The organism is Bartonella sp. AP40SXNS (genome assembly GCF_042195825.1).
Lineage (GTDB): Bacteria > Pseudomonadota > Alphaproteobacteria > Rhizobiales > Rhizobiaceae > Bartonella.
In genome coordinates this window covers 1-57,671 of record NZ_JBHIPB010000001.1, presented here as the reverse complement: position 1 = coordinate 57,671, position 57,671 = coordinate 1, and the positions used below count along the sequence as shown (strand labels likewise).

General features: G+C 38.5%; 46 protein-coding genes and 1 pseudogene (1 of these 47 running past the window's edge). 27 read left to right on the top strand and 20 right to left on the bottom strand.

Annotated elements, in window-relative coordinates; all coding sequences use genetic code 11:
- The 5 genes from argH to ACFILZ_RS00215 all read left to right on the top strand — a co-directional run.
- Positions 1-1,170, top strand: partial view of an argininosuccinate lyase gene (argH, locus tag ACFILZ_RS00235; protein WP_375609956.1) — the 3' portion only. The gene continues 231 nt to the left of window position 1, outside the view; the window shows 1,170 of its 1,401 coding nt (coding positions 232-1,401); its start codon lies beyond the left edge, outside the window; the stop codon is at positions 1,168-1,170.
- 51 nt (positions 1,171-1,221) lie between these two features.
- Entirely contained in the window at positions 1,222-1,401 is a 180-nt protein-coding gene (locus ACFILZ_RS00230; RefSeq protein ID WP_375609955.1) for an LPS translocon maturation chaperone LptM, read from the top strand.
- Between the two features lie 9 nt (positions 1,402-1,410).
- Complete coding sequence (lysA, locus tag ACFILZ_RS00225) at positions 1,411-2,691, top strand: diaminopimelate decarboxylase (protein ID WP_375606045.1); 1,281 nt, start codon at positions 1,411-1,413, stop codon at positions 2,689-2,691.
- A 126-nt stretch (positions 2,692-2,817) separates the two neighbouring features.
- The gene (locus ACFILZ_RS00220) at positions 2,818-5,247 is read left to right on the top strand and encodes a TIGR02302 family protein (protein WP_375609954.1); all 2,430 of its coding nucleotides are present in this window, start codon (positions 2,818-2,820) and stop codon (positions 5,245-5,247) included.
- Between the two features lie 223 nt (positions 5,248-5,470).
- Positions 5,471-6,241 (top strand): class I SAM-dependent methyltransferase, encoded by a 771-nt coding sequence (locus tag ACFILZ_RS00215; RefSeq protein ID WP_375606043.1) that lies wholly within the window; start codon positions 5,471-5,473, stop codon positions 6,239-6,241.
- 900 nt (positions 6,242-7,141) lie between these two features.
- On the opposite strand, the gene ACFILZ_RS00210 is transcribed toward ACFILZ_RS00215, so the two are convergent.
- The 3 genes from ACFILZ_RS00210 to tsaD form a co-directional block, all read right to left on the bottom strand.
- Positions 7,142-7,822, bottom strand: a complete 681-nt coding sequence (locus tag ACFILZ_RS00210; RefSeq protein WP_375606042.1) for a response regulator transcription factor — start codon at positions 7,820-7,822, stop codon at positions 7,142-7,144.
- Between the two features lie 1,189 nt (positions 7,823-9,011).
- On the bottom strand, positions 9,012-9,446 hold the full coding sequence (locus ACFILZ_RS00205) for an EVE domain-containing protein (RefSeq protein WP_375609953.1): 435 nt from the start codon (positions 9,444-9,446) through the stop codon (positions 9,012-9,014).
- Positions 9,447-10,041: 595 nt separating this feature from the next.
- Entirely contained in the window at positions 10,042-11,136 is a 1,095-nt protein-coding gene (gene tsaD, locus ACFILZ_RS00200; RefSeq protein ID WP_375609952.1) for a tRNA (adenosine(37)-N6)-threonylcarbamoyltransferase complex transferase subunit TsaD, read from the bottom strand.
- A gap of 362 nt (positions 11,137-11,498) precedes the next feature.
- On the opposite strand from tsaD, the gene ACFILZ_RS00195 reads away from it, so the two are divergent.
- The 4 genes from ACFILZ_RS00195 to ACFILZ_RS00180 all read left to right on the top strand — a co-directional run bounded on the left by ACFILZ_RS00195 (position 11,499) and on the right by ACFILZ_RS00180 (position 16,929).
- Positions 11,499-12,683 (top strand): hypothetical protein, encoded by a 1,185-nt coding sequence (locus tag ACFILZ_RS00195; RefSeq protein ID WP_375609951.1) that lies wholly within the window; start codon positions 11,499-11,501, stop codon positions 12,681-12,683.
- An 11-nt stretch (positions 12,684-12,694) separates the two neighbouring features.
- Positions 12,695-14,254: a heme biosynthesis protein HemY gene (locus ACFILZ_RS00190; protein ID WP_375609950.1), complete on the top strand. Its 1,560-nt coding sequence runs from the start codon at positions 12,695-12,697 to the stop codon at positions 14,252-14,254.
- 149 nt (positions 14,255-14,403) lie between these two features.
- Positions 14,404-15,150, top strand: a complete 747-nt coding sequence (locus tag ACFILZ_RS00185) for a glutamine amidotransferase (protein WP_375609949.1) — start codon at positions 14,404-14,406, stop codon at positions 15,148-15,150.
- A gap of 792 nt (positions 15,151-15,942) precedes the next feature.
- On the top strand, positions 15,943-16,929 hold the full coding sequence (locus ACFILZ_RS00180) for a DUF2125 domain-containing protein (RefSeq protein ID WP_375609948.1): 987 nt from the start codon (positions 15,943-15,945) through the stop codon (positions 16,927-16,929).
- A 1,311-nt stretch (positions 16,930-18,240) separates the two neighbouring features.
- On the opposite strand, the gene ACFILZ_RS00175 is transcribed toward ACFILZ_RS00180, so the two are convergent.
- Positions 18,241-22,950, bottom strand: a complete 4,710-nt coding sequence (locus tag ACFILZ_RS00175; protein WP_375609947.1) for an NAD-glutamate dehydrogenase — start codon at positions 22,948-22,950, stop codon at positions 18,241-18,243.
- A 275-nt stretch (positions 22,951-23,225) separates the two neighbouring features.
- On the opposite strand from ACFILZ_RS00175, the gene ACFILZ_RS00170 reads away from it, so the two are divergent.
- The 4 genes and pseudogenes from ACFILZ_RS00170 to rpsP all read left to right on the top strand — a co-directional run bounded on the left by ACFILZ_RS00170 (position 23,226) and on the right by rpsP (position 26,425).
- Complete coding sequence (locus ACFILZ_RS00170) at positions 23,226-23,882, top strand: carbonic anhydrase (RefSeq protein ID WP_375606034.1); 657 nt, start codon at positions 23,226-23,228, stop codon at positions 23,880-23,882.
- Between the two features lie 230 nt (positions 23,883-24,112).
- Positions 24,113-25,681, top strand: a complete 1,569-nt coding sequence (ffh, locus tag ACFILZ_RS00165) for a signal recognition particle protein (RefSeq protein WP_375610052.1) — start codon at positions 24,113-24,115, stop codon at positions 25,679-25,681.
- A gap of 24 nt (positions 25,682-25,705) precedes the next feature.
- A pseudogene (locus ACFILZ_RS00160) lies at positions 25,706-26,034 on the top strand (chorismate mutase).
- Positions 26,035-26,050: 16 nt separating this feature from the next.
- Positions 26,051-26,425, top strand: a complete 375-nt coding sequence (gene rpsP, locus ACFILZ_RS00155) for a 30S ribosomal protein S16 (protein WP_375606033.1) — start codon at positions 26,051-26,053, stop codon at positions 26,423-26,425.
- Between the two features lie 135 nt (positions 26,426-26,560).
- Here rpsP and ACFILZ_RS00150 read toward each other — a convergent pair whose 3' ends face one another.
- Positions 26,561-26,776, bottom strand: a complete 216-nt coding sequence (locus ACFILZ_RS00150) for a DUF1674 domain-containing protein (protein WP_375606032.1) — start codon at positions 26,774-26,776, stop codon at positions 26,561-26,563.
- Between the two features lie 83 nt (positions 26,777-26,859).
- On the opposite strand from ACFILZ_RS00150, the gene htpX reads away from it, so the two are divergent.
- The 3 genes from htpX (at position 26,860) to ACFILZ_RS00135 (ending at position 31,128) form a co-directional block, all read left to right on the top strand.
- The gene (htpX, locus tag ACFILZ_RS00145) at positions 26,860-27,906 is read left to right on the top strand and encodes a zinc metalloprotease HtpX (protein ID WP_375609946.1); all 1,047 of its coding nucleotides are present in this window, start codon (positions 26,860-26,862) and stop codon (positions 27,904-27,906) included.
- Positions 27,907-27,953: 47 nt separating this feature from the next.
- Positions 27,954-29,318: an RsmB/NOP family class I SAM-dependent RNA methyltransferase gene (locus tag ACFILZ_RS00140; protein ID WP_375606030.1), complete on the top strand. Its 1,365-nt coding sequence runs from the start codon at positions 27,954-27,956 to the stop codon at positions 29,316-29,318.
- 64 nt (positions 29,319-29,382) lie between these two features.
- Positions 29,383-31,128, top strand: a complete 1,746-nt coding sequence (locus ACFILZ_RS00135) for a heparinase II/III family protein (RefSeq protein WP_375609945.1) — start codon at positions 29,383-29,385, stop codon at positions 31,126-31,128.
- Positions 31,129-32,048: 920 nt separating this feature from the next.
- On the opposite strand, the gene ACFILZ_RS00130 is transcribed toward ACFILZ_RS00135, so the two are convergent.
- The 3 genes from ACFILZ_RS00130 to ACFILZ_RS00120 all read right to left on the bottom strand — a co-directional run bounded on the left by ACFILZ_RS00130 (position 32,049) and on the right by ACFILZ_RS00120 (position 35,575).
- On the bottom strand, positions 32,049-32,201 hold the full coding sequence (locus ACFILZ_RS00130; protein ID WP_273790070.1) for a DUF1127 domain-containing protein: 153 nt from the start codon (positions 32,199-32,201) through the stop codon (positions 32,049-32,051).
- Between the two features lie 346 nt (positions 32,202-32,547).
- Positions 32,548-34,167: a bifunctional phosphoribosylaminoimidazolecarboxamide formyltransferase/IMP cyclohydrolase gene (gene purH, locus ACFILZ_RS00125; RefSeq protein ID WP_375606028.1), complete on the bottom strand. Its 1,620-nt coding sequence runs from the start codon at positions 34,165-34,167 to the stop codon at positions 32,548-32,550.
- 619 nt (positions 34,168-34,786) lie between these two features.
- On the bottom strand, positions 34,787-35,575 hold the full coding sequence (locus tag ACFILZ_RS00120) for an SURF1 family protein (RefSeq protein ID WP_375609944.1): 789 nt from the start codon (positions 35,573-35,575) through the stop codon (positions 34,787-34,789).
- A 276-nt stretch (positions 35,576-35,851) separates the two neighbouring features.
- Here ACFILZ_RS00120 and rpmB point away from each other — a divergent pair, with 276 nt between their 5' ends.
- The 3 genes from rpmB to ACFILZ_RS00105 all read left to right on the top strand — a co-directional run bounded on the left by rpmB (position 35,852) and on the right by ACFILZ_RS00105 (position 38,272).
- Positions 35,852-36,169: a 50S ribosomal protein L28 gene (gene rpmB, locus ACFILZ_RS00115; RefSeq protein ID WP_375606026.1), complete on the top strand. Its 318-nt coding sequence runs from the start codon at positions 35,852-35,854 to the stop codon at positions 36,167-36,169.
- A 77-nt stretch (positions 36,170-36,246) separates the two neighbouring features.
- The gene (locus ACFILZ_RS00110) at positions 36,247-36,930 is read left to right on the top strand and encodes a VUT family protein (protein WP_375609943.1); all 684 of its coding nucleotides are present in this window, start codon (positions 36,247-36,249) and stop codon (positions 36,928-36,930) included.
- A gap of 1,195 nt (positions 36,931-38,125) precedes the next feature.
- On the top strand, positions 38,126-38,272 hold the full coding sequence (locus ACFILZ_RS00105; RefSeq protein WP_375610051.1) for a HaeIII family restriction endonuclease: 147 nt from the start codon (positions 38,126-38,128) through the stop codon (positions 38,270-38,272).
- Positions 38,273-38,343: 71 nt separating this feature from the next.
- Here the strand turns inward: ACFILZ_RS00105 and cobT are convergent, their stop codons facing one another.
- From cobT to ACFILZ_RS00090, 3 genes are all read right to left on the bottom strand, one after another.
- Positions 38,344-40,239 carry a cobaltochelatase subunit CobT gene (cobT, locus tag ACFILZ_RS00100; protein WP_375609942.1) on the bottom strand — a complete coding sequence of 632 codons (1,896 nt, stop codon included), beginning with the start codon at positions 40,237-40,239 and terminating at the stop codon, positions 38,344-38,346.
- Between the two features lie 14 nt (positions 40,240-40,253).
- Positions 40,254-41,234, bottom strand: coding sequence for a cobaltochelatase subunit CobS (cobS, locus tag ACFILZ_RS00095; RefSeq protein WP_375608469.1), 981 nt, complete (start codon positions 41,232-41,234; stop codon positions 40,254-40,256).
- A gap of 203 nt (positions 41,235-41,437) precedes the next feature.
- Positions 41,438-42,058 carry a J domain-containing protein gene (locus tag ACFILZ_RS00090; RefSeq protein ID WP_375606021.1) on the bottom strand — a complete coding sequence of 207 codons (621 nt, stop codon included), beginning with the start codon at positions 42,056-42,058 and terminating at the stop codon, positions 41,438-41,440.
- Between the two features lie 124 nt (positions 42,059-42,182).
- Here ACFILZ_RS00090 and ACFILZ_RS00085 point away from each other — a divergent pair, with 124 nt between their 5' ends.
- On the top strand, positions 42,183-42,455 hold the full coding sequence (locus ACFILZ_RS00085; protein ID WP_375606020.1) for a BolA family protein: 273 nt from the start codon (positions 42,183-42,185) through the stop codon (positions 42,453-42,455).
- 18 nt (positions 42,456-42,473) lie between these two features.
- Here the strand turns inward: ACFILZ_RS00085 and ACFILZ_RS00080 are convergent, their stop codons facing one another.
- Complete coding sequence (locus ACFILZ_RS00080; RefSeq protein WP_375606019.1) at positions 42,474-43,442, bottom strand: tyrosine recombinase XerC; 969 nt, start codon at positions 43,440-43,442, stop codon at positions 42,474-42,476.
- A 3-nt stretch (positions 43,443-43,445) separates the two neighbouring features.
- Entirely contained in the window at positions 43,446-44,267 is an 822-nt protein-coding gene (locus ACFILZ_RS00075; protein WP_375606018.1) for a SapC family protein, read from the bottom strand.
- 131 nt (positions 44,268-44,398) lie between these two features.
- Here ACFILZ_RS00075 and rimM point away from each other — a divergent pair, with 131 nt between their 5' ends.
- From rimM to ACFILZ_RS00040, 7 genes are all read left to right on the top strand, one after another.
- Positions 44,399-44,956 (top strand): ribosome maturation factor RimM, encoded by a 558-nt coding sequence (gene rimM / locus ACFILZ_RS00070; RefSeq protein ID WP_375609941.1) that lies wholly within the window; start codon positions 44,399-44,401, stop codon positions 44,954-44,956.
- Between the two features lie 287 nt (positions 44,957-45,243).
- Positions 45,244-45,942: a tRNA (guanosine(37)-N1)-methyltransferase TrmD gene (gene trmD / locus ACFILZ_RS00065; RefSeq protein ID WP_375606016.1), complete on the top strand. Its 699-nt coding sequence runs from the start codon at positions 45,244-45,246 to the stop codon at positions 45,940-45,942.
- A gap of 209 nt (positions 45,943-46,151) precedes the next feature.
- Positions 46,152-46,592, top strand: coding sequence for a 50S ribosomal protein L19 (rplS, locus tag ACFILZ_RS00060; RefSeq protein ID WP_375606015.1), 441 nt, complete (start codon positions 46,152-46,154; stop codon positions 46,590-46,592).
- A 495-nt stretch (positions 46,593-47,087) separates the two neighbouring features.
- Complete coding sequence (sdhC, locus tag ACFILZ_RS00055) at positions 47,088-47,489, top strand: succinate dehydrogenase, cytochrome b556 subunit (RefSeq protein ID WP_375606014.1); 402 nt, start codon at positions 47,088-47,090, stop codon at positions 47,487-47,489.
- 18 nt (positions 47,490-47,507) lie between these two features.
- Positions 47,508-47,894, top strand: coding sequence for a succinate dehydrogenase, hydrophobic membrane anchor protein (gene sdhD / locus ACFILZ_RS00050; RefSeq protein ID WP_375606013.1), 387 nt, complete (start codon positions 47,508-47,510; stop codon positions 47,892-47,894).
- 6 nt (positions 47,895-47,900) lie between these two features.
- Complete coding sequence (gene sdhA / locus ACFILZ_RS00045) at positions 47,901-49,745, top strand: succinate dehydrogenase flavoprotein subunit (protein ID WP_375609940.1); 1,845 nt, start codon at positions 47,901-47,903, stop codon at positions 49,743-49,745.
- A gap of 14 nt (positions 49,746-49,759) precedes the next feature.
- Positions 49,760-50,539, top strand: a complete 780-nt coding sequence (locus ACFILZ_RS00040) for a succinate dehydrogenase iron-sulfur subunit (RefSeq protein WP_375606011.1) — start codon at positions 49,760-49,762, stop codon at positions 50,537-50,539.
- 1,596 nt (positions 50,540-52,135) lie between these two features.
- Here the strand turns inward: ACFILZ_RS00040 and ACFILZ_RS00035 are convergent.
- The 7 genes from ACFILZ_RS00035 to ACFILZ_RS00005 form a co-directional block, all read right to left on the bottom strand.
- Entirely contained in the window at positions 52,136-52,339 is a 204-nt protein-coding gene (locus ACFILZ_RS00035) for a hypothetical protein (protein WP_375682323.1), read from the bottom strand.
- A gap of 89 nt (positions 52,340-52,428) precedes the next feature.
- The gene (locus ACFILZ_RS00030; protein ID WP_375609939.1) at positions 52,429-52,605 is read right to left on the bottom strand and encodes a hypothetical protein; all 177 of its coding nucleotides are present in this window, start codon (positions 52,603-52,605) and stop codon (positions 52,429-52,431) included.
- A 1,226-nt stretch (positions 52,606-53,831) separates the two neighbouring features.
- Positions 53,832-54,893, bottom strand: a complete 1,062-nt coding sequence (virB11, locus tag ACFILZ_RS00025) for a P-type DNA transfer ATPase VirB11 (protein WP_375609938.1) — start codon at positions 54,891-54,893, stop codon at positions 53,832-53,834.
- A complete protein-coding gene (virB10, locus tag ACFILZ_RS00020; protein WP_375609937.1) occupies positions 54,868-56,025 on the bottom strand; it encodes a type IV secretion system protein VirB10 in 1,158 nt (385 codons plus the stop codon). The genes virB11 and virB10 overlap by 26 nt, the downstream gene beginning before the upstream one ends.
- Positions 56,025-56,831 carry a P-type conjugative transfer protein VirB9 gene (gene virB9 / locus ACFILZ_RS00015; protein ID WP_375606008.1) on the bottom strand — a complete coding sequence of 269 codons (807 nt, stop codon included), beginning with the start codon at positions 56,829-56,831 and terminating at the stop codon, positions 56,025-56,027. Before virB9 ends, virB10 begins: the two co-directional genes overlap by 1 nt.
- A gap of 13 nt (positions 56,832-56,844) precedes the next feature.
- Entirely contained in the window at positions 56,845-57,546 is a 702-nt protein-coding gene (locus tag ACFILZ_RS00010; RefSeq protein ID WP_375606007.1) for a virB8 family protein, read from the bottom strand.
- Positions 57,543-57,668 (bottom strand): TrwH protein, encoded by a 126-nt coding sequence (locus tag ACFILZ_RS00005; protein WP_375607609.1) that lies wholly within the window; start codon positions 57,666-57,668, stop codon positions 57,543-57,545. Before ACFILZ_RS00005 ends, ACFILZ_RS00010 begins: the two co-directional genes overlap by 4 nt.
- Positions 57,669-57,671 lie beyond the last annotated feature (3 nt).

Here is a 57,671-nt window from a genome sequence, read left to right as displayed (position 1 = left end):
GACGGTAAATTTGTTTTTTCACGAAAGCTTGAAGATATTCATATGAATATTGAAGCGCGGTTGAGTGAATTGATAGGTTCTGTAGCAGGGCGTTTGCATACGGCGCGTTCACGCAATGATCAAGTTGCTGTTGATTTTCGCTTGTGGGTACGTGAAGCAACGCAAAAGATAGCACAAGCTTTAAAAGGATTGATAGAGCAATTACTTATTCGCGCAGAACAACATGTTGATACCTTTATGCCGGGCTTTACGCATTTACAATTAGCCCAACCTGTAACATTGGGCCATTATATGATGGCTTATGTTGAAATGTTCGGTCGAGATTTATCGCGAATGCGTGATGCTCTTGAGCGAATGAATGAATCTCCTTTGGGTGCTGCTGCTTTAGCAGGAACAAGTTTTCCGATTGATCGCTTTATGACAGCACAAGCACTAGGCTTTCGGGAACCTACACGCAATTCAATTGATAGTGTGTCTGATCGTGACTTTGCATTGGAGTTTTTAAGTGCTGGTGCTCTTTGTGCGATGCATCTTTCGCGTTTGGCGGAAGAAATAATTCTTTGGTCAAGTGAACAGTTTTGTTTTATTCATTTGTCAGATGCCTTTTCAACGGGTTCGTCTATTATGCCACAAAAGAGAAATCCGGATGCGGCAGAGTTAGTACGAGCGAAAGCAGGTCGATTGAATGGTTCGCTTATGGGATTGTTAACGGTGATGAAAGGATTACCGCTTGCTTATTCAAAGGATATGCAAGAAGATAAAGAATATGTATTTGATGGGGCTTTGAGTTTGAAATTATCACTCGCAGCAATGACAGGGATGATTGCTGATTTGAAAGTGAATAAAAAAGCCATGAAACAAGCAGCGGATTTAGGGTATGCAACAGCTACGGATTTTGCTGATTGGCTTGTCCGTGAATTAGGGATTCCTTTTCGTGAAGCACATTACATAACAGGGCGTGCTGTGGCATTGGCAGAAAGAAAACAGTGTCGCCTTCATGATTTATCATTAGATGAACTTCAAGCAATTTGTCCTGATATCAATGCGACACTTTTTGATGTTTTGACCGTTGAAAAATCTGTTGAAAGTCGTAAAAGCTTTGGGGGAACAGCACCTTCAGAGGTTCTTCGGCAAATTGCATATTGGAAAAAGCGTTTCGTGAGCGCTTGAATAATTGTATTTTAAAAGTAAAAAAGAAAGCAAGATGAGGAAAGAGGACTAATGAAAGTTATAATAAAGGGGTTGATGGTTGTCCTTTTTGGGGGCTTTGGTGTCGTTGGGTGTGGGCGTAAAGGATCATTGGAGATGCCTCCTACAAGTGTGGAAAAACCTAGGCAGGGAACATCTGTTGCTAAAAGTGAAGATGATAAACCTTTTATTCTTGATCGTTTGATAAAGTAGGAGGCAAGTGTGGATTTTTTCTCCTATCATCAAGGTATACTTTATGCTGAGGGGTGTTCACTTGCTATGCTTGCACAGGAGGTGGGAACTCCTTTTTACTGTTATTCGGCCAATGCATTGGTTACACATTTTAAGGACTATCAAAGAGCATTTCAAGGGATGCCCAGTCTGATTGCTTATGCGGTTAAAGCGAATTCTAATCAAGCAGTTTTGCGGCTTTTAGCTAACAATGGAGCGGGAGCTGATGTGGTCTCAGAAGGTGAATTACGGCGTGCTCTTGCTGTTGGTATTCCGGCGCATTGTATTGTTTATTCTGGGGTTGGTAAAACCGTGAGAGAGATAGATTTTGCTCTTTCTCAGAATATTTATTGTTTTAATGTTGAATCAGAGCCGGAACTTGAACAGTTATCGCAACGCGCTGTTGCACTTTCAAAAATAGCACGTGTTTCATTGCGTATTAATCCAGATGTTGATGCAAAGACCCATAAGAAAATTACAACAGGAAAATCTGAAAATAAATTTGGTATTCCCTTGTTGTTGGCAAGAGAGGCTTATAAAAGAGCGTCCTCTTTGCCTGGATTGCAGGTTTGCGGTATTGATATGCATATTGGCAGTCAAATTTGTGATTTAAAGCCGTTTGAGGAGGCGTTTATTATTATCGTAGATTTGGTGCGTCAATTGTGGAGTGATGGTTATGCAATAACGCATATAGATATTGGTGGCGGGCTTGGTATTGCCTATGGTTGTGAACAACATACCGTACCCTCCCCTTTTGATTATGCCGCGCTGGTAAAGAAGCATATTGCTCCTTTAGGGATTAATATTGTGGTGGAGCCGGGGCGGAGCATTGTGGGTCAAGCTGGTGTGTTGGTAACCTCTGTTCTCTATTTAAAAAAGGGGCAAGGGCGGAATTTTGTTATTGTGGATGCGGCGATGAATGATCTGATGCGTCCAACGCTTTATGATGCTTGGCAGAATGTCGTCCTTGTGAAACAAGCAGCAAAAGACGCCTCCCTTATTCGTGCAGATATTGTGGGTTCTGTTTGTGAGACTGGTGATTATTTAGCATTAGATCGTTGCTTGCCAATTTTGGCACCCAGTGATCTTTTGGCAATTACGCAAGCTGGGGCTTATGGTGCCGTGATGGCGAGTACTTATAATAGCAGACTTCTGGTCCCTGAAGTTCTCGTTCAAGATATGCGTTATGCAGTTATTCGTCCACGTCTTGATTATGCGCAATTAATGGGATGTGATCATATTCCTGATTGGATTGAGCCCAAATTAGATTGAGCATTATTAAATATTTTTGGTCTTATTTTTACTAAACTTTGATGAAACAATTTATTTTCTAGAAATTGTTCTGTATGGGGTTTATGATCTTAATGCACCACGGTAAAAGGGGATAAATGCTTGTTTATGAAAAATAAAAACATCAAAGGCTTTGCAATGAAGCTTTTGTGTGTGCGCATTTTGATGTGGGGGATCCTTTCATTGGAACGGATCTGGGGTCGGTTATTACCATTTTTCCTTGTTCTTAGTCTGTTTTGTTCGTTTAGCTGGTTGGGACTTTTTGGCGTTTTGGGCTATTGGTTCCATTGGCTTTTACTTGGGGCTATGCTTGTTTGTGCTGGGGTAAGTTTATTTTTTCTTATTGGTTTTCGGTTTCCCACAATGCGGGAAGTGGATCACCGTCTTGAACGTGTCAATGGCCTTAAACACCAGCCTTTGAATATTCAGACAGATCGTTTATGTTCTGAAAATGATGAAGATTTTAGTGTTGTTATTTGGCGTGAACATCAACGCCGAATGGCAAAGCAATTATACCATTTAAAAACTGGATTTATCTCTCTTAATAGTGCGGATTATGATCCTTTAGCTTTGAGGGCTTTGTGTGCTCTTCTTTTTGTGTGCGCTTTTAGTTTTTCTTTTGGTTCACAAGGGGGGCGTTTGGCTGATGCCTTTGATTTTCGTCCTGTCGTTGATGAAAAACTCATGCGGATTGATGCTTGGGTAACACCACCTGCTTATACCGGTGTGGCACCGATTTATTTGACAAAAGATGAGAAAACACAACTAGAAATCCCTGAAGGGAGTAATGTTGTTGTGCGTGTTGTCAATGGGGCTGGCATTACAGTAAAAGCAAAGTCTGTAGAAGATGGGAGGGAAATTTCGTTTTCAGAGAAAACGGAGCAAACAGCTTTTAATGATCCAATTGTTCATTTTGAAACACATTTAAAGCATTCAATAAATTTATTTGTATCATCACGTCGTAAAAAACAGCAATGGCATTTGCAGATAATTAAGGACACGCTTCCAACAATTCATTGGTTGGAAAAACCAGGGAGGATTTTAACGGGATCATTGGAGTTACGATATGTGGTGGATGATGATTATGGTGTGACAAAGGCTTTTGTTGAAATAGAGCCTTTTCTTCCTCAGAATAAAAGTGCTTCTTCTCTTTATAATGCTCCGGAAATAGAACTTCTTCTTCCGCGTGGTGGAAAGGGGAAAATGCGAATGGTGCAGGATATATCAGCGCATCCATGGGCGGGTTCGCAAGTCAAAATTACTTTGGTGGCAGAAGATGGTGCGGGGCAGAAAGGACGTAGCAAAACTTTTGTTATGATATTACCACAGCGTGTTTTTTCGAATCCTGTTGCACGCGCAGTGGTTGAACTGCGTCGTTTATTAGCTCTTAATCCTTTAGCGCGAGAGCGGGTACTTGATATGCTTTCTGCTTTGCTTGTGCGTCCAGAAAAGGGGTTGCAAAATGCATCGCATTTTATTGTTCTACAAAGTGCGTGGACAAGACTTTCTTTAGCACAAACAGACGAGGATTTGCGCAATGTGGTGGATTATTTATGGCAAATTGCTTTGGGTATTGAAGGCAATCAACTTGAATCCGTGCAAAAAAAGTTAAAACAAGCACAAGCTGCTTTACGTGATGCATTGCGTTACGGTGCTTCAGCGGCAGAAATTGAACGGCTTATGGCAGATTTACGTCAAGCTATGGATGCGTATATTCGTGCTTTGGCTGAAAAAGCACCGGATAGTCAAGTTTCTAAAAATTCTAAAAGCTCAAAAAGTCCTAATCTTTCTGAAGCTACATTACAAGAAAAGCTAAATTTAATTGAGGAAATGGCTAAAACAGGCTCTTCTTTAGCAGCTGAACAACTCTTGGCGGAAGTTGAACAGACGCTTGATCATTTGCATGTGCAAAAAGGTAATCAAAATGAGGGAGAAAAAAGCCAATCTGCACAAATGAAAGAAAAGATGGACCAGCTTGGAGATTTAATGCGTCGTCAGCAAGAAATTCTCAATGAAACACATCAGTTAGAGATGGAACAAAAACGCGGAGAAAATGTACCGGAAACACAAAAAAAATCTTTAAAAAAACGTCAAGCTGAATTGCAATCTGAATTATCAACATTAGAAAAAGAATTATCAGAACAAGGATTTGAAACAGGGGGCGCCTTGAAAAGGGCAGAAGAAAAAATGAATTCTGCGGAAAATGCTCTTGATAATGGAAATCATCAGGTATCTATACAAAATCAGTCTGATGCTTTGGAATCTTTGAGGCAAGGTGCACAAAATGTTTTGAAAAAAATGCGCGAAACACTTAAAGAAACGGGAGATGATCAAAATGCTGATTCTGGTCCTAAAGATCCGTTAGGACGTCCACTTTCTTCAAAAACAGATGAAGAACAAGAAGGCGAGGCACTCCCACAAGAAAGTGATCAAATGCGTACGCGGCAGATTTTGGATGAAATTCGCAAACGTCTTGGTAAAGAGCATCTTTCAGAAGAAGAAAAAAACTATCTTGAAAGATTGCTTCATTTTAATTAATCAGTGTTGGCTTTTTTCTTAATTGATGTCAAAAACAGTGTATGAAGAACCTCTATGGAGTTCAGCTTCAAAGAAAATAATTAAAGCACTTGTAACGCGATAATCATTCTATTGTACTGCTTTTTTAATCATTTAAGTTTAAAATATGCAATATTGAAGTGTTCGCTATTGCGGAGAAAGAGCAGAAGTCCATATAAGTTGGATATATGAAAATCTGTAATGTTTGAAATTTGTTTCTACATGGTATGTTGAGTTGGATATCGTTACGCTGAAAGATTTTTATGCTTCTGCACTTGGGCTGCGTGTGCAAAAGACGCTGTGTGACCAATTAAATTTATGGTGGCCTGATCTTACGGATAAACGGATTATGGGGTTGGGTTATGCGATTCCTTATCTTTCTGTATTGCGTGAACGTGCCCAACAATGTTTTGCTTTTATGCCTGCTGCTCAGGGTGTTTCGCCTTGGCCTTGTGCTGAGAAAGTTGCTACAGCGCTTGTTTTTGAAGAAGATTTGCCGCTTCCTGATGCGTCAGTTGATTGTATTTTATTGGTCCATGCATTAGAATATACAGAAAATTCATTTGAAACGTTGAATGAAATATGGCGTGTTTTAGCACCCAATGGTCATTTGATCGTTATTGTTCCTAATCGCTCTGGCTTTTGGGCGCGCAATACGACTACGCCCTTTGGTTATGGCGAACCTTATAGTCAACAACAGCTTATTCGTTTGTTCGAAAAAACAAATTTTATTTCTGGACCAATACAAGAAATTGTACACTATATGCCCTCTACGGGGTATTTTTCGCGGTTGTTCTCATTTTTTTACGAGCCATTTGCTCGCTATCTTTTGCCTTATTTTGGTGGACTCTTAATGTGTCAGGCACAAAAACGTGTTTATCAGGGTCTGCTCGTACAGCGTCGTCAGTCGCGACGTATTTTTATTCCTGCTTTATCACCACAGACAAGAAATATTTTAAATTATAAAGATAATTAATCATTTTGTCATTGTCATAAGAACCGCAAGTATAAAAGGATTCTCTTATTTCAATTTTTTGCATTTACAATTAAAAAATATTCTTTTGTACATTAATATGTGGAATTGGTATGTGAATAAAAATCTCAAGTATCTATATATCGAACCATATTTCATGAATAGCGGAAACATTTTAAAAGAAAAAATGCTGGTATCTTCGTAAGCATAAAAATAGCAGAGTCCAAAGGATCTTGCATAATATGGTTTATGGTGGTTAAAAACTGTACAAGGAAGGATTAAAATGCTTTTTATGAACCATCTCAAGTATCAAGGGCTCCTCTGCAACATCGAGATCTAACATAAGTGTGTGATGGTGCTGGCTTGTTCTTTTATAAGCGTAAAGATGGTGGTGCTCAGTGGCTTTATCGTTAGGATAAACATTTAGCGTTATATCATGAATTATATAATCTCTTAAGAGGAGATAAAGTCATAAAGAATGGAGGAAAACTATAAAGATAAAAAACATCTCTCAAGTTAGGTTAGTGAATGTGAGATAAAGCAATGCGTGGAGCTGTTTTTCTGAAAAAAATAATTATAAATAACACTCATCTAAAGATGATAGTTATGATCAAGAATGTTGCTAAAAGATATCACGATTATTTATATGCGAAACATATTAAAAACTTTAGAAAGAACAAAAGCATGTGAAACAGAAGTTACAAAGTATATCGTGAGAGTTGAAAGCATTTTTGTTTCTGGTTCTCATGTTGGAATATTTCGTTTTTTATTCGTAATGTTATATATTTTGTCATAAGAGTAAGTTCTAAGTAATAGCATTCGAATTATATGCGAAGTTTTTTTCATCTCGTTTCTGTTTTCATTTAGGATATTAAAATTATTTTTGAAACAGTAAATCTCGAATTAAAGATTTAAACGGTAACCATTTTGATCTGTTATGAGAATTTGTGCATTGGAGGGATCGTTTTCGATTTTTTGTCGCAAACGATAGATATGGGTTTCTAAAGTATGGGTGATAATATTTTCATTATATCCCCAAACTTGTTCTAACAATGTTTCACGGCTGACAATTTTATCATTGGCATAATAGAGACATTTAAGGATCGCTGCTTCTTTTTCTGTGAGACAGATTTTATTGTTGCATTGATCAAGAAGAAGTTTTTGTCTTAGTTTAAAAGTATAGGGACCAATATGAAAGGTTGCGTCTTCATTTTGTTCATATTGGCGCAACTGTGCTCGAATTCTCGCCAATAACACTGCAAAGCGAAAGGGTTTTGTTACATAATCATTGGCGCCTGTTTCAAGATCTAAAATATTATCACAGTCTGTATCATAATTTGTTATCATGATAATGGGAGCACGAAATCCTTGGGTGCGTAATTGTTTAACGGCTTTGTAGCCATCAAGATCAGGAAGTTGAAATCCCAAAATAGTGAGATCAATATTTTCTTTTTGGATTATTCTCATTCCCGCTTCTGCTGTTTTTGCTTGGGAAATTTTAAATTCTTGATGCATTTGCAATTGTTCTACTAAAATGGGGCGTAGATCATCGCCTTCAACGATTAAAAGAGTGTATTGGTTCATGTTTTTCCTTATAGGCATGTTGATGCACTGATTGATATAGTTTCATGAAAAATGAGATTTCATGCAAGAAAAATTAAAAGAGGAAAATTAAAAAAAAGTCTTTGAAAAAATAAACTTTTATAATTTCTATGGTTGTTTGCCGAAAAGAAGGTGTTTCCGTCTGCAGAGTATTTTACGTATTGGTTGGAAGCATTTTTTATGCTTTAGAATGTGTTTTAGCCATTGAGTGTCATCATTTTTACGCTTATGGAGAAACAAGCTAGCACTATCATTCACTTTGCCAGCTCGTGGGTGTTGCGGACAGTTCTTGGCACTTGAGACGATTCATAAGAGGAATTTTTAGTGCTTTCTTTCACGTTTTTTATCTATATGGGACTTTCTCCGCTTAGAATATGCAAGCAAATAGCTTTTGATTGATTCAATATAAACAGGTTGGGAATGAGAGAATCCAGCGGCATGAGAGGCTCTCATCCAACATGCGAACAATGAACACTCAATATGATGCGTTTTTTAAGCGTGAAGAGAACTGTGCAACACCTAGCAGATATGCACCGTTTAGGAGAATTTCACGGTCATTTTTATTGTTTTTTTATCCACGTTTAGTTTTGTTTTTTCGTAGAGTTTGTGTGCGAAGAGGTCTGTGTGATGCTCGTGGGTGTTGCTTATTATAATCGTTGAGTAAGTCTTGCCTTTAGAAATGCCTAAAAAATACCTAATGAAGGGGGGAAGTTTTGGGGCATTTTATATTGAGAAGAGTGCAGAATGAAAAATGATAAGGAAGAGTATCCTATTTATGTATTTAGCGTGAAAACACATCAATAGAGAGGGATGCCTTGTGCGATATGAAGTGCTTTTTCATATGAGTCTAACGGTAAATTCATCGAACACTCCCATCTTTACGCTTATGAACAAGTAAGCCGGATCACACACTTTGCCAGCTCGTGGGTATTTCGAGACAGCCCTTAGCACTTAAGACGGTTCATAAGAGCCATTTTCACTCTTTTCTTTAACAATTTTTATTCACACACTCATCCCGCTTTTTATGTGCAAGAAAGTGGTTTTAATTGATTCAACATGGGACAAATTTGAAATGGGAGAATCTTACGATATTCGGGACTCTTATTCAACATGCAAAACAGTAATTTATCATTATAAATCAATGGATTATTAATGAATAAAATTTATTGCTTTAAGATAAAAGCATTTCCTTCTTAAGGTTGCCCATCAAACAGACTTCTGTCCATTCCTCTTCTGTCACGGGTTGTACTGATAAGCGGCTGGCCTTGACCAACACCATATTTGCTAGTTTAGGATTGGCTTTGATTTGTTTTAATGAAACAGGTGTTGGCATGTCACAAAGTGCTCGGATATCTACACATTCCCAGCGTGGATCAGAACTTGTAGAATCAGGGTGTGCTTCAGCACATATTTCTACAATTCCTACAATTTCTAAACCTTTATTTGAGTGATAAAAAAAACCTTTATCACCATATTTCATAGTGCGCATATTGTTACGTGCTTGATAATTGCGTACACCATCCCATTGTTCGCCATTAACTCCTTTTTTCTTTTGCATCTTCCATGACCATTTATGGGGTTCAGATTTAAAAAGCCAATAAGCCATGAGTTCTCCTTTTTCATAGACTGTTATGCATTTTTATAAGTATCTTTGTAATACCATCAACGATGATTTTTAAAATGGGGTAAATAACGGCTATTATCTATTTTTCTTGTTTCAAAATAATGTGTAGTAGAGAGACGCGCTCCATTGATATTTCATGTTGTATAAAAGTATTTTGCTCTTTGTTTCTCTTTTCAACTATGGTCTGAAATGCGGTCACTATAAGAGTTTGTTGGAAAAAATTAAGAAAATTGGTTCTAAAAAGCTTTAAGATTACAATGACAATGAAACGAATAAATGGTCAAAGATGATGAGGTCAACGAATGGCATTCATATCTATGCTTTGTGGGAGAGAGTAGATCTTATTATGCTGTAAAATACCGTCATTTGAAGTGTAATGATATAAGGCAGTTTTTTGAAACATGAAGTTTTTAAGAATGTGTGGTGAATATTTAGGTTTATGTGTCGATCTTTGGGTTAAGTGAATTGTGTGAGTGGGAAGCAGGTGGAATCTGCTCGATAGAGAATTCGGACTATCTATAGACCGGATTGAGTAGAAATCTTCGTTCTTTAAGATGTGTGTAGGACGTCAATTTTATTATGCTTTTGTTCCACGGCGTCCCATCCCGATCAAGGGCGGAGCTTTTTCATCTAAGGGCCAGCGTGAGCGGGGTGCAATGTCAAGAGAGCTTGTTTCTCCTCGTGCGAGTTTTTGTGCACCGGCAAAAGCAATCATTGCAGCATTATCGGTACACAAGGAAAGAGGAGGGGCTATAAATTCAAAACCATGTTGATGGGCAAGTTCTTGCAACGTAGAGCGAATGGCTTGGTTTGCGGCAACGCCGCCCGCAACAACTAAAGCAGGAGAACGCTTTTCTTGATTATCAGAGAGAGGATATTGGTGGGTAAAGTGTTGTAAAGCTAGGTGAACACGATCACGTACCGTATCAGTCACAGCGGCTTGAAAACTTGCGGCAATGTCAGCAATATCATTTTCTGTAAGGGGAGCTATGGCTGTTGCGGCTTGTCGAACAGCAGTTTTGAGTCCTGAAAAAGAAAAGTCTAATCGTTTTTCACCTTTTAAAGGTCGTGGAAGAGGGATGCGATTTTTATCACCAAATAAAGCTGCTTTTTCAAGTGCTGGTCCACCAGGATAAGGAAGACCTAAAAGTTTTGCTGTTTTATCAAAGGCTTCTCCTAACGCATCATCAATAGTGGTTCCTAAACGCTGGTAGTTGCCTACTCCATGAACAATGATTGTTTGTGTATGACCGCCTGAAACTAAAAGTAATAAATAAGGGAAGCTGACGTTGTGCGTTAACACAGCTGTTAAAGCATGTCCCTCTAAGTGATTTACCGCAATAAATGGTTTGCCAGTGGCAAGAGAGAGTGCTTTTGCGCTCATAACGCCTACCAACAATCCTCCTATCAAACCAGGACCACTGGTGGCTGCAATGCCATCAATATCTTTTAATTTTGTGTTTGCTTCTGTTAGTGCTTGCAGAATTAAATGATCAAGAACTTCAACATGGGCACGAGCAGCAATTTCAGGAACAACACCGCCGTAAGGTGCATGGTGATCAATTTGACTCCAAACAACATTGGAAAGAATTCGGCTGTTTGATTCATTGTTATATTCAATGACAGCCGCTGCCGTTTCATCACAACTTGTTTCTATTCCCAGCAGACGCATTTTAAACAAAACCTTATATTGAAGCTTCTTTCTTGCGTGCGTACCATGAACAGAAAAAGATGCAAAGTATTTCTCTTAGAATTGATTTTTCTATGAAAAATATGTGTTTTGGCATTTTCTTTAAATTTTATGATATCGTTGATTAAAAAATAAAGCTGTATTTTCGAGTATAAAATGCAAATATTTTTTTAAAACTTGTCTATTAAAGTCTATAATTGTAAATATTATTGAGAAAAATGAGATTTGGAAAATTTCTGTAAATTTATACTCTTTCGAAGATATTTGAGAAAAGCTTCATTTTTAAAACTTTTTTCATTTTATTATTTTATTTTTGAAAAAAGTGTGCACAAAAAGTGATAAAGATGGTCGATTCTTCAAAACCAAAAGTTAAATCACATTATACTGGTACGCGCCGTAAGAAACCAGTTATTGAACATGAAGCTATTTCCCATGATTCAGAGGAAAAAATCCACAATTCTGTAGAATCTCCTGCACGAGAAAAACAGAATATGCAAGGTCAGGATAAAAGTATCTCTAGTACAATTTGGCTTTTCTTATCCCTTTCTGGGATTTTGGGGGGATTCATTGCTTTGGGAATTTTTATGGGGCTTCAATGGGCTGGTTTTTTTCCTTCTCCTTTTGTGGCAAATTCTGCTGGGGAGGAAAAAGCCTTGCAGATTGCTGAAGCCGCAAAAAGTCAAGGTGAAGACACAAAGGAACAATTGAGCCGGGTCTTTCAAGAAATCGATGCGTTAAAAACAGAGTTTTCTTCTTTTTCATCACAACAGTTTAAAACAACGAAAAATGATGAACTATCGAAAGAAGAAAGCAAAAAAGCTTTTACGATTTTAGAGGAAAAAGTAAAAACTCTTGAAGAAACTGTACAAACTTTTGTTAGAGAGTCGAAAGAGATAGAGACGGCTTTGTCTGTTGGGCAGAGCAATGCAAATGATCTTGCTGCGTTAAAACAACAGTTAGAAGCACTACAGGAAGAAACTGCTGTTAAAAATAGTGAGAAAAAAGAAATAGATACCGCGCTCTTTACTGCAATTAGTTCATTAAAAAATGCTGTAGAGCGTGGTGGATCTTATAATAATGAATTAAAGCTGTTGCGGCAATTATCGCCTTCGATTAATGGACTTGATGTGTTGCAAAAAACAGCTACTGTGGGTCTTCCAAGTTCAGCACAACTTTCAGTTGATTTTGCTCATGTTGCTGATGCAATTGTTGGCACGCAAAATCTTGTTGCGTCAGATGCTGGTTTTTTTGACCGAATTTTAGCGTGGATAAAAGGGCTCATTGTTTCGCGACCGATTGGAAATGTTGAAGGGACAACGCTGGGGGCTATTGCGGCACGCATGGAAGTTGCCATTCAAGCTGGTGATTACGAAAAGGCTTTGAGTGAATGGCAATCATTGCCCCAAAGTGCAAAAGATGTTTCAATGGATTTTGTTAAGCAGCTTGAAAGACATATTGCTATTCAACAGTTGTTGCAGCAATTGTTATTGTCTGTGCAACAAGGATCTTTTAAAGCAACAAAGATGTAAATAGGCCCAAGATGATACGTGTTTTTATTTATATTTTTGTTGTTTGTATCCTCGGTTTAGCTTTCACGTGGGTTGCTAATCACAATGGTATTTTTGTTCTCACATTTTTGCATTTCAGATTTTCTGCTTCATTTCTTACAGCGTTAAGTGTGCTTATTTTGTTTTTTGTAACGCTGGTGCTTTTATGGTGGTTATTGTCTTTCTTTTTTTCCATACCGAATGCTCTTTCCAATTATTTTTATAAACGCCATCAAAAGCGTGGTTACGAAGCTCTTTCAAAGGGGATTCTTGCAACTTTTGCTGGTGATAGTATGGTTGCGCAAAAAATGGAAACACGGGTTGCTAAATATCTTGCAGGAAAACAAGAGCCATTGGTAAAACTCTTACAAGCGCAAACCTTGTCTTTACAAAATGATTCTGTTCGCGCCATCGGTCTTTATGAAGAGATGAGAAAGGAAGATCCGACAAAACTGGTTGGACTTTATGGTTTGTTTCGTGAAGCGATGAAGAGTAAAGCTTATGAGGCAGCGCAACAATATGCCGAAGAGGCACTGACTTTATCGCCAGCACTTTTATGGGCGCATCAGGCGGTGCTCGATCGGTTAAGTACTGAGGGTAAATGGGATAAGGCACTTACTATTTTTGAAAGAACGCAAAAAGCTCTCCCGCGTTCTATTCGCGCGACTCCAGAGCGGCAGCATATACAGGTTTTACTACTAAGTGGGCAGGCACTTTCTTTGTTTGATACACATCCTGTACAAGCACGTGAAGCTATTTTGAAAGCCCATAAATTAGCGCCTGATTTTGTTCCAATAATAGTTATTGCTGCTGATATTCTTTATAAATTAAACGAAACGCGTAAAGCGGATAAAATGATTATAGCGGCTTGGCAAAAGGAGCCTCATCCTGACTTGGGAGTGCTTTATCTTGAAAGAGAAGAAGGAGCCATTGGGCGATTGAAAAGGGCTAAGACACTTGCTTCTTATAATAAAGATGCATTTGAGTCGGCTTTCCTTATTGCTAAAGCAGCTTTGGATGCTGGTGAAACAGCATTAGCAAGAGAGAAGGCACAAAAAGCATTACAATGTCATCCACGGGAAAGTGTTTATTTATTGTTGGCAGATATTGAAGAGGCACAGGGAAACAGTCAAGGTGCTGTGCGTCAATGGCTTTCTTTAGCACTTCGTGCTGAACGTGATCCAGTGTGGATGTGTGATGGGGCCATTTTTTCTTCTTGGTCAGCGGTTTCTCCAATCAGTGGACGTTTGGGCTGTTTTGAATGGAAGGCGCCTCCTTGTATGCCTTCTCTCACATTAGAGGCGGACAATATTGTGTCGAAAAGGCAAGACAAAGAGTATGTTATGGGAAAAAGTGATGATGTTGGAGATAAGAAGCTTGAAAAATTAACACCTATAGATGATTCTCTTTTGCATAATGCGCAGGTGGAGAAACAAGATATAAAAGAAAAAGATGTAAAAATGTTCAGTCAAACTCACTTAAATGTTGATGATCCAGGGGTTAAAACAGAAGAAGAAACATCTTTATCGAGGAAAAAATTTCGTTTATTTTAAATTGCATCAATATGGTAGTATGAGCGTTTTTTCAGAAGAAAAAATTAATATAGAAGAAAAAAAATTATCTTTAATCTTGTCCAATAAAATTATTCTCTTATGCTTAAAAAATGAAATTTTGCTTGGTAGCAGAGGTGATTGGTTAAAAAATGTTTTTAAATCAGAGATGTCTTGATAAAAAACAAAAAAATAACAAACCAAGGATTGCTGTCGTTATTCATCGGCGCTCTACCTATACTGGTCGTTTGGGAAAATTTTTACAACAAAATGGTTTTGTTCTTGATATTTATCGTCCTATTTTTGGACAAAAACTCCCTGATACATTAGAGCATTATGCCGGCGTTGTTATTTTAGGGGGACCGATGAGTGTGAATGACAGCGAAGCCTATATTGGTGAGGAAATTGATTGGATTTCGTTATCACTAAAGGAAAATAAGCCTTTTTTGGGTATTTGTCTTGGAGCACAAATGTTAGCGCGAAATCTAGGGGGGCGCGTTGGTACAAGAAGTGATGGGACTGTTGAAGTCGGCTGGTATCCACTAGAAGCAACCCCACAAGGGAAGGAATTGATGGATTGGCCAGAGATGGTCTACCATTTCCATGATGAAGGTATTTATGATTTACCGAAAGAGGCAATGCTTTTGGCAACAGGGAATACATATCCTACACAAGCTTTTCGTTATGGAAACAATGCATGGGGCTTGCAGTTTCATGCTGAATTTACACGCGCTATGATGCGGCGTTTGGTCGTGCGTTCGGCACATAAATTGACTGAAAAAGGTGCTCAACCTGCTTGTGCACATTTGAAAGGTCGTTTAATCTATGATCGAGCTTTGAGTCAATGGTTTGAAAGCGCATTACACCAGATTTTTTGTACACCGCCCGTACTTGTGTGATTATTAATAACGCATTGATTTATATAGGTAATTCACGGTTTTGTATATTGAATGAGAACCCCGAATATAGTAAGGTTTTTTCATTCCAAACCTGTGTATATTGACTCAATAAAAACCTCTTGTTTGCATGTCACAAGTAGGGCTGGCGTGTGGGCAAAAACTGTATAAGAAAAGACTAAAAATGCTTCTTATGAACTGTCTTAAGTGCCAAGAGCTGTCGCAACATTTGGGGGCTAGCCAAATATAATGATGGTGCTGGCTTTGGGGCCTCCATAAGCGTAAAGATGGGGGGCTCAATGGCTTTATCGTTAAGAAACACTATTCATTATCATTTTTGTTGTGCTGTAAAAGAGTATGGTTTAAGGCAGAGGTAGAAAATCTATGTAAAACTTTACACATGAGGTATTTTTTGTTAAAGGGTATAATCGTTCTTCTTAAGAAAACCTTGTTGAGTTTATGAGATACAGTACTTTAGAATGATGTATGGGGGCTTCTTGAAGTGATCAGTAGATAAAGTCCGGTCGATTAAGAAGTTGGGTTGTGTATAAACTGACCGGGGTTAGAAATCTTTGTCCTTTTTAGGGTGGGAGAAAGTTAAGAGATAAAGAAAGTTTTAATGTTGTCCAAATCCTCTCAATTACCATTAAGACGAAAAAGTTTTTCTTTAAGCTATTTAATTTTTGGGCTTTTTTGTTTGGCTCTGATATTTATTTATAGCGCACTCTGGTTTTTTTTTCACGTAAAATAGAAGACCATGTTTCTGATATATTTGTAAAAGTATCTTCCCATAATATGGCGGCGGTATGCGAGAATGTACGCAGGGATGGTTATCCTTTACGTGTCGGTGTTGTTTGTGACAAGTTTCAATTTTCTTGGCCTTTACATGGGGTTTCTTTATCGACGGGGCGTTTGACGGCTGGTGCACCAATTTATTCACCTTATTTGGTCGAGTTTAATGTTCGTTCTCCTGCATTAATTGTTTTTTCCGGAAAAACTCCTATAGTATCGCATTGGCGCAATTTGGTGATTGAAACAGAGCCTTATTGGAAAACGGGTAAAACATTGAAGTTTATAGCTGAAGGGCTTGAGATTTCATCTTTTTCCTCTTTCTCTGAAGATCAAAAGCTTCAAGAAGCATTAAGAGCACAAACGATAGATAAAAAAACGACACAAGAAAATATTGAAGATCCGGCATCTTTGCAAAATACGCATGACGTAATTATTCAGCCATTAGAGCCACAAGATATGCCTCAAAAAATAACGGCAGAATTTTTGCGTTTTGATCTAAAACATGAAAAGAATGATTTATCGGGACATATAACTTTTGACGGTTTTGATGCTTCTCCCTTTTTAAAATCTTCTTTTGTTGATATTCCTAAAATTGATGGTAATTTGAAATGGATTTTAAATGACATTTCTTTTCTGTCTGAAGATGAAGAAAAAAATTGGCAACAGCGACTGTATGGAAAAAGTGGACTTTTAAAGCAAGGTGAATTGACTTTTCATACAGGTGGTGCAGTGCGTATTAGTGGACCTTTTTCTTTTGATGATGAAGGATATTTGACAGCAAAATTTGAACTTGTCCTTATTCAGTCCATGAAGCTTCTTGACACTCTGCAGCGCTTATTTCCCGCGCAAGCCAATAATCTTCAAGCGTTATTTTTTATTTTAGGTGCTTTGCCTAAAAATGCGGACGGCGCTCCCGTTCTTTCATTGCTCATTAACAATGGGTGGATAAAACTGGGATTTTTAAAACTTGGTCGTCTTGCTCCACTTTAGGTGTTGTACCAAAGCCTTTTTTCATCTTTACTATCAAATTTCGACTTTTTCTGATTTTCACACTTTTTTGCAATTTTAGAGTGTCAAAATATATTTTAACAAAATGCGTATTTAATGGTAAAAAAAAATAGCTATAAAAATAAAAAATTATCACCTACTCCTAACTCGTCCAACCTCTTTTCACTTAGTACAAAATCTTATGTCAAACTACATATAGCAACAGTGTTTGTATGGAAAAAGTGGTATTTTAAAGTATGCTGAATTGCCTTTTTATACAGGTGGTGTGGTTCTTTTTAGGAACCTTTGTCTTTATATATGGAATGAGCATATTGCATATATCTGTTTGGGTGTAACCTCTTAAAACAAGTAAATAGCCTAGTTGGAGGAAGATATGAAGTTGTAAAGGGGAAAATCAACATCCATCTTTACTGTCATTTTTTATTCGATTTTACGCATTTCAAAAGCAGTTACAGTTATATCTTTTAAATAATGGATTAAGCTTATCCTTTTATTTCTGATATTTTTTAATGAAGCCATATGTCTTCCACGTAAAACAGAATATATTTGTATTGCATATTTACGCATTTGTTAAAAAAATATTTCTCAGTACTTCTTATTTCCGATGTCGCTTATGAATGGTATAAGGATAAAGCCATTAAGCACCACCATCTTTTCGGTTATGGAGTAACAAGCTAAGGGGCAACACCATCATATTATATTTGCTAACTCTCAATGTTACTGCAGATTTTGGCACTTGAGGCGGTTTATGAGGGGCATTTTTAGTTCTTTCTTTACTGTTTTTATCTATTCGGCTTTCCCATTTGCAATATGCAAGGGGAAATGGGGTTAATTAATTGAATATAAACAGATTTTAAATGAGACAAATTTAGAATATCGAATTATCAGTCATCATAAAAATGATAAAATTATGATTGTAAATCAATATATTATATTTTTATGATGAAGGATATTTGACAGTAAAATTTGAATTTATTTTTTATTTTGAGTGCTCTGTCTAAAAATGCAAGATAGGGCTTCCGTTCTTCCCTTGTTGGTTAGTCATGGATGGATAGAACGGAGCAAAAGCTTAGCTGTTTTGTACTGCTTTTAAGTCTGAAAGTTTATGTTTTTAGGGTGAAAAATCAATCCTGTTGTTTTTTTGAAATTGTTGCAAACAATTCTATTGTGATAAATAGCGAGATTTTATTTTGGGTGTTATGTTTAAAATGCAAACTCCCGCTCTATATTTTTGCTGGTTTGTTGTGGTGGTGGGATAGAACGGGAGATTGAGTGGGTCGTTTTGTATTTGCTTTAGGTTTGAAAGCCAACATTTTGAAGTTGAGAAATCAATCCTGCTGCAAAAGTAAAACGAGAAATATTGAGATCATTTTCAATAAGGGCACTAATGCGGTTTGTAATATTATGAATATTATTTTCTTCTGTTTTTTTCCAAGTGTCAAAAGGATCTTTTTTCTTGCCATAATTTTTGAGGATTTTCATAACGATTTGCCGTAAGCTTTCGGAAACATTTTCTTTGGCTTGGCTTAGAGCCATACTATCATAATAATCTAAGATGGGAATTGTTCGACGAGCTTCATTAATGCGGTTTATACGAATGATTTGTGCAAGCGAGAAATAAATCTCTGCAGTTTTAATAAGATCACTGTTGCTTTGTTTTGCAATCAAAGAAATATCACAGATTATTGGTGCTGCTTCCAAGAGAGCCAATTGTTTTGCTAATGCTTTTGGTGCTCCTTCTTCACTGTAGTGTAGTGCTTTTTCTTCAATCTTTTGATTAATATCGTTGTTGGGAGAATGCATAAGCTCTTTTTCAATAATACTACGGGCTTGCTTTATTGTTTTTACAATTTCTTCTAGTGGACGTGAGAGATCCATGTTGTGCAAACCCCAATTGGTTGTTTCAAAGAGCATTGGGGTCATTGCTGCATAGAATTTGTTTTGGACAAGACCAGGTATTTTATTATCAAGCTTATCAATTTGATCAGACAATTGAGGAATTTCAAAACCATCACGGATGGCAATAAAAACGCGAATAATATTTTCAACCTTTTGTTGTGTTTCATCGTGTAGCCGATTAACAAAAGTAGGGCCTCCACGATTTACAATGTCATTGGCAATCAGCGTTGCGATAATATTACGACGCAATTGATGGTTAATCACTTCCTTCTTAAAATTTTCTTGAATTTGGGTTGGAAAATAGTTCAGCAAGGCTGTATTGAAATAGTGATCATCAACAATGGGGCTATTAGCAATTTCTTCTTTTAAGGTCAATTTAGCATAGGCAAAAATAACGGCGAGTTCTGGACGGAGAAGACCTTTGCCTTGGGTTGTTCTTTGTCGTAAAATTTGCTCATCAGGGAGTATTTCAACTCTGCGATCTAGAAGCTTTTTTTGTTCCAAATCGTGCATAAAGCGTATTTGATAGGGCAAATCAGTAGTGCTTTGGTTTTCCGCCAAAGAAAGAGCAAGAGGTTGTAGATAATTGTTGCGCAAGACGAGTTGCTCGACTTGAGGTGTCATTTTCTTCAAGAGCTTATTGCGATCTTCGCGGGTTAATGTTTTGGCACGTAGTGCTGATGCAAGAACAATTTTGAGATTGACCTCAATATCAGAACAATTCACACCAGCAGAATTGTCAATGGCATCCGTATTGCATCGACCACCATTTGAGACATATTCAATCCGTCCACGTTGTGTAACACCAAGATTAGCTCCTTCACCAATAATTTTTGCACGCACTTGTTCTCCGGTAATGCGTATTGCATCATTTGCGCGATCACCTACTTGAGCATCGTTTTCTGTTGCAGCACGGATATAAGTACCAATACCGCCGAACCATAAAAGATCAACCGGGGCTTTGAGAAGAGCAGAGATAATTTCAAAGGGTGTTCCTGTTTGTTTTTCAAAACCAATGGCTTGTGCTGCTTCAGGTGAGAGAGTAATGGTTTTTTCTTTTCGTGAGAAGATACCACCGCCCTTTGATAATTTGCTTTTATCGTAATCTTGCCAACTTGAGCGAGGAAGTTTAAAAAGGCGCGTACGCTCTGCGTAGCTTTCGTCTATGTTTGGATCTGGATCAATAAAGATATCGCGGTGATCAAAAGCGGCAATCAATTTTGTTTGTTTGGAAAGCAGCATTCCATTACCAAAGACATCACCAGACATATCGCCAACACCGACACAGGTGAAGGGCGTTGTTTGAATATCATGATTAAATGATTCTCTAAAATGTCTTTTGACGGCTTCCCATGCGCCTTTAGCTGTAATACCAATGTCTTTGTGGTCGTAACCTGCTGAGCCTCCAGAGGCAAAAGCATCATCAAGCCAAAAGTGGTTTGCTTGGCTGATGGCGTTGGCTGTATCAGAAAAAGTTGCTGTTCCTTTGTCTGCTGCTACAACAAAATAGGGGTCAGGGTCATCATGACAGATGATATTGTGGGGCGCACTTATTTTGCCATTAACCAGATTGTCTGTGATGGAGAGCAAAGCAGTGATAAAGTCTGTATAAGCTTGACGTGCTGCTTCTATGATAACAGCACGGTCATTTGTTTGGGGAAGCCGATGGGGATAGAATCCACCTTTTGCACCCGCAGGAACGATAACTGCATTTTTAACTTGTTGGGCTTTGACTAAGCTCAGCACTTCGGTACGATAATCTAATGCACGATCAGACCAACGAATTCCGCCACGGGCAATAGGTCCAAAACGCAAATGGACTCCTTCAACTTCCGGTCCATAAACAAAAATTTCTCGGTAAGGGCGCGGTTCAGGCAAACCTTCAATCTGGCGCGGATTTAATTTGGTGGCTAAAATACGCCGTGGACTTCCATCAGGAAGAGGCGTAAAGGCATTTGTTCGTAAACTCGCCTCTATAAGGTTACAATAACGGCGTAAAATGAGATCATCATCTAAACCAGAGACTTTCCGTAATTTTTCTTCAATGCGCTTTTGAATGACTTGTTGGTTTTTTTCCCGTTCTTTTTCTGTATGGCTTTGATGAAATTTTAAATGAAATAAAGCATAAAGATCTTGGGTGATGTCAGGATAAGCATTTAAAGTTTGGGCAACGCGATCTTGCGAATAAGGAATTCCAGCTTGTTGGAGATAGCGCCCATAATGGCGCAAAATAACAATTTCATGCCAATCAAGCTCAGCTGTTTGGGTGAGAGCATTAAAGCCGTCATTATCAGCATTTTGTGCCCAAATGGCTTCAAAGGTTTCGGCGTGTTTTTGACCGTCTTTTTCAAAATCGATACAGCGTTGGAAAGTACTTTCTAGCTGCATATCATGAAGATACACAGAGCGCCCATTGCCATCTGGTAATTCAAGAGTTTGTTCAGCAATAACGCGAAACCCCATATTTTCAAGGAGTGGTACACGTTTGGAAAGGGCAAGTGCTTCATGGCGGTGAAAAAGCCGAAGAGAAATGCACTGTTTTTCTTTGTTTTGTGCATGATAAAAGATCACGAAAAGGGGCTTTTCATCATGAAGACTTAGAATATGTCCGGCATCGTTAATAGCGTCTTCAGCTGAAAATAAATCACGATAGCTGTTGGGGAATTCACTGGCTAGACGTGTTTGTTGCTCTGTTATTTTCTTGTTAAGAGCGATGGCTTGAACCCTGTCTTCCCAACTTCGTGCAATCGAACGTACATGTTGTTCAAGTGTGGAGCGCTCAATAAGGGGAACAGTTTCGTTTCCTTTACGATGGATGATATAATAGACACGTATAAGAGTGCTTTCCAAAAATAGCGGATAAGATTCAAAAAAGTCACCTTTATAGAGCTCAACAAAATGTTCGCCAACTTTTTCACGCAGGCTGCTGTTATATTGATCACGCGGTACGTAGACAAGGATAGAAACAAAGCGCCCAAAAGAATCAGTATGGGCAAGAACCCGTAAACGTGGGCGCTCATCTAATTGTAGAATAAGTTTAGTGTTTTCTGTCAATGTATCAACATCAGAGCGAAACATTTCATCTCTTGGATAGGTTTCTAAAGCACTGATGAGTGCTTTTCCTGAATAATCGGCGTGATTGTGTCCAAGACGTTGAATAATAGTTTGGGCTTTTTCTTTTAAGAAAGGAATTTGCAAAATAGAACGTGTATAAGCTGAGGAGGTAAAAAGCCCTACAATGCGTAATTCTCCACAGAGTTGGTTTTCTTTATCAAAGATTTTAAGACCAATATAATCCAGCCAAACAGAACGGTGAATTTTGGAGCGGCTGTTCGCTTTTGTCACGATAAATAGATTATCGCTTTCCATGAAGGATAAAACTTCTTGAGGAGGCTCTTTCATGCTTTTATCGTCAACAATATGAATAGAAGCATCCGTGAGTATACCAAGTTCAATATTACTCGCTGTAAAGGATTTTAGGGGTTTTTGGTCTTTGATGAAGTTGTAAGTGCGCATACCAAGGAAAATGAAATTATCGTCCATTAGCCAGTGAAGAAACTCAATGGCCTTTTCGCCTTCTTGTTTGTAGTGCGGGGGAAGACTTATTTGGTAGGCATGAATATGCTTTTCAACTTCTTCAAGCATAGGTTTCCAGTCTTGTACAGCAGCATTAACCTGTTCAAGAACTAAGGTGAGTTCATTTTCAAGTTTTTGTATTTGCTGTTTGTTTAATGACTCGATGTGAATTTGCATCAGACTGATGCGTTTTCCAGAAGCACAATCAATAATGGGGTGTGCAATCAAATAGATATGGTTTTTGTGTTGATTAAAAACATTTAAAATAGAATCGAGAAGGAAGGGTTTGTTATCATTGACAAGCGTGATAACGGTTATAGGTCTGTTACTGCGGGTTAAATTTTGCTCAAAGCAGATGGTATTTTTTCCCGTCTGATGGAGATTAAAAGCTTTTACCGCGATGGCTGTGGCTTTTTGAAGTTCTTCATTTTCATAATAAGCAATATCTTCTTTATCGGTTTGGGCAAAAAGGATTTGTTCTATTTTATCTTGGGTGTTTTTTGTCTCTGTTTTTTTTTGTTGCAACACATTCACTCTCCCTTTTTACTCTTAGGGGTCTTTTCTTCTCTTTATTAAAAGCAGACCATTATATTTTTTATATACTGTAACACCTTCTTTCTAAAGAAAATAGCTCTTTATTTGAAAAGAATGAGTTTGTTTTTGCTATTTTTTAGTAATATTTTGTACTTTAAAGAAATATTTTTCTTCAAGGAAAAGGCATTTTTAGTATTTTTGTATGTTAATAGTTTGTTTTTTAAAATATACAAAATGAAAGTAAAAAAAGAAGCAAAAGTAAAAAAAGAATGGCGCATTTACCAGAAAGACTTTTAAGTGGTTACCAAAACTTTATAAACAATCATTTTTTATATAAAATAGCAGATTATCAGCAATTGGTGATTGAGGGGCAGAAACCTGAAGTTTTGGTCATTGCTTGTTGTGATTCGCGTGCAGTACCAGAAATGATTTTTGATGCTAAGCCAGGGGAAATTTTCACCCTGCGCAACGTGGCGAATGTGGTTCCTCCTTTTTCTCCTGATGACCAATATCACGCAACATCAGCAGCTCTTGAATATGCTGTGCAATTGCTTGAGGTGAGACATATTGTCGTTTTTGGTCATGCCCATTGTGGAGGTATTCGTACTGCTCTTAATGAGACATATAAATCTTTATTATCAAATGATTTTATCGGTCAATGGATCAGTCTTTTAGCACCAGCCGCAGAAATTGTTTTGAATAATAAGTCGCTGTCGTGGCCAGAAAAACAGACGGCATTAGAGCAGCTTTCTATTCGTCATTCGTTGAGAAATTTAGAGACGTTTCCATGGATAAAGCTTCGCAAAGATCAAGGTTTTTTGACATTGCATGGGGTTTGGTTTGATATCTCTAGCGGAAAATTATGGAGCATGGAACAGGAAACAGGTTGTTTTATGCGTGTTGAAGTTGAAAGTTTTGAAGTATAGTATTTGTTGTTTTTATTTCTTCGTATAAAAAGACATTTTATGATAAAACTTGACAAAGCTGGGGTTTTATTGTTTGAAGGAGCAAGCTTTCAGTGACAAAATTAACTTGGAGCCACCGACTGAGACCCCGGTTTAAGGGTATAAAGAGATCTCAGAGGTCAACATCCGACGGCGCGATGCGTTCTCGGATGCTATTTTGGTTTGTTTGTTATGCAACAATGAGGTAAATGATGTTTGAATCCTTGCAAGAGCGACTTGGTTCTATCCTGTCTCATTTGACGGGACGTGGCGCTTTATCGGATCAGGATGTTGTAGAGGCGCTGCGTGAAATTCGTCGCGCTTTATTGGAAGCTGATGTTGCTCTTGATGTTGTGCGCTCTTTTACCGATAGAGTTCGGGAAAAAGCTGTTGGGGCCCAAATCGTTAAATCAATTAAACCAGGCCAAATGGTGGTTAAAATTGTTCATGATGAATTGGTTCATATTCTTGGAAATGAAAGTGTTCTGAGTGATTTAAATGCACCAGCTCCTGTTGTTATCATGATGACTGGTTTGCAAGGTTCGGGAAAAACAACCACAACAGCAAAGCTTGCAAAACGTTTTACTGATAAGCACAATAAAAAAGTTCTCATGGCGTCATTAGATACACGCCGTCCCGCTGCACAGGAGCAATTGCGCCAATTGGGAGAACAGGCAAAACTTGCAAGCTTGCCTATTATTGCGGGTCAGCTGCCCGTTGATATTGCATTACGTGCTGTGCAAGCTGCTAAATTGGGTGGTTATGACGTGCTTATTCTTGACACAGCAGGACGTAATCATATTGATGAAGCTTTGATGCTCGAATTGGCTGAAATTAAAGCATGTTCCCTTCCTCATGAGATTATGTTGGTGGCTGATAGTTTGACGGGGCAAGATGCTGTTCATCTTGCTCGTTCTTTTGATGAGCGTGTAGGGATTACGGGGATTGTTTTAACACGGATGGATAGTGATGGGCGTGGTGGCGCTGCTCTTTCTATGCGTGCTGTTACAGGTAAACCAATTAAAGCAATTGGAACTGGTGAAAAAATAGATGCTTTAGAAGAATTTCATCCCAGTCGTATTGCTGATCGTATTCTCGGAATGGGGGATATTGTTTCTTTGGTTGAAAAAGCGGCAGAAACAATGGATCACGAGAAAGCTGCTGCTTTTGCAAAAAAAATGCAAGCCGGAAAATTTGATCTGAATGATCTTGCAGAACAGTTGCAGAAAATGAAAAAACTGGGTGGAATGGGCGGTATTATGGGCATGTTGCCGGGAATGGGGAAGGTCAAAGAGCAGATTGCGGCTGCGGGGTTTGATGATCGTTTGTTTGATCGTCAATTGGCCATTATTTCATCTATGACACCGAAAGAGCGGGCGAATCCAGAGCTTTTAAAACATAGCCGCAAACAACGAATTGCTAAGGGGTCTGGTACGACAGCGGCTGATATTAATAAACTTTTGAAGATGTATCGCCAAATGGCTGATATGATGAAAGCCATGGGTGGTAAAGGAAAAAGTGGTTTGATGGGAAAAATGTTGGGAGGCCTTGGTTCCAAAATGGGTTTTGGAGGCAAGGGGAATTTGAGTGGAGATTCTCCAGTTATACCTGATTTATCGGGAATGGATTTGAAGCAACTCTCAACGCTTCAAAAGCAGATTGAAAATAATGATGGAGGGAAGATTTTGCCTGGACTTCCCAAGCGTGGGCCTATATTTCCTGGTCTTTCCAATAGCATTGCCGATGGGGGAAAATTTCCTCAGCATCCTAAGAAAAAATAAGATGTAAAGAGGGAAAGGAATATGATGCAGGAAACAGTATTAAACGAATTAGCACATTTACGAGCATCCATTGATAATTTTGATGCAACCTTGATTCATATCTTAGCAGAGCGGTTTCGTTGTACGAAAGCTGTTGGGCGCTTAAAAGCCCGTTATGATTTGCCTAAAGTAGATCCTCTGCGTGAGCAATATCAGGTAGCGCGTTTGCGGCAATTGGCTATAGATAGTCATCTTGATCCTGATTTTGCTGAAAGATTTTTAAAATTTATTATCAAAGAAGTTGTGAGTCATCATGAAGTTATTGCTGAAGAGCAAAAAACAAAAAAGTCAATTTAAACGAAAGCCAGAGCTGACAATAGGAGATAAAATATGGCATTGAAAATTCGTTTGTCCCGTGGAGGTTCAAAAAAACGTCCTTACTATCATATCGTCGTTGCAGATGTTCGTAGTCCGCGCGATGGGCGGTTTCTTGAACGTGTTGGTGCATGGGATCCAATGTTGCCTAAAGATGGACCGAGGGTGAAACTTAATGAAGAACGTATCCAATATTGGCTTGGGCAAGGGGCTCAGCCAACAGATCGCGTTTTACGGTTTTTAGATGCAGCTGGCTTGAAAAAGCGTCCAACTCGTAATAATCCACATAAAGGTGAACCGGGTAAAAAAGCACAAGAACGTATAGCAGCAGCAAAGCAAGCGGCAGAAGAAGCAGAGGCAGCGGCTGAAGCAGAATCTGCTACAGCATAAGAAGCATGATTGTTTAATCAACGTGTTTTTAAAAGCTTTAGAAAAATAAATATTATCCGTTTTTGTCTATCAAAAACGGATTTTCTTTAAAAAGCTGCTTGTTTAAATCCGCACTGGTTTTTTTAATCAATGGTTTTAAAAATCAATGGCGCGGCCTTTAATTTCCCAGTCTCCATAGCGGGAAGGGTCCTTGCCACCGCGTCCGCCGTTTTCTAAAGGTTGTTCTTTTTTTGTTGCGCGTTTTCGTCTTTCTTCAGCTTCTTTAAGGGCGCGTTGTGCTGCGGGAGAAAGAGATTGCTGTTTAATGACAGTTGCATTTTTTTTGCTTGTTTTCTCATCTTTTTTATTCATTTTACACCTATTCCATTGAAGAAGCAGAAAGAAAACACCATCATATAGTATTGATTGACTTTTATCATGGAGTTTTTTGAGTAATGAATATAATGCGTACAGCTATGCTTTTGGCTTTTTTAACTGCTCTCTTTATGGGAGTTGGTTATCTTGTTGGAGGGGGTGGTGGCATGGTCATTGCTCTTTTGATGGCAAGTGGTTTAAACTTTTTTTCTTATTGGAATTCAGATAAAATCGTTTTACGCATGTACGGGGCGCGTGAAGTTGATCAGCATTCTGCGCCGGTTTACTATAAAATTGTAAGTGATTTAGCGCAAAGAGCTTCTCTTCCTCAACCAAAAGTTTATGTTATTGAGAATCCACAGCCAAACGCTTTTGCAACGGGACGTAATCCGCAAAATGCAGCTGTTGCTGCAAGTACTGGATTGTTAAAGCGGTTGAGTTCAGAGGAAATTGCTGGCGTTATGGCGCATGAGCTCGCACATATTGAGCATCGTGATACATTAACAATGACTCTAACTGCTACAATTGCAGGAGCCATTTCAATGCTTGGTAATTTTGCTTTCTTTATGGGAGGACCGCGCAACTCTTCAGAAGATTCTCATGGCGCTGGGGCAATTGGAGGATTTATTGCCTTACTCGTGGCTCCTTTTGCAGCGATGCTGGTGCAAATGGCGATTAGCCGTACACGGGAATATGCTGCGGATCGGAGAGGGGCTGAAATATGTGGTAATCCTTTATGGTTGGCTTCCGCATTGCGTAAGATTGCTGATGGGGGACGTGGGGTATATAATGAAGAAGCAGAGCATAATCCAGCAACCGCGCATCTGTTTATTATTAATCCTTTGAGCGGTGAGGGAGCCGATAGTCTTTTTTCGACACATCCAGCAACTGCAAATCGTATTGCTGCTCTTTATCGGCAAGCAGAAGAGATGAAAGGGGCTCTTGCCAAAAGTGTGGGCTGGAATAAAGAAGACGCTATACATGAAAAAAGCAGCGGGATGAACTATGGAGATTTTCATAGTGGTCAGGCTCATGCATTAGGTGAGCAAGAAAACATTTCTTTTCAGCGTGTTACAAAACGTCCTTCTTGGCTTCGTTATGAAAATTCAAAAAGATCTCGTTCATAGAGTTATTGAGGGAGTTTTTAAGGAAGCAGTAATATAAAGGTGGTGTTTTGAAACACAAAAAAGCGGGGCATGTGTCTGAAAAAAATGTTCCAGGATTAGCTGTTCGGCAGGTGTGTGTGCGCCTTTTAGGGGCGGTGGTTGATAAGTGTACGCCTCTTTCTGGTTTGACGGATAATGAACACGGACATCCACACTATTTAAAACTTTCACAACGAGATCGTTTGTTGTGTCGGGCTATTTTGATAGCTTCATTACGTCATCGAGGGCAGATTATAGCGGCTTTCTCACGCTTTTTGGCACGTCCTTTGCCTTCACAAGCACTTTCACTTCAGCATCTTTTGCATATCAGTGTCGCACAAATTCTTTATCTTGATATTCCTGATCATGCGGCTATTGATTTAGCTGTACGTGTGGCAAAACTTGATCCTCGTATGCATCGTTTTTCAGGAGTTGTGAATGCTCTTTTGCGCAATGTTGCGCGTGAGGCAGAGCTTTTACGCCAACAAGTTCCTACCATTGAAGGTGTTCCAGCGTGGTTTGGACAGCTTTTAGTGTCAGCTTATGGAACAGAAAAGGCACATCAGATTATAGCAATTCAAAGTATGGAACCCCCTCTCGATTTGACAGTGAAATCTGATAGCGTTGGATGGGCTGAAAGACTTGGCGGTGTTGCGTTGCCCAATGGTTCAGTTCGATTGAATCGTTTGGAGTGTTCTGTTTCTGATTTACCTGGCTATCGTGAAGGGTCTTGGTGGGTTCAAGATTTTGCTGCAGCCTTGCCTGCTTGTTTATTTGGGAGTATTCGGGGTAAACGCGTTGCTGATCTTTGTGCGAGCCCTGGGGGAAAAACAGCACAATTGGCTTTGCAGGAGGCAGAGGTGACTGCAATTGAGCTTTCTGCTAACCGCGTCAAGCGTTTAAAAGAAAATATGGAACGGCTTCATTTTTCAGCTCACATTTGGCAGGGCGATGTGAAAAACTTCCATCCCACACAGCTTTTTGATGCAGTTCTTCTTGATGCCCCTTGTTCTTCTACAGGAACAATCCGTCGTCATCCAGATATTTTATGGACGAAATCGAGAGATGATATCGTCAAGTTAGCGGCGTTGCAATATGATTTGCTTGTCGCAGCAATTTCTTTGGTAAAGGAAGGGGGACGTATTGTTTTTTCCAATTGTTCATTGGCAAGAGAAGAAGGTGAAGATCTTATTGAGAAAATTTTATCGATACGCAATGACATTGTTTTAGACCCTATTTATCCAGAGGAAATGGGAGCATTGGAACATTTGCTTTGTGGGGGGATGTTACGGACAACGCCTGCGGATTTTTGTCATAAAAATTTTGATGCTGAGAAAACCGTATTTTTAGGAATGGATGGTTTTTTTGCTGCGCGCTTACGAAAAATTGCTTAATTAACGCTTCATTTACAAAAATGGTCGAAATTGTATTTGATTCAGCATAAATGGAGATGAAATTTTGGCGGTTGCGGTAAAAGCTACTCAGGTAAAAGTGGCAGACTGTATCGATACGATACAGAATGTTATGCGGCGTTTATGGGTTGGACCATTGTTTCGTTGGCGGTTTTCAGGGTTTCGTCCTCATAAAATTTTAGCGCATCCCATGGATTTGCATGTAGCTGATCCAATGATGGCGCATGAATTTTATCATGGTCGTTTTGCTTTTGCTGGTCACATTGTTCATTCTGGTGCTGTTTCGCCGTTTTCATTGGTTCCACCAACGCTAGAATGGGAAGCGGCTCTACATGATTTTCATTGGTTGCGCCATATGGAGGTAGCAGAAAGTAATTTAGCTTCTGCACATGCACGCTCTCTTTTAGAAGATTGGTTTGATCATACTGGCAAGAAGGTAAAAGGGCTTGCTTGGAGTGGTCCTGTTGTGGCGCGGCGCTTGATTTCATGGATTTGTCATTCGAAAATGTTGTTAGAAGGCGCAAGTGAGCGGTTTGAAAAACGCTTTTTACGTGCACTTGGTTTGCAATTTCGTTATTTGCGCGTGACAATTTGTAGTATGGAGCACAATGATCAACGTTTACAAGCAGCAGTGGCTTTGACATTCGCCTCTCTTGCTTTGCCTGTTTCTGTGGCAGTGAAAAAAAAGGTACAAACGACGCTTATAGAGGAGCTTTCCCGTCAAATCCTAGTTGATGGTGGGCATATTTCCCGTAGTCCTGTTATTTTGCTGAATTTGTTATCGGATTTATTGTCGTTACGGCATCTTTTTATGCGTAGCAATGAAACGGCACCTCGTATTTTGATTGATTCTGTTGAGCGTATGTTGCCAGCTTTACGATTCTTTATCCATGAGGATCAAACGTTGGCCCATTTTAATGGGGTTGGTCCCCTTGTGTCGGAACGTTTATCATCACTTTTGGAGCTTGATGAAACAGGAGGGAATCCTTTTAGTTATGCCCGTTATTCAGGATTTCAGCGCTTAAAAGCCAATCAAACAACAGTGCTTGCAGATACAGGAAAGTTTCCACCCCGCTCTGTAGCACAGCAGGCTTGTTCGGGATGTTTGTCTTTTGAAATGTCTTCACAAGGGCACCGTTTTATTATCAATGCCGGTGTTAATCCTGATGGGAGGGAAGATTATCGACATTTAGGGCGTGTTACTGCAGCACATTCAACAGCTACGCTTAATGATTGTTCAGTGGGTGCTTTTTATTATAAAAATAAAAATGGCGCGCCATTTTTGTTTGATGGACCAACAGATGTTCAAGTGTGCCGTATAGAGGATTCAGAGAAGACGGGTTTTATTGCGAGTCATAATGGTTATGTGAGACCCTTTAATCTTATTCATGAGCGTGGTCTTATTTTGGCGACAAATGGAGATACGATCGAAGGTTTTGATCGCTTTTTTATGCCAAATAAAGGGGGAAAGAGACACAAGAGTGTGCAAAATGAACAAAATCATGTTGCTGTTCGGTTTCATCTTCATCCACAAGTTGAAGTTAACTACGATGGCAAACGTGTGTGTTTAGCCGTAAAGAACGAGAATGTGAAGAGCGAACAAGTATGGTATTTTATATCGCCTGACGCAGATATTTGTCTTGAAGATTCGATTGATTTTGCAGAATTAACAGGTCCACAACGGACACAACAGATTGTTTTATATTTTCGTCCTGCATTTCAGGAAAAAGTTCGTTGGCGTTTTATCCGTAAAGCGTTTGATAAAAAATTAGAACATTGTTCCAACCCATAGTATATTGCGTTTTATCTTGTGTGTCGCAAAACATTATTGTTTATTGTAGTAATATTCTCAAAATTTGAAGATCATATCAATTTTATACACGAAGCATTTTTTTGGAGTATGGGTTGGATGTTTTTAGGCAAGGTTTGCTCATAGAGTTTCATGAGGTGATGCTAAAAGGGATTGGCTTCAGAAAAAAAGATTTTTGAAAGACCATTGTTGACAGATGAGTACTAGTTAAGGATTTTGATCCTTTAAAGATATGGAGAGAAAATTAAGCCGTTGCTTATCTTCAATAAGTTCTTAAGTGTGCTGTTGGGATCAATATTTCTCTCTGAGAGAGTTGCATTAATAGGATTACGCTCTTCACGAAAAACAGAGCGCTATTGTATATTCACGGACTTATTTTAAAGAAAAATCCATTAACGCTTCCAAGCCTATTTTGCGACGATGCCCGTGATAGGTATAACGGTAAATCCATTAAGCACCTCCATCTTTACGCTTATGAAGGAGCAGCTCAGCACTATCACACTATTGATCAGTGTCCAATGTTTGTAACAAGCTCTTGGCACTAGAGATGGTTCATAAGAGGCATTTTTAGCCTTTTCTTAATAGCTTTTATCCATACAGCTCCCCCGCTTGTAACGTGCAGGCGAATGGTTTTGGTTGATTCAACATATATAAATTTGAAATGGAAGAATCTTACGGTGTTCGGGGTTCTCATTTAATATGAATAACGCTAAATTATTATTATAAATCAAAAGTTGTATATCAAAGAAGCACCGAAAATTCGAGAAATGATACACAGCAATGGCCAAGAAAAACAACACTTCTGCTCTTTGTTACTATACTAAAAATGAAGTCATAATAACAAACCACAAAATGCATGCTTTTTCATAGCAAAGCATTCTCTCAAATATCTCAAACAACTTTCATAAAGATTTACGCGAATAACGTCGTGCAATTGAATCAATATCACCTCGACAAATTCCAAGATCGCTGAGTTCATATGTTGAAAGACGACTTAACGCATTAACGGTTCGACGATAACGGCGCCAATTACTATAAAAACGTAGAATATTCATATCCTCTACTCAAACTTTTCATTACACTCTTTAGTTTAAGAATAGAGTATATTACTAAAAAGAGTTGTGTTATAATATCATAGCAGGTATGCATCTACATACAAGATAATACCCCTTTAACATTTTCCTCATGCGAAAGGGTAACCATTAAAAATATCAACAAGAACATCTTATCCCTAACCAATGGCTAAATTATGTGCATTTTCTGCGGTGATAAACTTCTTCACGTGTAGATTCTTTGGATTGAATAACTGCTTCCATTTCAACAGTTATCAATAGTCATACGATAATTATGAAAAAGTCCTTGAAACCTTTGTTTCATACGAAAAGAAAAGCAGCAAAATTATTAATGGCGGAAGTGACGTGTTCCTGTAAAAACCATCGCTAACCCCTGTGCATCAGCAGCGGCGATAACTTCTTCATCACGCATGGAGCCTCCTGGTTGAATAACTGCTGTTGCCCCTGCTTCAGCTGCTGCTAATAAACCATCTGCAAAAGGAAAAAATGCATCTGATGCAACAACAGATCCTTTTGTGAGAGTTTCTGTTAAGCCTGCTCTTTGCGCACTTTCTGCTGCTTTACTTGCAGCAATTTTGGCTGAATCGATGCGGCTCATTTGTCCAGCTCCAATTCCAACTGTTGCACTATTTTTCGCGTACACAATAGCATTCGATTTAACGTGCTTTGCTACACGAAAAGCAAATTGAAGATCACGCATTTCATCTTGAGTTGGGGTCCGCTTTGTCACTACTTGCAATTTAAGATCATCGACTACCACGTTATCACGTGATTGCACTAAAATGCCTCCCGCTAATGTTTTAGCAAGAAGTCCTCCACAACGTGGATCAGGAACTCCACCTGTAATAAGCAAACGAAGATTTTTTTTCTTGGCAATAATTTCACGTGCCGCCATTGTGGCATCAGGAGCAATAATCACTTCTGTAAAAATTTTAACAATCTCTTCAGCACATTCTTCATCAAGGGGCTGATTTAAAGCAACAATTCCACCAAATGCCGATACATTATCACACATAAGAGCTTTCAAATAAGCTTCTTTCAAATTTTCTCCTTCCGCAACACCACAAGGATTGGCATGTTTAATAAGAGCGACAGCAGCGGTTTTTTGCGGATCAAACTCTGCCACAAGTTCAAAGGCTGCATCTGTATCATTCAGGTTGTTATAAGAGAGCGCTTTGCCTTGTAAAAGTTTTGCTGTTGCAATACCAAAACGTTTTTCATTATTGCGATAAAATGCTGCCTGTTGATGTGGATTTTCTCCATAGCGCATAACACTTTCAAGATGACCAGAAAAACTCTGCCACGATGGAGTTTCAATTTCTAAATCCCGTGCAAACCACGATGCTATTGCCGTATCATAAGCAGCGGTGTGTGCATAAGCGCGCATTGCTAGCTGATGACGCATAGATAAGCTTAAACATCCATTATGCTGCTTTAATTCAGCTAGAATCGAATCATAGTCGTTTATCGCTGTTACAACACCGGTATAAGCATAATTTTTTGCCGCTGCGCGAATCATTGCCGGTCCGCCGATATCAATATTTTCAAGAATTGTTTGATTGTCGGCGCCGGATTGGGCTGTCTCTTCAAAAGGATAAAGATTCACAACTAAAAGATCAATTCCATGAATGTTGTTCTTTTCCATAGCATCTTTATGGCTAGGGTCTTCTCTTACCCCTAACAAAGCACCATGAATCAAAGGGTGGAGTGTTTTAACACGCCCATCCATTATTTCAGGAAATCCGGTAACTTCAGCAACATCTTTTACGGGTAAACCAGCCGCTATGAGGGTTTTGGCTGTTCCTCCTGTTGAAATCAATTCAACATTGTAAGTAGCGTTAAGAGCTTGTGCAAAAGCAACCACACCCGTTTTATCAGACACAGAAAAGAGAACACGACGAACCTGATGAAGATCAGGTATGGGAAAATTTTTGGCAACAACACCCATAACAGCAGCCTTAAAAATGAAAGAGTTAAAATTCTAGTAAAACAAGCTTATACGTTTATAGCATAAGCCTTTAGCAAAATACATTGAAAGGATAAACTGTCTTTTTAGAATATAGGATGACTCACCTTTTTCTATTATTCTGTAAAAACCTCTCATTTGAGGTGTGATGATAGGTATAAAAGTCTCATTGAGACATTAAATGTTTTTTTGTTGCTTATAACTCAACATCTCACCTTCATAGCAGTTTTGAAACAAAAATGCATCCGTATGTTCTCTGCTATATTAGCCTTTATACTAGATGAAGGCGAAAGTATTGCATATATCAATTGGAGTAATCTCTGAAATGGGAAATAATCTAATGAAGCAAGAATATAAAATTATAAAGGCAAAAATGGGTGACTATCTTTCCTATTATTTTTAAATTTGACTTTATGTTTTTCAAAAGCGTTATGACAATTCTTTTTAAGAGTGTGGCGTAAATCTTTTGTGGATGGTATAAAGTTCATTGTATGCCTATGATCTTTAATTTAACAAAGGCGCAAGTTGGTAGCTTTTATTCTCTTTATCAGTTTTCAAGATTCTAAAAATTTTTGTTACTTGAGATGGAAGAGGTATTTTTTTAGTTTTTTTGCCGTAGCAGAAAAAGAAAACCTCCTAACACACCAGCAGCTAAAATAAACCACGTGATTGCATAAACGAGATGATTATTTCGAAAATGGATAATCGTAAGACCAGCAACGGGAAGGTTTGCTTGTGGGGTTGTTTTTTTCCCGGCATCAATGAAATAAGGGGCAACAGTGGACAAACCAAGTTTTTGTGCCATAGCGGGGAGATCGCGCGTATACCATAAATTTTTGTCAGGATTATTTTTGCGTGGAAAAAATCCATTTTTTTCACTCATGCGTAATAAACCTATGATCGTTGTTTGTTCTGTGTCCGTGGTAGAATGTTGCTGAGATGGAGTATTTGTATCCAATTGCTCTGAGTTTTGAAAATTGTTACGTTCATCCATGGGGATAAAACCACGGTTGATAAAGGTCAATGTATTGTCATCAGTGGTTTGTAAAGGAGTCAAAACCCAATATCCCGTAGTATTTTGAGCGGTAGCCGTGACCAAAATATTTTTATCTGTTAAAAATTTTCCCGTGATAACAACAGGTTGATATTCATATTTTTCAAAAGTAACATCTGCCCATTGATTTTTGGGGGGGGCTTTTATGGGGGGCAAATGAATGCGCTGATTGGTACTGGTGATAAGATTTGTTTTCCAGTTTAACCGTTGTACTTGCCATATACCTAATGCACTGAAGAGAAGAAAAAAACAAATACATAAAGTTCCAAACAAAAAAGAAGAAAAACGGTTAGGATTTTCTTGAAGCTTTGTCATGGGGGACTCTTGTTTACTCATGATTTATATTTCCTTTCAGGACAATAAGCTTTCATTCTAACATGGTGTGACTTTAAAAAAACATTTTGTACGCCTTATTGCAGAAAAAGATGAAAAATGCTCCCATAAGAGATGAAAAAGGTTTTATAAAAGACTTGACCTTTTGTTGTCGACCCCCTATTAGAAAGAAACTTCCCAATGATGCCCGTTCGAGGTAGTGTTGTGCGTGCTTTACGTTCATTCTATCCTTTGGGTATAGGGATTTGAAAGTTTCTTAGAGTTTTAAGGGTGAAGTTTATGTCTCGTGCATGTGAATTAACAGGGAAGACGGTTCTGTATGGTAATAATGTTAGCCATGCAAATAATAAGACTCGGCGTCGTTTTTTACCAAATCTTTGCAATGTGACATTGATTTCAGAAGTGTTACAGCAAAGTTATCGCTTGCGCATTTCTGCAAGTGCGTTGCGTTCTGTTGAGCACCGCGGTGGTCTTGATGTTTTTTTAATGAAAGCAGACGATAAAGAGTTGTCACAACGTGCGCGTTTGTTAAAACGCCAAATCATTAAGAAGAAATCTGAGCAAGAAGGTGAGAAAAAAGCTGAGCAAGCAGCGTAATTTTTAACGTCATTGTTTCCGGCTTTTTTCTTTTTGATCGCTCTGTTTTATTGGTTCCATACCCCAGGTTAAAAAAAATGTCTTCAAGCGGTCTTTTATTAGAACAGCAAAGAAAAAGGTATGTTGTTTTTTCTATTTTTGCAATGTGCCTTGCTGTCACGGCTTCTAATATTTTAGTTCAATATCCTGTCTATTGGTTTGATTTGAATGAGCTGTTGACTTATGGGGCTTTTACCTATCCATTTGCTTTTCTGATTAATGATTTGACCAATCGTTTTTATGGTCCATCTGCTGCGCGGCGTGTGGTTTATGCTGGTTTTTTTGCGGGTGTCTTTGTTTCTTGGGTATTGGCGACCCCACGGCTTGCAATTGCCTCTAGTCTGGCATTTTTATTTGGGCAACTCCTTGATATTATTGTTTTTACTCCGTTGCGACGTAAAACATGGTGGAAAGCGCCTTTAGCAGCAGCATTGGTTGGTTCGGCTTTGGATACAGTGCTGTTTTTTTCTCTTGCTTTTTCTAGCTTTTTTGCCGTTCTTGATAGGATAACAGGCTATGCTGATAGTTCTCTAGTGGAGAGTACTGTTTTGGGAGGGATAGGCATGCCAGTTTGGCTCTCACTTGCTTTTGGTGATTTTTCGGTAAAAATTGTTATGAGTCTGTTGATGTTGATTCCTTATGGGACAATTCTTAACATTATAAAGCTTCCTCTTTATCGAGGGCATTCAAAGGATGCTTCCTCTTTTGTTTGTAACAAATAATAGTCTTTTTGTTTTCCTGAAGCCAAGAAAATTGTACGCTATATTTAGTATGGCAAGTTATTTATAATGATACTTTATCATTTACCAACTTAAGTAAGAACTCTAACACAAAATACTTTTCTTCTTTCAAAACTCTCTTGTGAGGAAGAAATAGAGTCATTTGTTTGTATCTCACAAGAAGGCAATGTGAATAAAATTGTTTGAGAAGGGGCTAAATATACTTTTTACGAGCGGTTTAAGGTGAAAAAAATTATAACTTATTTTCATTAATAGATTAAAATGATAATTATGTTTTTCATTTGAGTGAAAAAGTCCAATATCATAAACTTTTACGCGTTTTAAATACTCTTATTATTGAGTGAATAAAAATTATTTATTTGTCTATGTTACAAGAGAAATTGGCGTGGAGACAACGCCATTTGAAAAGGAAATACTTCTTATGAAGAGCTTTAATGCAATAAAAGTGCAATATTAGACGCTGGAAGTATACTGATTGACCTTAAAATATTGGAAGCTTGAAAATAGGTTTCTGCTGTTGGCTTTTCGCTTGTAAAGCGTAAAGGATGATTGCGGATTCTACATTATGCTATATATGGGTACTGTCGTGAAATCGGCTTGGAAGCAAGGAAGAATGTAAGAGTGCGGATAAGATATATAATGGTGTGTGCTTTTTTCGTGAATGAAGCAATATTCTTTTTTTCGTGTTTTTTCTTATATTTTATGTGAGTAAAGGTTTTTGCTTTTATTAATGAGATGGGAGCTTATGTTGATCATTCACTCGTGGAGAGTACTGTTTTGGAATGGTTATGAAGTGTCAGTTTTGCTTGTCGTTTGCTTTTAGCAATTTTGCCGAAAAATCGCTATGAATCCATTTATGCTGATTCTTTTATAAAATAACTCTTAGTGTTTAAAACAGCCTCTTTGGATTATTCTTCTTGTCTGTATCATAAATACGAATTTTATCATTTTGTGTTACTGAAGATGAAAGGTTAAGTATTATATTTTCTATGAGAGCAACATTTTAAAGCTATGTCTAGTGGAGATATTTTTCTATATACGTGTATTTCAATATTTAAATATAACGAAATAACACAAGATCGAGACAAAAACGGGTGATTATTCAGTCTTTTAATTTGAATGACACTTTGGGATATGGTCGTAAATGGAGAATTCCAAGTAAAACTTATCCGTTGCAATAAAACCGGAAAGTAAAAACAAACTCATTATAATTTTTGAAGATGGTTGGAGCATTTCTTTTAGAATTCATAATGCATCCAGTAAAGTAGAAGCCTTCCTTAAAGTTCGATATTCAATTTGTGGGATTATCTTCTCAGGTTTTTAGCCATCAAATTCCGATGGTTTAATGATAGAAATAATTTTTTAAAATGTAATCGTTGTTGATTCAAGGAAGGCTTATTTCTTATAACTATGAGGACTTTTATCACTAAAAAGTACTTCTAATTGTTTTGTTATAGCGTCGGCAAGTTCTTCAGCATTCATAATTGTTACAGCACGTTGATAATAACGTGTTACGTCATGACCAATTCCAATGGCAATGAGTTCGATGGGGGAATGGGTTTGGATTTCTTGAATCACTGCACGTAAATGTTTTTCTAGATAATTGCTGGAGTTGACCGATAGTGTCGAATCGTCAACAGGAGCACCATCAGAAATGACCATAAGAATGCGACGTTGTTCACGCCGTAATAAAAGGCGTTGATGTGCCCAAATCAAAGCTTCTCCATCAATATTTTCTTTTAATAATCCTTCTTGCATCATCAAACCTAAATTGCGTCGTGCGCGACGCCATGGGGTATCAGCACTTTTATAGATGATATGGCATAAATCATTAAGACGTCCAGGATTATGGGGGTTGTTTTGGGCAAGCCATTGTTCGCGTGATTTTCCTCCTTTCCAAGTTTTAGTGGTAAAACCTAAAATTTCAACTTTGACACCACAACGTTCAAGAGTTTGTGCCAAAATATCGGCACAACTTGCAGCAACGCTAATGGGACGTCCGCGCATTGAACCAGAATTATCAATGAGGAGTGAAACAACCGTGTCTCGAAATTGGGTATTACTTTCTATTTTAAAAGAAAGGGGTTGTGTTGGGTCGATAATAAGGCGTGGAAGTCGTGCTGTATCAAGATATCCTTCTTCAAGGTCAAATTTCCAGTTGCGATTTTGTTGCGCCATCAAGCGGCGCTGGAGACGGTTTGCTAAACGTCCAACGATGTTTTGGAGATGATTGATTTGCTTATCAAGATAACGGCGTAAGTGATCTAACTCGTTTTCAGAACAAAAATCTGTTGCTTCCAAAATTTCATCAAATTGACGGGTGAAGATTTTATAATTGCCAAGTCTTTGCATTTGTTCCGAATCGGAAAAAAGGTGTTGGGGTTTGTGCGGCTTTTCTTGCCAAGGTCCATTTTTTTGCTCGCCGTCAGCTTGATCATTGTTGTTTGATTGTGTCGCTTGTGTTTTTCCTTCGTCTTGCACATCACTTTCTTGTTCAGTGCTGGTTTGTTCTTCACTTTGAGCGTGTTTTTTGTTTTTACTCTCTTCTTCTGCTTGGTCTTGAGGTTCATATTCGTTTTTTAATTTTTTATTGTTTTCATTGGCAGAAGCTTCACCCTGTTGTACTGTCATTTTGAGTGTAACAAGCATTTGGCGAACGATTTGTGCAAAAGCCTGTTGGTTGTAAATATGATGTGTAAGTTCATTAAGCTCTGCTGCGGCTTTTTGTTCGAGTTCTTGACGCCACAATTCTAAAACAGGGCCTGCTTCTTTTGGGGCAGGGCGCTTTGTTACTTTTTCACGCAATAAAAGTGCAATCGCTTCTTGGATGGGAGCCTCACTTTGGTTGCTAATCTTATGATAATGGGCTCTCTTGTATTTATCGGCGAGCATGACATCAAGGTTCTTTGCAAGCCCCTCCATGGTTAACGTGCCAATTGCTTCCACACGTGTTTGTTCGAGAGCATCAAAGACAGCACGTGCTTCTGATTCTAGTGGAGCAAATTGCATGTGAATGCGGTTGTCATGCCATGCTTTGCGAAGAGCCATGGAATCACCTAATCCGCGGGTAATGGTGATGTCTTTATTCGTTGCGTATTGAGGTAATTCTGGTAAACGTGCACAACTTTCGCTCAAAGATGGTCGGTTATGACTAAAGGAAACTTCAAGGTTGTTTGTGCCTGCAATCGCACGCATACAGGTGGAAAGTGCTTTTTTAAAAGCTTCAGTATTAAGAGTGTTGTTGGAAGAATCTTTTGCTGGATTTTTGTTGTCACCAATATCGGTAGCCATGAGTGACAGATTCCTTAAGGCGAAACACCATGAATGAGTGATTCGGGAAGCTCTTGTCCAAAGGCGCGTTGATAAAATTCTGCAACAGTGGCACGTTCGAGTTCATCACATTTATTGAGAAAGGTTAATCGGAAGGCAAAGCCGACATCTTGAAAAATTGTTGTATTTTCTGCCCAAGTAATGACGGTACGTGGACTCATGACAGTTGAAAGATCTCCATTGATAAAAGATTGGCGTACCATATCAGCAACATGAACCATTTGTGAAATTATCTTTTTTCCTTCAGTCGTTTGAAAGGATTTGACCTTTGAACAAATGATATTAACCTCTTTATCATGGGGTAAATAATTGAGTATCGTAACAATAGACCAGCGGTCCATTTGAGCTTGATTAATTTGTTGGGTACCATGATAAAGACCGGTTGTATCGCCAAGACCAATGGTATTTGCTGTTGCAAAAAGACGAAACGCTGGATGTGGAGAGATGACACGGCTTTGATCAAGTAAGCTTAGTTTTCCAGAAGTTTCAAGAACGCGTTGAATGACAAACATAACATCGGGACGCCCCGCATCATATTCGTCGAAAACAAGAGCAATATTATTTTGATAAGCCCATGGCAAAATGCCCTCTTTAAATTCAGTGATTTGTAAGCCATCTTTTAAAACGATAGCATCTTTTCCTACAAGATCGATACGACTTACATGACTATCAAGATTAATGCGAAGACAAGGCCAGTTAAGACGTGCAGCAACTTGTTCAATATGCGTTGATTTCCCTGTACCGTGATAGCCAGAAACCATTACACGGCGGTTAAAGGTAAAACCTGCGAGAATCGCTAAAGTTGTTTGCTGATCAAAAAGATAATCAGGATCGATATCAGGAACATGGGGACTTTTTGTGCTAAAAGCAGGGACTTTCAGATCTGTTTCAATATGAAATAGATCGCGAGCACAAAGTGTAATATCGGGCAAATTTTCAACGGTAAGATTTGTCATTATGTTTCTGGAAGGGAGAGGACGCTATTTATTCATTAGAAACGATACAAGAGTTAAAGTATTTATGCAATGCTCTATAATGAGAGCCTTAGATATTAAAGAAAGATTTTTTTACGTATTCTATAATGTTTTGCAAAAAAAAGTAACATTTTGCGCAAATAATGATGGTCTAAATGAAAATAGACTCATATAAGCGCATATTTTCAGCACAAACCAGACTTTTTTAGCAAATTGTAAGCATGTAAAACATCACGAAAGCGCTCTTCTGAAGCACGATTACCACCATTGGAATCAGGATGGTGCTTTTTTACCAACTCTTTATATTTCATTTTGATGTCTTCTGCTGAAGCGTTTGCCTGTAGTCCCAGTGTATCAAAAGCTTTTGCTTCTAAGGGCTTTAATTTTCGTGAAAACTTATTGCTTGAATGCTGCCCAGTAAAAAGCGTGAAGGGATCGCGCATGCGATTTTGATAGGCCGCTGTTCCAGAGCGAATCTTTGCATAATTCGCGGCTGTTTTTTTCGATGTACCATTGCTCAGATCTGTAGGCCATGTCGGACGATGTCCTGTGAGAGCATCCTTTTGAAATTTTGCGATATCTTTATTGCTAAGACCAGAGAAGTAATTAAAATTCTTATTATAGGCGCGTACGTGTTCAATACAAAAATATAAATATTGTCCTTCGTGATTTCGACCTGCTGGTGCTTTATGGGACCCTGTTTTTTCACAACCTTCCCACTGACACTGTTGTGCTTCTGGCTCAGCTTTTTGTTTTTTATTTGAGCTTATGCGAATTGAATCGAATAATTTAGATGTTATTGTCATATTATTGGTTTATGCAAAATTGATTAATTTTACAAGAATTGACTTTTGAAAAATTTGTTTTCACACTTATTCTATTATGAAAAAGGTGTATTTTTGCACGTTCATTTTGTTTGAGGAATGAAAAATGTCTATAGAAACAATCATCAACAGAAAGCTTCAGGATGCTTTTCATCCGCAGAAACTGGAAGTGATTAACGAAAGTCATCTTCATGAGGGACATCCTCATGATGAACATGCTTTTGATGGTAAAGGAGAAACACATTTTCGGGTGAAAATTTTATCTTCTTCTTTTTCCAATATGACGCGTGTAGAAATACATCGAGCGATTTATCAAGTTTTAAAAGAAGAGCTTGCTACTTGTGTTCACGCTTTGGCACTTGAGGTTGAAACACTCTAATTTTTTGATGAGACGTTTTTAGGAACGGGGATGGGCCTTTTGATAGATTTTTAACAAATGGTCTGTATCGACGTGGGTATAGATTTGTGTGGTGGAAAGACTAGCGTGCCCAAGAAGTTCTTGAATGGTGCGCAAATCTCCCCCCCGTGATAAAAGATGGGTGGCAAAAGAATGGCGCAGTGTATGAGGCGTTGCAGTTTCTGGTAAACCAAGGCTTGCACGTAAATTACGGACAGCTTTTTGAATAATGGCAGGCTGTAGGGGACCACCCCGCGCACCACGAAACATGGGTTGGTTGTCTATTAAAGGATATGGGCAGCATTGAAGATAATTTTGTACGGCTTCGTAAACAATTTTTATGAGGGGAACAAGGCGTGTTTTGCCTCCTTTTCCAGTTATAAATAAACTTGTTTTTTCAGGATCAGAAAATTGTTCTGGTGTGAGGCTTAAGGCTTCTGATATTCGCATTCCACAGCCATAAAGAAGCATGAGGACAGCAGCATTACGCGCGGTAATCCAAGGTTCATTTTCCAGTTGATTTTCTTGTTTGACTATGTGAAGTGCTGATTTTATCGCTAAAGGTTTTGGGAGCGATTTGGGGTGTTTGGGGCTTCGGATAAGTTGAGCTGCGGGAACATTGACGATTCCTTCACGTGATAAGTATTTGAAAAAAGAACGGATGCCTGCTACTCCGCGGCTTAAAGAACGAGCACTTACATTATTTGTTCGCCGATAAGCAAGATAAGCACGCAAGTCACTAACGCGTAAATGAGCAAGATCTGTAAGGGTTGGTGTATGGCTTAAGTGTTGACAGAGAAAAGACAAAAATTGCCGCGTATCACGTTCATAGGCTTGCACTGTTTGTGCTGACATACGACGTGTTTGGGTAAGACACTCTAACCAATTTTTCCTTGCGTTTAAAATTGCATGGTCTGCTGGAATGAGAGGAATGTTTTCATCTTTTCTCTTGTCGTTTTTGATAGGCATTATCTAGTTGAGAGTTTCTTTCTTTTTAGATTTTTCATCGTTAGAATGACCATTCTTGTTTTGGGGTTTCTCTTCACGATTGATAAGCTGCTTTTCACCTTTGAGAGAGAGTATTTTCAAAAGATTGTGCGTTGACATCAAATGCGCAAAAATTAATCCTAAAAAGCCATTTTTATGAAGTTTGGCAAGTTGGCTTGCTGATAATTTATTCAATTTTTCTTCATCAACAACCCAAAAATGTTCCAATTGCGCTGAGAGACCTTTATCGTTTTTCACATTGATGGATTTTTGGCTTAGAAGATCCATTTCTACAAGAGCATCAATAAACTCAGAGGTTTTCTCCATAGCGATTTTAAAACTTTCAAGAAAGCGAATACGTTCTTCCATAAAAGGAGAAATAGAGCCATCGGAATTAAAAAGTTCTGTTCCTGCAACTTCATTAAACATACCGGACTGTTGATCAAAGCACACAGAAAGTTCTTTTTCATTGCTAATTTGTGCCAAAACAAAAGGGTAGCGGCGGACAAAAGCAGGAACATAAGTATTGTTTTTCCAACTTTTATCAGAAGCGATATAGTCATTTTCGTCATTAGAAAGACCGACAAGAGCTGCGGATGTGTAGTGCCGTTTTTTTTGTTCATCTTCAGCGCACATAAATAAAATAGGATAGTCTAGTGCTGCTTGAAAATATTCAGTACTTGCTAAAGGAACCCAATGAGTATCCTTGGCAAAAGACATATCACTTGGAGGAGCAAATTTTAGATTTTTATGGGAAATTTTGTTGATTGGTGTGATATCTTTGTAAAATAGCATAATATTTGCCATAAGACTTTCTCCTTTATTAATTTGTTTTTGTTACCAAGAAAGGTCTTTTAGAAGATTGTCTCATATGGCAACAAGATTGAATAGAAAACTATAAGATTGAAGGGTTCATTTTTGAGAGATAATATTTTTGCATGAAGTATAATAAAGAAAAGCTTAAAAATAAAGTCTGTCTTGCCATTATTGGTACGCCTCATGGTGTAAAAGGGGATGTTTTTGTTAGAATTTTAAGTGCTGATCCCCAGCGTTTCAAGTCTTATGGTACTCTTTATGATGATATGGGGCGTTCTTATGACATTGTAACTCTTCGCATGCAAAAAAATAAGGCGATTGTACGTTTTAAAGGGGTAGAAAATCGTAATACTGCTGAGTCTTTAAATGGTATTCGCCTTTATGTGATGCGTGATCAATTAATTGATGATTTGATGGAGGATGAGTTTTATCAAGTCGATTTAATAGGTTTGTGTGTCCAAGATTGTGGGGGGAAAATCTTAGGTGAGGTATGTGGTTTTTTTAATTTCGGGGCTGGTGATTTGCTTGAAATACGTTTGAATACGGGTAAAAGAGTTCTTATTCCCTTTAGTAAGGCGGCAGTACCAGAAATTTGTATGGACTCTGGTTTTCTTGTTGTTGATCCCATGGCAGCTGGTTTTAGCGATAGAGGAGAAAATGATAAAAAGGAAATAGCTTGAATCTAAAAATAAAGATGAAGGTAAAAAACAACAGATGAATTTCGTCAATAAAAAGTGGAATGTGTGAAAATATTAAAAATGCTCTTTTGAGCAGATATTGTAAGCACTTTATTTCGAAATAGTCCTGAATTTTTAGAGTCTTTTTTTAGTGTAAGTATTTAGAAGGATCGTATTGAATATGGCGCAGATCAAGGAGACTCAGATTAACGCTATGGCGTTAAAAGTACTTGTTTGTGCTATTTTTGCTATTATAGAATCTGTTTAAGAAAATAAGGATAAGAAATAAAATGAAATTTCAGGCGCGCGTTTTAACCCTTTATCCTGAAATGTTTCCTGGTTTTTTAGGGTATTCTTTAGCAGGGCAAGCTTTAGAGCGTGGAATTTGGTCACTGGAGACGGTACAGATTAGGGATTTTGCTTTAGACAAACACCATAGCGTTGATGATAAACCTGCTGGTGGGGGAGCTGGTATGGTAATGCGGGCGGATGTATTGGCGGCTGCTCTTGATTGCTGTCCACAGGATTCGCCAAGATTGTTGATGAGTCCACGTGGACGCCCTTTTGACCAAGCTTACGCGCATAGCTTGGCTCGTGATACGGGTGTGACGTTAGTTTGTGGACGTTTTGAAGGGGTTGATGAGCGAGTCATAGAAGCACGAGAATTAGAAGAAATTTCTATTGGTGATTATATTCTTTCAGGGGGTGAAACAGCCGCATTGGTTATCTTAGATGCTATTATACGTCTTCTACCCGGAGTGATGGGGAATGCAGCTTCTGCAAGGTGTGAAAGTTTTGAAAATGGCTTGCTGGAACATCCGCAATATACACGCCCTTCTCTTTTCGAAGGGCGGGGTATTCCGCCTGTATTGCTCTCAGGTCATCACAAAGCGATCGCAGATTGGCGTCAAAGCCAAGCCGAATTGTTAACACGTCAACGTCGCCCTGATCTTTATGCGCGTTATGATAAAAATCATCAGAAAACTTGATTCATATGATAAGGTGGTGTATTGCATGGCTCTCTTTTTAGAGAGTTTTTTATAAAAGGTTTTCTGTAGTTCCAAAATTAAAATGAAGGAATGGTGTATTCGCTCCTGTGTAAGACATAGCCTAAAGAGCTCCTTATTCTTAATAAAGGCTTTTTTGGTAAGAGTTGAGCGCTCTGACTGTTCGATAAAGAACGTGAAGGATAAAAGAAATGAATATTATCGCACAGCTTGAAGCTGAACAATGTGCAAAAATTGAAGAAAAGCGCCAATTTCCAGCATTTCAGCCAGGAGATACAGTCCGTGTTATGGTGCGTGTGACAGAAGGTACACGGACGCGTGTTCAGGCTTATGAAGGTGTTTGTATTGCACGTTCAGGTGGTGGGTTGAATGAGACCTTTACAGTACGCAAGATTTCTTACGGTGAAGGGGTGGAGAGGGTATTTCCTGTTTTTTCTCCTTTGATTGAAGGTGTTGAGCTGGTGCGCCGTGGTAAAGTGCGCCGTGCAAAACTCTATTATCTGCGTGGCTTGAGAGGTAAAGCTGCGCGTATCGCTGAAAAGAGAGATTATCGGAAAAAAGCTGAAAAGGTTGTTGAGAAAGTAGAAGCAGCAGCCGTAAGTACAGATGTTGAAAAGCAAGTTTCTGAGTAAAGATTATATCGGCTAAACTTTATGCAAAAGCGGCTTTTATGCCGCTTATTTGTGTCTTTCTTGATTCGTTTTGCCTTTTAAAAGGCTTGGAGGAGACATAAAAATGTTTAATCTATCAATTTTCCCTCTTTTTATTCTTAATCATGGGTGCAGTTTAAGAGACTATTGCATATATCGTGGATACTCAAAAGGATAAGTTTAATCTGAAAAAATGTCTGTTTATATTTGGAAAATATTTTAGACCTTTGACGTGAAGATAAAAGTGTATTAGATTAAGGCGAGTTTTGCGGATCATATCCGGGGAGTAATCGGTTTTTTTATGCGTGACCTTTAATCCGTTATTTGAGACAACCGACCTGTAATATCGGTATCTTGAGATGCCAAACAAGTAAAAACGAGAGAGTATGTTTAGTCGTTTTGCGCGAACTTTTTCGTTCATTGCGGTTGCAAAAACCAGGTCAGGATATTTTATGATAAACCAGGTCAGGATATTTTATGATAGAGACAACTAGGATAAAAGAGCGCCCTCGTTCCCCTCATATAAGCATTTATCGTTGGACAATTACTATGGCCATGTCTATTGCACACCGCATTACGGGTATGGCACTTTATGTTGGAACGGTTTTTCTTGCTGTTTGGCTAATTGCTATTGCGTGTGGCGAGGAGACATTTAGAACAGTTTACGAAATTTATAGTTCTTGGTTTGGATTGTGTATTTTGTTTCTTTATACTTTGGCAGGGGTTCATCACATGGTTGGTGGTGTTCGCCACATTGTTTGGGATCTGAAGCCTTGCCTTTTGGCAAAAGAAAAGGCAACAGTCACTGCGTGGGCGACAGTGTTTATTTCTCTTATTGTTACTTTTGCGATTTGGATTATTGGATATACCGTTGTTTAGCTGGGGGTGAAAAGAGATATGAAAAAAGATTTTCGAACGGAACTTGGAAAAGTACGGGGGCGTGGCAGTGCTCATGAAGGAACAGAGCATTTTTGGCTAGAACGTTTGACAGGGTTTATCAATCTACCACTTTTGATATTTTTTATTGTTCTTATTCTTTCGCTTGTGGGCAAGGATTATAGTATTGTGCGTGCACGGCTTGCACATCCTATTGTTGCTATTTTGATGGGATTGATGACTTTTTCGGTCCTTTATCATATGAAACTTGGTATGCAGGTGGTGATTGAAGATTATATTCCACGTGAAGGTTTTCGGATATTCTTTTTGACGTTAAATATTTTATTTTGTTTTCTCGTAGGTGGTATCATTATTTTTTCTCTTTTGAAAATTGCATTAGGGGGTTAAACAAGTATGGCGGGTACAGGATCATCTCTGGGCGCTAAAGCAGGTAACGCCCCTTATCGCACTGTAGATCATAAATTTGATGTTGTTGTTGTTGGGGCAGGTGGTGCAGGATTACGTGCAACATTAGGTATGGCGGAACAAGGATTAAAGACAGCTTGTATTACGAAGGTTTTTCCAACGCGCTCACATACGGTTGCAGCACAAGGGGGGATTGCTGCATCGCTTTCAAATATGGGGCCTGATAATTGGCAGTGGCATTTATATGATACCGTGAAAGGTTCTGATTGGTTGGGCGATACCGATGCAATGGAATATTTGGTGCGTAATGCTCCTGCTGCTGTGTATGAATTAGAACATTATGGCGTTCCTTTTTCGCGAACGCAAGAAGGCAAAATTTATCAGCGTCCTTTTGGTGGACATACGACACAATTTGGTGAAGGTCCACCTGTTCAGCGTACTTGCGCAGCAGCTGACCGTACAGGCCATGCCATTTTGCATACGCTTTATGGACAAAGCTTAAAGCATAATGCGCAATTTTTTATTGAATATTTTGCCCTCGATCTCATCATGACGGATGGGGTTTGTACGGGGGTTGTGGCATGGAATCTCGATGATGGTACAATACATCGTTTTTCTGCCAAAATGGTTGTTCTTGCAACCGGTGGTTATGGACGCGCTTATTTTTCTGCGACATCGGCGCATACCTGTACGGGTGATGGTGGTGGAATGATCGCACGTGCTGGATTGCCACTTCAGGATATGGAGTTTGTGCAATTCCATCCGACAGGGATTTATGGTTCTGGTTGCTTAATTACAGAAGGAGCTCGGGGTGAGGGGGGCTATTTAATCAATTCTGAGGGTGAACGCTTTATGGAGCGCTATGCACCTTCCTTTAAGGATTTGGCTTCACGTGATTTGGTTTCGCGTTGTATCACTCTTGAAATTCGTGAAGGGCGTGGCGTGGGACCTAAGAAGGACCATATTCATTTGGTTCTCAACCATATTGATCCTGCAATCTTGCACGAGCGTTTACCAGGAATTTCGGAATCAGCTCGGATTTTTGCAGGGGTGGATGTAACAAAAGAACCTATCCCCATCTTGCCAACGGTCCATTATAACATGGGGGGAATTCCTACCAACTACTACGGGGAAGTTCTCAATCCAACGGCTGATTCGCCTGATCGTATTCAACCAGGGTTGATGGCGGTAGGAGAAGCGGGATGTGCTTCTGTTCATGGGGCTAATCGCTTGGGGTCAAATTCATTGATTGATCTTGTGGTGTTTGGTCGTGCTGCTGCTCTTCGCGCAGGTGAAATTATTGATCGGAATGCAGAAATTCCACCCCTGAATGAAGCTGCTGTTGATGAAATTATAGCACGTTTTGATCGTTTGCGTTTTGCAAAAGGGGCGGTACCAACAGCGGTATTGCGTGAAAAAATGCAACGCACGATGCAAGAAGATGCGGCTGTCTTCCGTACAGAGGATTCTTTGCAACAAGGATGTCAGCGGATGAATAAAATCTGGGAGGAATTGTCTGATATCAAAGTTACAGATCGTTCTCTGATATGGAATTCTGATTTGGTTGAAACATTAGAGCTTGAAAATCTCATGGCGAATGCAATCATGACTGTTTATTCGGCGGAAGCACGTTTAGAAAGCCGCGGTGCCCATGCGCGTGAAGATTATCCAGAGCGTGATGATAAAAATTGGCGTAAACATACGCTTTCACATTTGTCAAAAGAGGGTAAGGTGACGTTATCATATCGACCTGTCCATGTGGACCCGTTAACATCTGAAGCTGATGGTGGGATCGATTTAAAGCGCATTGCACCTAAAAAACGGGTTTATTAAGGGGAGACTGAAATATGGTACAAATTAAGCTTCCTAAAAACTCTCAGGTAAAACCGGGAAAGGTTTGGCCTAAACCTAAAGGTGCTAAAAAACTAACAGAATTTCACGTTTATCGTTGGTCGCCTGATGATGAGGAAAATCCTCGTTTAGATACCTATTACGTAGATCGTTCTGCTTGTGGCCCGATGATTCTTGATGGGCTTTTGTTTATTAAAAACCATATTGATCCAACTTTGACACTTCGTCGATCTTGCCGTGAAGGCATCTGTGGTTCATGTGCGATGAATATTGATGGAACCAATACATTAGCTTGTACCAAAGGGATGGATGATGTAAAACATCCCATTAAGGTTTATCCGTTGCCTTCCATGCCGGTTGTTAAAGATTTGGTTCCTGACTTGAATCGCTTTTATGCGCAACACCGAGTTATTGAGCCTTGGTTACAAACAGTTTCTCCTGAACCTGCAAAAGAATGGTTACAAAGTCACTCCGATCGCCAAAAAATCGATGGCCTTTATGAGTGCATTTTGTGTGCGTGTTGTCAGACTTCATGTCCAAGTTATTGGTGGAACGGTGATCGTTATTTGGGGCCCGCTGTTTTGCTTCAAGCTTATCGCTGGATTGCGGATTCACGTGATGAGATGTGTGGTGAACGTCTTGATAATTTAGAAGATCCTTTCCGCCTTTATCGTTGTCATACGATTATGAATTGTGCCCAAACTTGTCCAAAGGGATTAAATCCAGCGAAAGCGATTGCTGAAATTAAAAAACTCATGGTTGAACGCCGCCTTTGAAAATTGACTGATTGATCAAAAGAAAGCGCAATGGAGAAAATTGTGCGTGTTTTTAGAGATTTAATCTCTAAAAACACATGGGTTGTTTATGAGGCATCAGTTGTTGTAACCATCTTAAGCATGAAATAATTCTTATAGAAGCAATCCTTGCAATGGCTGAGATTAAGAAAACTGATGGTTAAGTATTGTCTTCGAAAATTGACTAATCAGTGAACAGTAAAGTAAAAAACAGAAAATTGCGCCTGTTTTTTGTGCCTTTTTGAGGCTTAATCTCTAAAAATTTATTGGCTTCTATGAGGCGGTTAGTATAGTTATTATTGCCTTTAAAAAGGCTTTAGTTTTTTGAGTAGACTATAATTTAAATAGCATTCTATGTAAAAATAATAAAATCAATATGCCATGTGTTTTTATTTTTATTAAATTCGTATCAGAATTTGCACTTTGATGCAGATTCAATTAATCATTTTTTATAAAAAATGATAACTCTGTATAAATATAGCACAAAAAATAAATGCTGATACAAATATTATAACGCATGTAAATTATCTAAATGAAATACAAAGGAGTGATCATTATGACAATTCGTCATTTTACGACACATTTATTATAATATCGAAAACATTGCTAATATTCAGGGATTAGGAATTTTTGATAATATCATTATATATAAAGGTCATATTTTTATTTTAAAGATTGGATTGTTAATCGCATTAAACAACAAAATTTATAGTTCTCAAAAAATGGAGAACGTAAAATCCCTCTCTATTGTAGAGATGGATTATGCAGTTAAGGGGGTAGTAATTTAAAACTATTGTAACGTCATAGATTTAAATTCACTAAAGAGCAAATAAGACGTTTGAAAAATATCAAATTTATAGTTTTTCCCGAAAATTTAGAAAACACTAGTGAGAATTCTAAGAACACGTGTTGCGAATGTGGAATAAGGGCTGTTTATAGGTTCATTTGAGTTGAATGAATTCAATCATCAAGAAAACATGTTATATTTTTATGCGTTTCGTAGGTTTTGATTTTATATGTTTTTATCTATAAAAAATAGAGATTTCTAGGTTTAGGTCTTATTTATTATGTTAGAGGGTTTCATTTTTTCTTGTATATATGCTGAAGAAGATTATTTAAGCAGTAAAAGTGTTTCTTATTTTATTTTTTAGCATAAAAGATATTTCTTAACATGAAAGAGAGGTGCCTAAGTATTAACGATATAATCAGCCATTGTTTTGGTATTTATTCTGTTCTACCGTAAAAACACTATCGTATTTAGGATTTGGTAATTAGAGTGGTTAGAAGGTGAAATCTGCTAGGTGAGGGGGCGGATTGTTTGCAGATCAGTGAGTGTTAAGAAGCTTCGTCCTTTGAGGTGTGGTAGGTGGAGTCTGTTAGCTAATTACGTAAACTAGAGCGAAATATACGTGGACAGGTTTTTAACCTAACCTCTCTTATATATTGTGATAGGAAATTCACATTGATAAGGACTACGACCGGTTACAGAAAACAGAAATCATTGTGAAAAAACAAGCGTGCTTGTTTTAAAATTTTTAATATTTGTGATCATAAGGGCATGCAAAATTTCCTGTAGTATCACGCAGACCGTTCGTATTCTCGAGCCAAGAATTGTTCATATATCCTCTTCAATCTGATTTTCACGAATTGATGCAAGATATGGGTACGAACACCTGTAAGAATACGAACACCTGTAAGAATAAGCAGATGCAAAGCCAGTTGTATCATTATTGTTGCTTTGCAGAGTGTTTGATAAAAATCTGGAACATTTTTCCAATTCATTGCCGGTTTATTAATGACTTTATGGCGTTGTTTTTCTAAAAGAGCTTTTGCTGTTGCAGCTTTTACTTATCAGATGGGAGTTAAGAGTATTATGTATCTCTGTTGGCGTAATCTTTGAAAGTCGCTATACAGCCTCCTAATTTGAGGAGAATATGAAGCTGTAAAGGTGAAAACCAGTTTCCATTTTTAGCATCATTTTTTAATTCTGCTTTACGACTTCTAAAAGCATCTAGAGTAATGTCTTTTAAATAATAGAGATTACGCATTGCTTCACGCTTTTGTTTCTCTCGTTCTTTAATAAGATCGAAGCCCTTATGTAAAACAGAACGCTCCGAACCAAATACACTTTGCTTGTCAATTTACACGCCTGTTTTTAAGAAACCTTTCTTTAAGATGCCTAAGCTTATTTCATTACAGAGCTCGTGGATGGTATAATGGTAAAGCCCCGATGAATAATATAAAATTTATAGAGCATCTCCATTTTTACACTTCATAAAAGAGCAAGTTGGGCGTCATTAGACACTTTGCCAACTCCCAATGTTGTTACAATTTTGGGCATTTTGGATGGTTTATAAAAGGCATTTTTAGTGCTTTTTTGTACAGTTTCATTCTATACGGTTTTATTTACTTATAATGTGCAAGAGACATGGTTTTGGTTAATAAACAGCTTTGAAATGAGAGAATCCTACGGTACTAAGATCTTTTATCCAAAACGCAAAATAATGAACACTCTTTATAAGTCAATGTGATGCATCTTAAGAAGAGGGATTTTAGATCTATTCTTTTAGGAATTTTCGCTTTTTGAGGTGCAGAGAAGAGAGCCGGAATATTCAGAGTAGAGCTTACCTTATGGAATCTATGGATATCGTCTTTAGGAGAGGGACATAAGCCACGTAATATGGTTAGCAAAGCTTGTTTAAGAGAAATTTGGTTGTTTACGAACAACTGGAGGTTAAGAATCTTTCTTCGTCCGAAGAAGACGTCGATATGTCACTATACTTTTTATTACCAAATAGAATGTGGTTTATGGATGCTAAATCGAAATGATAATTTATTTCGTATGAGGTTTTCCATATTTGGAGATTGTTTGGTTAAAAAACATATTTATTAATCACTTGAAAATAGCGCTTAGAATTTTTAAACGATAAGTTTTGGTCTTGATGACGATAATTATTTGTGATGATCGAAAGTACCTATTTTACGAAGCTTTCATTGATAGGCGAATCAAAATTTATTCTTTTTTGCATCAAAGATACTTTTTCAAAAGGTAAATGGAAAGAATGATCAAAGGCAAGAGAATAAAGAAAGCCTTATGTATAATTTGGTTTTCTCGTAGAGTTGTTGTCTATTAACTTTTTTCTTTTTTTCTTCATGAAGAGTGTAGAAAATCCATTGGAGAAGCAAAGAGAATAGGAAAAGTTAAAAAAATAGCCGTAACAATTAGTTACGGCTATTTTTGTTTGCTTCATATTACCGAGAGAGGAAGCTCCCCTTAAGCGATTTTTGATTTAGCAAAAATCGGGTCGTAAAAGACTTCAGTGAGTTTTCTATCTTTAAAGAACAACACTACGTCAACTGTTGTATAGAGAACGATTTTTATCATTTCTAACTCGAGTTGCCGGCCAATTTCTGATCTTTTAATCAAGGTGGCACATCTCTCAAATGTCTGCAAAGCGCTGTTGGCATGCGTTGTTGTAATCGACCCGGGATGACCAGTGTTGAGCGAATTGAGATATTCCCATGCTTCATTGCCTCGCAATTCAGCGAGAAAAATTCTGTCAGGCGACTGACGCATACATGCATCTAGGCATTCTTCAGCTGAAACACGGCCTACATTGTTACCATAAATCATATGTACATGATTGGGATGATTGGGTAGAAAAAGCTCATGAACATCTTCAATTGTGATAATACGCTCCTCTACAGGAACCTTTTCAATTAAAGAGCGAGCAAATGTTGTTTTACCAGATCCTGTTTTGCCTGCAATAATAATGTTGCGTTTGTGAAGGACGCATTCTTCCAAAAATTCAAGAATTTTTCCCTCACGTTTACTTTGTAAGAGTTGAACTTCAAATGGTTCCAACCGTGTGAAGTCCTGCTTCGATAACAAGTTATTGGCTTCTTTTGCTGAAGGCTTATTAAAACTTACATCAGAAAAATCGTCAAATGCCCCTTCTTCTTTGAGTTCTTCTAACGTCTTAACTATGAGAGAATGTTTACGAATTACAAAGGAAAGAGCACCATCAACAACAGCTGGTGTTTGTATAATTGTACCACGTTGTCCACCAGGCAAGAGCACATAATTAATACTTCTGGGAGCCATACCGTTATAAACGATAATAGCTGTAATAAGCGTTTGCAAAAAAGTGGTTGTTAACTCTGGTACGCTATGTACTTGCCAACCCTTAAAGCTTTTCGTCCATACTTCACAGGGGCGGCAAATAGATAATTCAGTGATCGTGGGATCTTCTAAAAAACAATCAAGCGGTTGCAGAAGCTGAAAAACTGCTTGATCTTTTTGTATCGAGTTAACGTGTGACGAGACTGTAGACATCGCTGAAATCCAGATCACGAGCAACAAAAATATTTACTCGTTCGCCTTGGTTTTTGTAAAGTGTTGGTGTGATATTGATGGAATTTTGAAGAACATCGATTGCTATAGATTCAGCATTCTGAGCTCCTTTATTTTGTGAGTTATCTTTATTTTCTTTGCTGCTTTTACCAACTTTTCCTCTTACCCATTCTCCTAAATCACCGATAATGCTTACCATAATTGCACTACCAAATCTTTCCCAAAAATGTCTGTCAACCCAGCCACCAATACCTGCTTCACCCAGAGGACCTGTGCCTGGTGAGTCAAGATTGACAACAACACCAGAAGGCGTTTCAATGCGTAACCATTGCACAAATACGCGCGTTTGTCCTTGTTGTATGCCACTTTGGTAAAAACCAACGACTTTAGAACCACGGTCAAGCAAAACAACACGTCCACTTGTGGAATAAATATCGCGTGTTAAATGACACGTTGTCATTCCGGGTTGTGATGTAATGATTTTTGTTTCTAACGTACAATCTATTTGCGTTCCTTGTGTAATCAAAAAGTCACGGTTACGAAGTTGCATCGCATGTGATTGACCTAAACGCACGGGCTGAAGGTTATCAAATAATACGCCATTACCTCTATCATTATTTGATGCTTTATTATTTGTATCTGTAGATCCTTCGCTACCACCGTTGTTAAGGCTAGAACTGAGCATACGTTTGCGTGCTAATTCTTCAGAATCTTGGAGCATATGTGGAGGAATGGCTGTTTGAAGAAGTTTACTCAATGCCGGTGGAATATCCAAGTTTGAATCTTCTGTTTGTGTTGATTTTTCTGCTTCTTCTACAATCTTTGGCTCTTCTATAATCCGAGGGACATAGTTTGGTATAATTTGCTGTACTATTTGTTGTGGTTTTTCTTCCTCAACCTCCACGGTATTACGCATTTTAAAAGCTTTCCAAGTCAAGGAAATCGGTATCGCTACTATGACAATAAGTCCTACCATTAACAATGCACGGGTACCTGGAATTGTTGGACGACGTTCAGAACCTAGTTCGGACCCTCCATAGGTACCTTCAATATGTTTTTGTTCGACGTTGTCCAGTTTTGTACCTTTTCCCTCTCCTTCCTTATTGTCAAACATCATTTTCCTCCTTTATTGATACGATAAACCACCGAAGATACTGTCCCTGTTGTGTTTGGTACGCCATTGGGGTCATAAGCTTCATTAAAAACAGCTAGAGCGCGTTTACCAAGCCGTATAAGCCATTTAGGATTGACCTTATGAACGGCGATAATATCATTAGAACTGCCGATAACGGTGCGTGGTATTAAGCTTTCATTACCTTCAGCATCTACGACATAAATCGATGGCATATCCATGTTAGCGGGAAATTTAAAGTAAGTAATACGCCCATTGTCCCAAGCATTTATCGGAGCAATATCTTGGTGACCACTCATGGTATAACTGAGATTATAGCCGTTGACGCTTTGGTGAAAACCACGTTCAATCGCAAGGCGTCGATTGTTTTCTTCTGACTTTTCATCATTTGAATCGGGATAATGGAAAGCCAATTCATATGTTGATCCCGCACGGTCATTCCGAAATTGTAGTCGGAATTTATAACTCCGTTTGTCGGTTACAACGATGAGATTGGTATTGGCAAGTTCTGCTTTTGGTTTAATAAAAATATGCCGCCCTTTATGAGCAAAGGCATAGGCTTCAGAATCACCAAAGGCATGAGTTATGTACTGTTCACCTTCTTCAAGAATAATATGTGTTGCCACACCAAGAACTGTTTCAATTTGAACCACATCCGCTTCGTTATATGTTATATAGCGAATGCGGTGATCATATTGTGAATTTGATGGACTTTTGAGCGCCTGCACAGGTACCGTATAAAGAGAAGAAAACGAAGACAATAGAACAACGAACGCAAGTTTTTTCATAACAATCAATTCCTTAATCATTCAACAGTATTTCTGGGTCAGAACGGTAACTTGTTACTTGAAAACCAAGGGGGTTAAGCAATCGATCAGATGATTTCATGGGTGCACCAACATAGGTGTAACCAATTGTTGCAATTTGGTGCTGTTTTGGTCCAGTAGCAGCACCGTTGCTGTCAAGTTGCTGAGTCGTAAAACGTACAGTTGCTTGACCGAGTCCATTAGGCTGGATTGATCGTACTTTAACTGTGATACGTGCTTTGTTGGAAAGCACTTTGTCCCGTGCATTTTCTCCATCATAGATTTTATAATATTCTTGTTGAACAGATGCCGCACTTAAAAGTGCTGTCGTGTCATAGTTCAGTTGAATGGTATCGTAGTCGTAAGTTTCGCGGTTAAGCACATATTGATTTAGCCAATATCTATCTACAACTTCACCATAGCTTTCTTCGTGTTCACGCATGATTGAGATAACATCAACTGCACCCGTCGTATTATCAACGCGCAATACTAAGGGAGTTGGAGCTGGTTGAGAAAATCCAACAACTCCACATATCATACCGAATAAGCCAAAAAGACCCACAGTACTCGCAACACGCCATGCCGTTCTGCGCGACCTTATAAATTCATTGATAAGATCACGTTCTAAGCCACGGCTTTCTTCATAATAACTTCTAAGTTGTTCGGCTTTCACTGGTTTTGCTTGTTTTGTTTTCATCTGTCTCCTCGCTTGATTTCGGCAGGGATTGTTTTATTAATAGGCACACGGTTCCTATCATTGGGCTGTTTTAGCTTTGGTGCTAATGCACAAGCCGATAAAAGGTTTGCAATCAAAATTATAAG

Excerpts from the sequence above, each read along its gene's own strand:
- ACFILZ_RS00230 (WP_375609955.1), top strand. The coding sequence starts at position 1,222 with ATGAAAGTTATAATAAAGGGGTTGATGGTTGTCCTTTTTGGGGGCTTT.
- ACFILZ_RS00220 (WP_375609954.1), top strand. The coding sequence starts at position 2,818 with ATGAAAAATAAAAACATCAAAGGCTTTGCAATGAAGCTTTTGTGTGTG.
- ACFILZ_RS00210 (WP_375606042.1), bottom strand. The coding sequence starts at position 7,822 with ATGAACCAATACACTCTTTTAATCGTTGAAGGCGATGATCTACGCCCC.
- ACFILZ_RS00205 (WP_375609953.1), bottom strand. The coding sequence starts at position 9,446 with ATGGCTTATTGGCTTTTTAAATCTGAACCCCATAAATGGTCATGGAAG.
- tsaD (WP_375609952.1), bottom strand. The coding sequence starts at position 11,136 with ATGCGTCTGCTGGGAATAGAAACAAGTTGTGATGAAACGGCAGCGGCT.
- ACFILZ_RS00195 (WP_375609951.1), top strand. The coding sequence starts at position 11,499 with ATGGTCGATTCTTCAAAACCAAAAGTTAAATCACATTATACTGGTACG.
- ACFILZ_RS00190 (WP_375609950.1), top strand. The coding sequence starts at position 12,695 with ATGATACGTGTTTTTATTTATATTTTTGTTGTTTGTATCCTCGGTTTA.
- ACFILZ_RS00185 (WP_375609949.1), top strand. The coding sequence starts at position 14,404 with ATGTTTTTAAATCAGAGATGTCTTGATAAAAAACAAAAAAATAACAAA.
- ACFILZ_RS00180 (WP_375609948.1), top strand. The coding sequence starts at position 15,943 with ATGGCGGCGGTATGCGAGAATGTACGCAGGGATGGTTATCCTTTACGT.
- ACFILZ_RS00170 (WP_375606034.1), top strand. The coding sequence starts at position 23,226 with ATGGCGCATTTACCAGAAAGACTTTTAAGTGGTTACCAAAACTTTATA.
- ffh (WP_375610052.1), top strand. The coding sequence starts at position 24,113 with ATGTTTGAATCCTTGCAAGAGCGACTTGGTTCTATCCTGTCTCATTTG.
- rpsP (WP_375606033.1), top strand. The coding sequence starts at position 26,051 with ATGGCATTGAAAATTCGTTTGTCCCGTGGAGGTTCAAAAAAACGTCCT.
- ACFILZ_RS00150 (WP_375606032.1), bottom strand. The coding sequence starts at position 26,776 with ATGAATAAAAAAGATGAGAAAACAAGCAAAAAAAATGCAACTGTCATT.
- htpX (WP_375609946.1), top strand. The coding sequence starts at position 26,860 with ATGAATATAATGCGTACAGCTATGCTTTTGGCTTTTTTAACTGCTCTC.
- ACFILZ_RS00130 (WP_273790070.1), bottom strand. The coding sequence starts at position 32,201 with ATGAATATTCTACGTTTTTATAGTAATTGGCGCCGTTATCGTCGAACC.
- purH (WP_375606028.1), bottom strand. The coding sequence starts at position 34,167 with ATGGGTGTTGTTGCCAAAAATTTTCCCATACCTGATCTTCATCAGGTT.
- ACFILZ_RS00120 (WP_375609944.1), bottom strand. The coding sequence starts at position 35,575 with ATGAGTAAACAAGAGTCCCCCATGACAAAGCTTCAAGAAAATCCTAAC.
- rpmB (WP_375606026.1), top strand. The coding sequence starts at position 35,852 with ATGTCTCGTGCATGTGAATTAACAGGGAAGACGGTTCTGTATGGTAAT.
- ACFILZ_RS00110 (WP_375609943.1), top strand. The coding sequence starts at position 36,247 with ATGTCTTCAAGCGGTCTTTTATTAGAACAGCAAAGAAAAAGGTATGTT.
- cobT (WP_375609942.1), bottom strand. The coding sequence starts at position 40,239 with ATGGCTACCGATATTGGTGACAACAAAAATCCAGCAAAAGATTCTTCC.
- cobS (WP_375608469.1), bottom strand. The coding sequence starts at position 41,234 with ATGACAAATCTTACCGTTGAAAATTTGCCCGATATTACACTTTGTGCT.
- ACFILZ_RS00090 (WP_375606021.1), bottom strand. The coding sequence starts at position 42,058 with ATGACAATAACATCTAAATTATTCGATTCAATTCGCATAAGCTCAAAT.
- ACFILZ_RS00085 (WP_375606020.1), top strand. The coding sequence starts at position 42,183 with ATGTCTATAGAAACAATCATCAACAGAAAGCTTCAGGATGCTTTTCAT.
- ACFILZ_RS00080 (WP_375606019.1), bottom strand. The coding sequence starts at position 43,442 with ATGCCTATCAAAAACGACAAGAGAAAAGATGAAAACATTCCTCTCATT.
- ACFILZ_RS00075 (WP_375606018.1), bottom strand. The coding sequence starts at position 44,267 with ATGGCAAATATTATGCTATTTTACAAAGATATCACACCAATCAACAAA.
- rimM (WP_375609941.1), top strand. The coding sequence starts at position 44,399 with ATGAAGTATAATAAAGAAAAGCTTAAAAATAAAGTCTGTCTTGCCATT.
- trmD (WP_375606016.1), top strand. The coding sequence starts at position 45,244 with ATGAAATTTCAGGCGCGCGTTTTAACCCTTTATCCTGAAATGTTTCCT.
- rplS (WP_375606015.1), top strand. The coding sequence starts at position 46,152 with ATGAATATTATCGCACAGCTTGAAGCTGAACAATGTGCAAAAATTGAA.
- sdhC (WP_375606014.1), top strand. The coding sequence starts at position 47,088 with ATGATAGAGACAACTAGGATAAAAGAGCGCCCTCGTTCCCCTCATATA.
- sdhD (WP_375606013.1), top strand. The coding sequence starts at position 47,508 with ATGAAAAAAGATTTTCGAACGGAACTTGGAAAAGTACGGGGGCGTGGC.
- sdhA (WP_375609940.1), top strand. The coding sequence starts at position 47,901 with ATGGCGGGTACAGGATCATCTCTGGGCGCTAAAGCAGGTAACGCCCCT.
- ACFILZ_RS00040 (WP_375606011.1), top strand. The coding sequence starts at position 49,760 with ATGGTACAAATTAAGCTTCCTAAAAACTCTCAGGTAAAACCGGGAAAG.
- ACFILZ_RS00035 (WP_375682323.1), bottom strand. The coding sequence starts at position 52,339 with ATGAATTGGAAAAATGTTCCAGATTTTTATCAAACACTCTGCAAAGCA.
- ACFILZ_RS00030 (WP_375609939.1), bottom strand. The coding sequence starts at position 52,605 with ATGCGTAATCTCTATTATTTAAAAGACATTACTCTAGATGCTTTTAGA.
- virB11 (WP_375609938.1), bottom strand. The coding sequence starts at position 54,893 with ATGTCTACAGTCTCGTCACACGTTAACTCGATACAAAAAGATCAAGCA.
- virB10 (WP_375609937.1), bottom strand. The coding sequence starts at position 56,025 with ATGTTTGACAATAAGGAAGGAGAGGGAAAAGGTACAAAACTGGACAAC.
- virB9 (WP_375606008.1), bottom strand. The coding sequence starts at position 56,831 with ATGAAAAAACTTGCGTTCGTTGTTCTATTGTCTTCGTTTTCTTCTCTT.
- ACFILZ_RS00010 (WP_375606007.1), bottom strand. The coding sequence starts at position 57,546 with ATGAAAACAAAACAAGCAAAACCAGTGAAAGCCGAACAACTTAGAAGT.